The following is a 57,671-nucleotide window of genomic DNA, read 5'->3' as shown; positions in this document are numbered from 1 at the left end:
TTGACGCAGGCGTTCATCGCGCGGTTGGCCTCGTCGGCGGTCGGCGCGTAGGGGAACTCGCAGATCTCGCTCTGCAGCCGGCCCTCGACGATCCGGAACGGCAGCGAGCTGCCGATGTGGAGCGCCTGCGCGGCCAGCAGGTAGATGATCGACAGCAGCAGGATGCCGGCGATCAGGAACATGCCGCCGTACAGCAGCGTGAGCCGTATCCGGATGGTGGGCCGCAGCCAGGGGCGAACCGGTTCCCGGGGGTCCCAGGTCGGCTTCGGAGGCGCCTGGGGAGGCGCTGGAGTCGTGGCCACGGGTCAGATCCGGTAACCGGAGCCCGGCACGGTGACGATCACCGGCGGCTCGCCGAGCTTGCGGCGCAGGGTCATGACGGTGACCCGGACGACGTTGGTGAACGGGTCGGTGTTCTCGTCCCAGGCCTTCTCCAGCAGCTGTTCGGCCGAGACCACCGCGCCCTCGCTGCGCATCAGCACCTCCAGCACCGCGAACTCCTTCGGCGCCAGCTGGATCTCCCGGCCGTCGCGGAAGACCTCGCGCCGGTTCGGGTCCAGCTTGATGCCGGCCCGCTCCAGGACCGGCGGCAGGGGCACGGTCGTACGCCGCCCGAGCGCCCGTACGCGCGCGATCAGCTCACTGAACGCGAACGGCTTCGGCAGGTAGTCGTCGGCGCCGATCTCCAGGCCCTCCACGCGGTCGCTGACGTCACCCGAGGCGGTGAGCATCAGGACGCGGGTGGCCATGCCCAGATCGACGATCTTGCGGCAGACGTCGTCGCCGTGGACGAGCGGCAGGTCGCGGTCGAGGACGACCACGTCGTAGTCGTTGACCCCGATACGCTCCAGGGCCGCCGCCCCGTCGTACACGACGTCGACGGCCATGGCCTCCCGGCGCAGTCCGGTGGCCACCGCATCGGCGAGCAGCTGCTCGTCCTCGACGACGAGTACGCGCACGGCGCTGTTCCTTCCTCCGAGCCCGGATTCGGGCGAATGAGCTGTTGACTGTGGGTATCCATCCTGCCCCTTACGCGCGTAAACCGGCTGTAAGGCGGCCTGCGGGCGGTCCGGGACGGGGGCCGCGGCACGGAGTCGGCACCGGGAATTCACCGGATTCACGAATGACTTGAGGTTTCTGTGAGGTAGCTCTTGGGGAGGACGTCTGCACACCCGAGATCACGCCGTGTCTGTGGCACGCCACGAACCGCTCTGTCCCCCAGAGGTGCCGTGCGTGATCGAGAACCCGATCGACCAACCCTCGGCACACCCCCGTGCCACCGACCCATGACGAGGGGGCGCACGATGGACGCTTTCACCGCAGGACTGCTGCAGCGCATAAGGACCACGGAGACCCACCTCACGCAGGCGCGCGAGACGGGCGACGACTTCCTCGCCGATGTCGAGCAGGAGGAGCTCGAGGACCTGCGCCGGATCGCCGCCGAACACGGCGTCGAGATCGGCACCCCGCAGATCGCCTGAGTTCCGACCGGCAGCACAGAGCCCCGATGTCCGGGTATGACATCGGGGCCGCTGTCTTTTCCAGGCGCCGTTCGCCTCGTCGGGCGCGGTCAGTCGTGCCAGGCGCCGAACTCCTCCAGGAGCGCCTGGAGCGGCTCGAAGACGCCAGGGGAGGCCGCGACCGTCAGGTCCCCGGAGGGCGGGTCGCCCGGGCGGCCGCCGGTGAGGGCGCCGGCCTCGCGGGCGATCAGGTCGCCCGCCGCCAGGTCCCAGGGCCTGAGCCCGCGTTCGTAGTAGCCGTCCAGGCGGCCGGCCGCCACGTCCGCGAGGTCGATCGCCGCCGAGCCGCCGCGGCGGATGTCGCGCAGCCGCGGGATGAGCCGCTGCGCCACGTCGGCCTGGTGGGCGCGGACCGCGGCCACGTAGTTGAAGCCGGTCGAGACCAGGGCCTGGTCCAGCGGCGGCGCCGGGCGGTGGCGGATGGGCCGGCCGTTCAGGAAGGCGCCGCCGCCGAGGACCGCGTGGAAGGTCTCGTCGCGCATGGGGACCACCACGACGCCGACGAGGGTCTCGCCGCCCCGCTCGGCGGCGATGGAGACGGCCCACGTGGGCAGGCCGTAGAGGTAGTTCACGGTGCCGTCCAGCGGGTCGACGACCCAGCGGACGCCGCTCGTGCCCTCCGTGGCGGCGCCCTCCTCGCCGAGGAGGCCGTCGTCGGGCCGGTGCTCGGCGAGGAAGCCGGTGATCAGCTTCTCGGCGGCGATGTCCATCTCGGTCACGACGTCGATGGGGCTCGACTTGGTGGCCTGGACCCCAAGGTCGGCCGGGCGGCCGTCGCGCAGCAGCGCACCGGCCCGGCGCCCGGCCTCCAGGGCGAGGTCCAGCAGGTCGTTCTGGAGTGGGTCACGCGGGTCGGTCACGGCGTCTCCTCACGCGTACGGGCTGTCGGCGCCCGCCGCCGCGGGCCGCTCGGCCCGGGCCGGGCAGCAGCCCACCGGGCACAGGTCGTGGGACGGGCCCAGGGCGCCCAGCGCGCACCGCTCCACCACCATGCCCCGCTCCGTCGCCGCGCGTTCCAGGACGAGGTCGCGGACGGCCGCGGCGAAGCGCGGGTCGGCGCCCACGGTGGCCGACCTGCGGACCGGGAGCCCCAGCTCGGCGGCCTTGGCGGTGGCCTCGGTGTCGAGGTCGTACAGGACCTCCATGTGGTCCGAGACGAAACCGATCGGGACCATCACGACCGCCGGGGCCCCGGCGCCGTGCAGCTCCTCCAGGTGGTCGCAGATGTCCGGCTCCAGCCATGGGATGTGCGGCGCGCCGCTGCGGGACTGGTAGACGAGCTGCCAGGGGTGCTCGACGCCCGTCTCGTCCCGTACGGCGTCGACGATGAGGCGTGCGACGTCCAGGTGCTCCTCGACGTACGCCCCGCCGTCGCCGTGCTCCTCGGCCGGGCCGGAGGTGTCGGCGGCGGAGACCGGGATGGAGTGCGTGGTGAAGGCGAGGTGGGCGCCCGCGCGGACGGGCTCGTCGAGCTCGGACAGCGCCTTCAGAACGCCGTCGACCATGGGCCGGAGGAAGCCCGGGTGGTTGAAGTAGTGCCGCAGCTTGTCGATCCGGGGCAGCGGCAGGCCCTCCGCCTCCAGGACGGCGAGCGCGTCCGCGAGGTTCTCCCGGTACTGGCGGCAGCCGGAGTAGGAGGCGTAGGCGCTGGTGGCGAGGACGGCGATGCGGCGGCGGCCGTCGGCCACCATCTCGCGCAGCGTGTCGGTGAGGTACGGCGCCCAGTTGCGGTTGCCCCAGTAGACCGGCAGGTCCAGGCCCGCGTCCGCGAAGTCCTTGCGCAGCGCGGCCAGCAGGGCGCGGTTCTGGTCGTTGATCGGGCTGACGCCACCGAAGAGGAAGTAGTGCTGCCCCACCTCCTTGAGCCGTTCCTTGGGGATGCCCCGGCCCCGGGTCACGTTCTCGAGGAACGGGACCACGTCGTCGGGGCCCTCGGGCCCGCCGAAGGAGAGCAGCAGCAGGGCATCGTACGGGGCTGGATCGCGCTGATCGGACATGGCATTGATCCTGCCACCCGGGTCCGACAGCCGGAAAACCGCCGTGCGCGCTCACCCATTCGGGCGTAACCTGTCAAGGCTGCCCAAAGGCCTTACGCCGCCTCACCGCGGTACCGCCGTGCGCCGCCTCACCCGCTTCACCCGCCGCCTCACCCGCCTCACGCAACGCGTGCACGCCACGCGCGCCCTACGCTCACCGGCCGGAGTACCCCTTGCCCAGTCCCTACCGCGCGATCTTCGCCGCCCCCGGAACCGTGGGCTTCTCCGCGGCCGGTTTCCTCGGCCGGATGCCGCTGGCCATGATGGGCATCGGCATCGTCACGATGATCTCCCAGCTCACCGGCCGCTACGGACTGGCCGGCGCGCTCTCGGCGACGCTCGCGGTGTCCGCCGCCGTCCTGGGCCCGCAGGTCTCCCGCCTCGTCGACCGGTACGGCCAGCGGCGCGTGCTGCGCCCGGCCACCCTGATCACCGTGACGGCCGTGGCGGGCCTGCTGATCTGCGCGCAGCAGGGGCTGCCGGAGTGGACGCTGTTCGTCTTCTCGGCCGCCGCCGGCTGCGTACCGAGCGTCGGGGCGATGACCCGGGCCCGTTGGGCGAGCATCTACCGGGGCTCGGGGCGCGAGCTGCACACCGCGTACTCCTTCGAGTCGATCATCGACGAGGTGTGCTTCATCTTCGGCCCGATCGTCTCGATCGGTCTGTCGACCATCTGGTTCCCGGAGGCGGGCCCGCTGCTGGCGGCCGTCTTCCTGGCGATCGGGGTGTGGTGGCTGACCGCCCAGCGCTCCACCGAGCCGAAGCCCCATCCGGTCGAGCAGCACACGGGCGGCTCGGCGCTCCGCTCCCCCGGCCTGCAGGTGCTGGTGGCCGCGTTCGTCGCCACCGGCACGATCTTCGGCGCGGTGGACGTGGTGACGGTGGCGTTCGCCGAGGAGGAGGGCCACAAGGCCGCGGCCAGTCTGGTGCTGGCGGTGTACGCGCTCGGCTCGTGCGTGGCGGGCGCGGTCTTCGGCCTGCTGCACCTCAAGGGTGAGCCGTCCCGCAGGTGGCTTCTGGGGGTCTGCGCGATGGCCGTGAGTATGATCCCCCTCCAACTGGTCGGGAACCTGCCGTTCCTGGCCGTGGCGCTCTTTGTCGCGGGCCTCGCCATCGCGCCGACGATGGTGACGACCATGGCCCTCGTCGAGGCCCACGTACCGCGCAGCAAGCTGACCGAGGGCATGTCCTGGACGAGTACCGGGCTCGCGGTCGGCGTGGCGCTCGGCTCCTCCGCCGCCGGCTGGGTGGTCGACGCGCACGGGGCGGCCGCGGGGTACGCGGTCCCCGGCGTCGCGGGAGTGCTCGCGGCCGCGGTGGCGTTCCTGGGGTACCGCCGGCTGCGCAGGCCGGTGCCGACGCGGGAGGGGCAGGGGCAGCGTGAGCAGCGCGAGCAGGACCCGGAACAGCCGGAGCAGCAGCACGTGGCGTAACTGGGCGGGGAACGTCACCGCCAGGCCCGTACGGGACGCCCGTCCGGCCTCGGTGGCGGAGCTGGCGGCGACGGTACGGAAGGCGGCCGAGGACGGACTGCGCGTCAAGACGGTCGGTACGGGGCACTCCTTCACGGCCATCGCCGCCACCGACGGGGTGCTGATACGGCCGGACCTGCTGACCGGGATCCGGCGCATCGACCGCCGCGAGATGACGGTGACGGTGGAATCCGGCACTCCGCTGAAGCGGCTGAACGCGGCCCTGGCCCGGGAGGGCCTGTCGCTCGCGAACATGGGCGACATCATGGAGCAGACGGTCGCGGGCGCGACCAGCACCGGGACGCACGGCACGGGCCGGGACTCGGCGTCCATCGCCGCGCAGATCAGGGAGCTGGAGCTGGTCACGGCCGACGGGCGCGTGCTGACCTGTTCCGAGAAGGAGAATCCGGAGGTCTTCGCGGCCGCCCGGATCGGGCTCGGCGCGCTGGGTGTGGTCTCCGCCCTCACCTTCGCCGTGGAGCCCCTGTTCCTGCTCACCGCGCGCGAGGAGCCGATGGGCTTCGACAAGGTCACCGCCGAGTTCGACGCCCTGCACGCGGAGAACGAGCACTTCGAGTTCTACTGGTTCCCGCACACCGGGAACTGCACCACCAAGCGCAACAACCGCAGCGCGGGCCCGGCGGCGCCGCCCGGGCGGGTCAGCGGCTGGATCGAGGACGAGTTCCTCTCCAACGGGCTCTTCCAGGTGGTCAACTCGGTGGGCCGCGCCGTGCCGGCCACCGTCCCCGCGATCGCCAAGCTCTCCAGCCGGGCGCTGTCCTCGCGTACGTACACGGACATCCCGTACAAGGTCTTCACCAGCCCGCGGCGGGTGCGGTTCGTGGAGATGGAGTACGCCGTCCCGAGGGAGGCGGCGGTCGACGCGCTGCGCGAGCTGAAGGCGATGGTCGACCGGTCGCCCCTGCGCGTCAGCTTCCCCGTGGAGGTGCGGACGGCCCCGGCGGACGACATCGCGCTGTCGACGGCGTCGGACCGGGAGACCGCGTACATCGCCGTGCACATGTACAAGGGCACCCCGTACCGGGCGTACTTCACCGCCGCGGAGCGGATCATGACGGCGCACGGCGGCCGGCCGCACTGGGGCAAGGTGCACACGCGGGACGCGGCGTACCTGGCGGAGGTCTATCCGCGGTTCGGCGAGTTCACGGCGCTCCGCGACCGGCTGGACCCGGACCGGCTGTTCGGCAACGACTACCTGCGGCGCGTGCTGGGCGACTGACGTCTCACTCGGCGGTCGCCCCCGCGTCGTCCGGTGTGGGTGAGGGCGGTGTGGGGTCGGGCGTCGGGGACGTCGGTGTCGGCGTGGGTGCGGGTGCCGGGGGCGGTGTCGGCGTGGGCGGGGTGGTGTCCGGATCCGGCGTCGGGGGTGTCGGCGTGGGTGTGGGTGCCGGGTCGGTGGGCGCGCCCGGCTCCGGGTCGGGGCTCGGCACCTGCTGCCGGTACGGGTTCTCGTGCGGGGTCGCCGGCCGGCGCGGCCCGGAGTCCCCGCCGCGTACGACGGAGCCGATGGTGGTCCCGCCGCCGCCGCTGAAGTCCCGGCCGGATATCAGCTCGTACGCGGTGATGCCGGCCATCGCCAGGACGAAGACGAGCGCCGCCGCGATGAGCGAGCGCCGTCGGCGGCTCCGGCTCCCGCCGCGTGCGCGTGTACGCGCGCGGTACGTCGTCGCACCGCCGAACTCGCCGTGCGCGGGGCCCGGCGACGCGGCCGTCGGCGCGGGGCGCGGGCGTCGCACGGCGCGCACCCGCTCGCCCGCAACGGTGAGGACGTGCTGGAAGACCGGACCGCCGCAGGTGGCGATGACGCTGATCACACCGGCGCCGAGGACCGTGCCGTACACGCCCAGTTTGGCGGCGAGCTTGGCCGCGACGACCGCGGCGACCGCACTGCCCGCCACATGGGTGACGGTGAGGTCCAGCCGCCTCTTCTTCCCTTCTCTCTCTTTTGTCCGTGTGTCCGGCTTGTGTTCCATTTCGTCCCCTTGCCCACCGGTCTGTTGGTGCATGCAAGGAGAAGAGAGCTTTGGGCGAAGCGAATAGTTCCGTTTCTGCCGATTCTGTGAAGGATGCCATCGGGGAGGAATAACCCCGAGGGCCCAACTGCCGTACCGCGGGACAAGTTCGACGGCGCGCCGGTCCACCCTGGTGGCCCGAATGGAGTACTGTGGCGAACCCTGGGCTCCGGTCCTGCGATGGGTGTCCGGGACCAACGGGAGGGGGCCAGATGGCACTCGATCCGGCGGCGCCGCGGCACCGCACGGACGCCTGCCGCACAGCGCGACCGCCGCGGTCACGCTCCGTCGCGAACAGGTAACCGTGCCATAACGGCGTTCCAGGGCCCATGCCCGACACGCCGGGCAACTCGGCAAGGTTGTGGCAGGCTGCACCCGGGCAGGCCACACTCGACTAGCGGAAGCAGCGACGCAGGTGACGTCGGCAGGCACCACCCGGGAGGTCCCCATGCCCGAACTGCGTGTCGTGGCCGTCTCCAACGACGGCACACGACTGGTGCTGAAGGCTGCTGACAACACGGAGTACACGCTTCCGATCGACGAACGGCTGCGCGCCGCCGTACGCAACGACCGCGCCCGGCTCGGCCAGATCGAGATCGAGGTGGAGAGCCACCTCCGCCCCCGCGACATCCAGGCGCGCATACGTGCCGGCGCCTCCGCCGAGGAGGTCGCCCAACTCGCGGGCATCCCCGTCGAGCGGGTACGCCGCTTCGAGGGCCCCGTGCTCGCGGAGCGTGCCTTCATGGCCGAGCGGGCCCGCAAGACCCCCGTGCGCCGGCCCGGCGAGAACACCGGCCCCCAGCTCGGCGAGGCCGTGCAGGAGCGGCTGTTGCTGCGCGGCGCCGACAAGGACACCGTGGTGTGGGACTCCTGGCGCCGGGACGACGGCACCTGGGAGGTCCTGCTCGTCTACCGCGTCGCGGGCGAGGTGCACTCGGCCAGCTGGACGTACGACCCGCCCAGGCGGCTCGTCCAGGCCGTGGACGACGAGGCGCGGGCGCTGATCGGCGAGACCGACGACGCGGTGGCGGTGCCGGAGCCGAGCTTCCCCTTCGTCCCCCGGATCGCGCGGCTGCCGCGCGACCGGCCGCTGGACCGCACGCCGGTGCCGCCGCCGGTCCCGGAGCCCGAGGAGGAGCCCGAGCGCGACTCCCTGACCAGCCTGCTGGAGGCGGTGCCGAGCTTCCGGGGCGACATGGTCGTCCCCGAGCGCGCGGGCGCCGCGGAGCCGTCCACGGCCGACCCCGAACAGGAACCGGACGCCGAGGAGCCCCCGGCCCCCGCCGCGTCGGCCGGCGCCGGCTCGGCGTACGCGGACGTGCTCATGCCGCGCGCGGTGAGCGGCCACCGCGACCGCCTGATCGGTACGACGGACCGCCAGGCGGAGGCGGACGGCGTCCGCCCGGGCCGCCGCGCGGCGGTCCCGAGCTGGGACGAGATCGTCTTCGGTACACGCCGCAAGAAGCAGGAGTAGACGCGGAAGCGACCGCCCGGGCCCGGCAGGGCCCGGGCGGTGGATCAGCCCCGGTCGGGGCCCTTGGCGACCGGGCGGGCGGGGTCGCTGGACCAGTCGGACCAGGAGCCCGCGTAGAGGGCCGCCTGGATGCCGGCGAGCTCCAGGGCCAGCACCTCGTGGGCGCCGGAGACGCCCGAGCCGCAGTAGACGCCGACCTGCGGGGCGTCCGTCGCGCCGAGGGTCTTGAAGCGGGCCGCCAGCGCCTCGGCGGGCAGGAAGCGGCCCTCCCCGTCGACGTTCTCGGTCGTCGGGGCCGAGGCCGCGCCCGGGATGTGGCCACCCACCGGATCGATCGGTTCCACATCGCCCCGGTAGCGCTCCGCCGCGCGCGCGTCCAGCAGCAGGCCCGTGCGGGCCAGCGCCGCCGCGCCGTCCGCGTCGAGCAGCGGCAGGGCGCCGGGCCGTGGCGTGAAGTCGCCAACGGACGGTGTGGGCGTCGCCGTCGACAGCTCCCCCCGCCACGCCGCGAGCCCGCCGTCGAGCACGCGTACGTCCGTGTGGCCCGCCCAGCGCAGCAGCCACCACGCGCGCGCCGCCGCCCAGCCCTGGCCCCCGTCGTACGCGACCACCCGCGAGGACGCGGAGACGCCCGCCCTGCGCATCACCGCGCCGAACTCGGCCACGTCCGGGAGCGGGTGCCGGCCGCCGCGGCCGCCCGGGCCGGGCTTGCCCGCGAGCTCCGTCTCCAGGTCGACGTAGACCGCGCCCGGGATGTGCCCCGCCTCGTACGCCGGGTGGCCGGGCGGGCCGCCGAGCTGCCAGCGGACGTCGAGGAGGACCGGCGGGCGGGGTCCGGCGATCTCGGTCGCCAGTTCGGTTGCGGAGATGATGGGGTTCATACGTGCCATCCTCGCTCAGGGTCAGCCCGCGCGGGGGCTGTCACAACGCGGATGGTCACCGGAAATTCGGGCATCCTCCTGCGGGATCGCGCCACATCCCGGCGCGGCCGGGGCGCACCGCGCGGCCAGTGGTGCAAGCATCTGACGAGGCGTGGAGCCGGTACCCGAACGGCGCGCACGCCCGGTCCCCCCGCACGGCCACAACCGATGGTCGAAGGAGAGAGTGACGATGACCGAGGCGGCTCGGCGCAAGCCCGGTACACCCTGCTGGGTGAGTTTGATGGCGCACGACCTTGACGCGACGCGGGAGTTCTACGGGGCACTGTTCGGCTGGCGGTTCCAGCCGGGTCCGCAGCAGCTCGGCCCGTACCTGCGCGGGCTGCTCGACGGCGAGGAGGTCGCCGGCATCGGCCAGCACCCGGGCGACCGGGGCCTGCCGACGGCGTGGACGCCGTACCTGGCGTCGGACGACGCCGACGAGAGCGCCGAATCGATCCGGTGCAGCGGCGGCACGGTCGCCGTGGGGCCGCTGGACGCCGCCGACGCCGGCCGCATGGTGATCTGCTCCGATCCCACGGGCGCCGTCTTCGGGGTCTGGCAGGCCGCCTCGCACCTCGGTACGGCGGTGGCGGGCAGGCACGGCACCCCGGTCTGGAACGAGCTGCTGACGCAGGAGACCGAGGCCGTCGGCAAGTTCTACAAGACGGTGTTCGGGTACGAGCTGGAGCCACTCGCCTCCGCCGACGCCGACGTGGACGCGGACGTGGTGACGCTGAGGCTGGACGACCGCCCGGTGGCCTCGCTGCACGGCGTCGGCACGGCGCTGCCGCGGGACCGGGGCGCGCACTGGATGACCTGGTTCGAGGTGGCGGACGCGGACGACGCGGCGCGACGGGTCGCCGAGCTGGGCGGTCGGGTGGTGGAGCCCCCGCGCGACGGCCCCAGAGGCCGGCACGCGACGGTAGCGGACCCGGAGGGCGCGGTCTTCACGGTCGTACGGTCGGCCGGCGACCGCTGAGAGCGGTCGCGCCCCGGGCGGCCGGCCCGGGAGCGCCGGAGGGCAGCGTCAGGCGGGCGTGACCGGCAGGACGTCCGGGGAGAGGGCGGCGGCGCGCGCCGCGGCGCTCGTCATCCGCTTGCGGTGGTGACGGCGGCACAGGACCTCGTACCCGACCTCACCGGCCGGGCGGTTGACGTCGCCCACGACGACCTGTTCACCCTCGACGACCATCTCGCCGCCCACCGTGCGGGCGTTGTGCGTGGCGCGCGCCCCGCACCAGCACATCGCCTCGACCTGGAGGGTCTCGACACGGTCCGCCAGCTCGATCAGCCGCTGGGAGCCGGGGAAGAGCTTGGTGCGGAAGTCCGTGGTGATGCCGAAGGCGAAGACGTCCAGCTCCAGGTCGTCGACGACGCGCGCCAGCTGGTCGATCTGCTCGGGCGCGAGGAACTGCGCCTCGTCGACGATGACGTAGTCGACCTTGCCGCCCTTCGACATCTGGTCCACCAGGTGGCCGTACAGGTCCATGCCCGGGCCCGCCTCGACCGCCTCCGTCACCAGGCCGAGGCGCGAGGAGAGCTTGCCCTGGCCGGCGCGGTCGTCACGCGTGAAGATCATGCCCTGGAGGCCCCGGGCGGAACGGTTGTGCTCGATCTGCAGAGCGAGGGTGCTCTTTCCGCAGTCCATCGTTCCGGAGAAGAACACCAACTCGGGCATGGGAAAGTGACGGCCTTTCGGGTCGTGGAGGGGGAAGCGGGGGTCAGGAACGGACTTCGAGGAGGGGGACGAGCTGCTCGGCCGGGGTCATCGAGCCGTGCATGCCCGCCATCACGGACTCGTGCGGCTCGTTGACGGACGCGGTGATCACGACGTCGTCGTGTGCGGCGGCGACGACGTCGCCGATCCGGCCGTACACCCGCTCGTCGATCCCGGGTCCGAACCAGCCCGCCGCGATCGCCTCCTCGCGGCTCGCCACCCAGAACTGCTCGCCGAGCACCTCGCGCCAGCAGGCCAGCACGTCGGCCTCGGCTCCCGGCACGGCGTACACGTGGCGGGCCCGGCCCTCGCCGCCCAGCAGGGCGACTCCGGCACGCAGCTCCCAGTCCTCGTCGAAGTCGATCCGGGACTGCTCGTCGAACGGGATGTCCACCATGCCGTGGTCGGCGGTGACGTACAGCGCGGAGCGCGGTGGCAGCTGCTCGACCAGGCGCTGGACGAGCCGGTCCACGCACATCAGCTGGCCGCGCCAGGAGTCGGAGTCGATGCCGTGGCGGTGGCCGCTGCCGTCGAGCTCGCTGTAGTACGTGTAGACCAGCGAACGGTCGCCGGCGGCGAGCTGCTCGGCGGCGAAGTCCATGCGCTCGTCGCCCGAGAGCCGCCCGTGAAACGTTCCGCCGCTGAGCGCGATCTTGGTGAGCGGCGTGTCCTGGAAGGCCGGCGACGAGACCTGCGCCGTGTGGACGCCGGCCGCGTCGGCGAGCTGGAAGACGGTGGGGTACGGCTGCCACACGTGCGGCGGCGTCCAGGGCCGCCAGCGCAGCTGGTTCATCAGCGCGCCGGTGTCCGGGTCCCGCACGGTGTAGCCCGTCAGGCCGTGCGCGCCGGGCGGCAGGCCCGTACCGACGGAGGCCAGCGAGGTGGCCGTGGTGGCCGGGAAGCCGGCGGTGAGGGGCCGCCCGGTGCCGCCGCGCGAGGTGGCGAGCAGCGAGGTGAGGTAGGGGGCCTCGTCCGGGTGCGCCTTGATCTGCTCCCAGCCGAGGCCGTCGATCAGGAACACGCAGTTCCGGTCGGCGGGCGCCAGCTCCGCGATGCGGTGGTCGCACCCCGGGACGCCCTGCGCCGCCACGAGCGTGGGCAGCAGGTCGGCGAGGGAGCCGGAGCCGTACTCCGGTACGGGCGCGGTGTCGAGGGCGAGCGGCGTCGGGTCGTCGGGCCAGGCGGCGGCCGTCGCGGTGGGCTGCACCATCAGCGGGTGGCCGCGGTGGCCTCGGACAGGGCCTGCGCGAAGGCGAGGGCCTGGCGGACCGTCTCGGGGCCGTCGCCGGCCTCGCTCACGCGCAGGCTCAGGTCGTCCGCGGTGGCGTTGCCGGTGTAGCCGTGGTCGGCCTCGCAGTTCGGGTCGCCGCAGGCGGCGGGCTCCAGGTCGATGCGGGAGACCGCGCCCCAGCCGATGTTGAGGACCACCTCGCGGGGCAGGGTGCCCGGGGTGTACGACTCCGGGTTCGCCACGACGCGGCTGAGCACCACGGACGAGATCCGGCCGAGCTTCACGGACTCGGTCGAGGTCGTGGCGTACGGCGTCGGGGAGCTGGTGTCGGCGTTCTGCTCGTCGGTGTGGCTGACGATGAAGCGGGTGGACGTCAGGACGAGGACGGTGACGTGACGGCGCACCTCGTTGGCGTCGAACGTGGTCTCCTGGTGAACCAGGTACGAGGCGATGGGCTCGCCGCCCACGGCGGCCTCCACCGCCTCGGCCACGAGGGCCGGGTAGTAGCCGCTGCGCTCGATCGCCGCGCGCAGCCCCTGGGTCGTCGTACCGGTCTTCGCCATGAGCTCCATCCTACGGGGCCGGTAGGACACGCCCGCCCCCTCAGTAGTTCGGGAGCCGCCGCGGGCCCAGGTCGGTACGGGCCGGAGGCGGCGCGAGGCGGACGGCCGCGCCGAGGACGGACAGGCCGCGCGGGGCGACGACGACCGGCTCCAGGCCGATGGAGACGATCTCCGGGTGGTCGTCGACGAGCCGGGAGACCCGCAGCAGCAGCTCTTCGAGGGCGGGGGTGTCGACCGGGTCCGAGCCGCGCCAGCCGAACAGCAGCGGCGCCGTGCGGATGGAGCGGATCTGCTCGGCGACGTCCCGGTCGGTGGCCGGAACCAGCCGGTGCGCGGTGTCGCCGAGCAGCTCGGAGGGTGCGCCCGCGAGGCCGAAGGACAGCACGGCGCCCACGCCCGGGTCGATGGCGGCGCGCACGACGGTGTCGACGCCGCGCGGCGCCATGGCCTGCACGACCGGCTGGAGCTCCGCGGGCTTGCCGAGCGTCTCGGTCAGCTCGGCGTATGCGGCGCGCAGCTGTTCCTCGGTGGCCAGGTCGAGGCGTACGCCGCCGAGGTCGGGGCGGTGGCGCAGGTGGGGCGCGGTGGTCTTGAGCGCGACGGGGTAGCCGAGGCGCTCGGCGGCGCGGACGGCGTCGTCGGGCGTGGGGGCGGCGAGGGCGGGGCGTACGTCGATGCCGTACCTCCCGAGCAGCTCGCGGGCGGCCGCGGCGTCGAGGGTGACGCCGCTCCGCTGTGCCGTGCGGTCGCCGCCGTGGTTGCCGCCGCCACTGCCACCGCTGCCGCCACCGTCGCCGTCGCCATCGGCGAGCAGGCGCTCGATCTGCGCGGCGGCCCCCGCCTCGTCGATCCCGTCGTAGTGGGGCACCCGCCCGGGCTCGGCGGCCTCCCGCCGCCACCGCGCGTACCGCACGGCCTGCGCGAGCGCACGGGCGGCCCGCTCGGCGGCGGGGTAGGCGGGGATGCGGTGGGCGCCGTCGGGGTGTGCCGGTGCCTGGGGGGACGGGGCCGGAGCAGGGAGGGGGTCTCCCCCACCCCGCCCCTTCCCGAAGCCCTCCGGGGGCACGGGGGCCGAGGCCCCCCGGCCCGCCGGGACCGCGCCGGCTCCGGCGACCGCGCCGCCCGCGGGCCCCGGCCGGTGGTCCGCGTCAGAGGGCGCGGGGGCCCTCGGCGGGGGTGCCGTGCCGGCGGCGGCGGACAGGGCGTCGGCCAGGGCGCCCATTTCGACGTGGACCACCAGGACCGGCTTCGTCGGCGCCGTCGCGGACGCGGCGCGCAGGGCGGCCGCGAGGACCTCGCCGTCGCCGGACTCGGTCACGCCGTTCTCGCCGACCCACGGGATCGCGGTGACCACCACGGCGTCACACGCGTCGTCGCGCAGCGCCTCCGCCAGCGCCGCGCGGAAGTCCTCGGGCGTGGCGGCGGTCGTCAGGTCGCGGGGCCGCAGCGGTCGCAGGCCCTCCGTCAGGCAGGCGTCGTACGTCAGGAGGCCGAGGGACTCGGAGTTGCCGAGGATCGCCACCCGGGGGCCGGCCGGGAGCGGCTGGCCGGCGAGGAGGAGGCCCGCGTCGACCAGCTCGGTGACGGTGTCGACGCGGATGACGCCCGCCTGCCGGAGGAGGGCGGACACCGTGGCGTACGGGATGCGGGTGACGGGCACCGCGTGGCCGGGCGGCGCGCTGCCGCTGTGGCGGGCGCCCTGGACCACGACGACCGGCTTCACCGCCGCCGTGCGCCGTGCGAGCCGGGTGAACTTCCGCGGGTTCCCGATCGATTCGAGGTACAGCAGGACGACGTCCGTGTCGGCGTCCTCGTACCAGTACTGCAGGATGTCGTTGCCGGACACGTCCGCCCGGTTTCCGGCCGAGACGAAGGTCGACAGGCCCGCCCCGCGCCGGTGCAGCCCCGCCAGCAGCGCGATGCCGATCGCGCCGGACTGGGTGAAGAGCCCGATCCGGCCCCGCGCCGGCGGGTGCGGCGCCAGGGAGGCGTTCAGCCGCACGCCGGGGGCGGTGTTGATGATGCCGAAGGCGTTCGGGCCGATGATGCGCATGCCGTACGAGCGGGCCTGGCGGACCAGCTCCCGCTGGCGCTCCCGCCCTTCGGCGCCCTGCTCGGCGTACCCGGCGGAGAGGACGACCAGCCCCTGGACGCCGTGCTCCCCGCAGGCGGCGACGGCTTCCGGCACGCGCTCGGCGGGGACGGCGAGCACGGCCAGGTCCACGGGCTCGGCGATGTCGGCGACCGAACGGAAGGCGGGGACCCCGTCCATGACGGACTCGCCCTCGGGCAGGGCGCGGTTCACGGCGTACGTACGGCCGGTGTATCCGGCGTCGAGGAGGTTGCGCAGGACCGTGCGGCCGACGCCGCCGGGTGTGCGGCCCGCGCCGATGACGGCGAGGGAGCCGGGGGCGAGCAGGCGCTGCACGGAGCGGGCCTCGGCGCGCTGCTCGCGGGCGCGCTGGACGGCGAGGGAGCGGTCGGTGGGCTCCAGGTCGAGGTGGAGGCGGACGGCGCCGTCCTCGAAGCTGCGCTTCTGGGTGTACCCGGCGTCCGTGAAGACCTTGATCATCTTGGTGTTGGCGGGCAGCACCTCCGCCGCGAACCGCCGGATGTCGCGTTCCCGCGCCACCGCCGCGATGTGTTCGAGGAGCGCGGAGGCCACGCCTCTCCCCTGGTGGGCGTCCTGGACGAGGAAGGCGACCTCGGCCTCGTCCGCGGGGGCGCCGGCGGGCAGGCCGCGCTCGTCGATCCGGTCGTAGCGGACGGTCGCGATGAACTCGCCTCCGACGGTCGCGGCGAGGCCCACCCGGTCCACGTAGTCGTGGTGCGTGAAGCGGTGCACGTCCTTGGCGGAGAGGCGGGGGTAGGGTGCGAAAAACCGGTAGTACTTCGACTCGTCGGAGACCTGCTCGTAGAAGCTGACCAGGCGTTCCGCGTCGTCCGGGGTGATGGGCCTGATCCGCGCGGTGCCGCCGTCGCGCAGCACGACATCGGCTTCCCAGTGGTCGGGGTACGCATGTTCCGGCTGATCCGACGGGGTCCGCATGGGCCCAGGTTACGGTGCGGGGCACCGGTCGCGGAGGTGCTGTGGACAGGGCACATTGATCAGGTTCGCATGCACACCGGAGAACATGAGAGAGTGGTCTAGACAACCCCCTGAACTCGAAGGGCAACACCATGGCTGAGCGCCGCGTCAACGTCGGCTGGGCCGAGGGCCTGCACGCCCGCCCCGCCTCCATCTTCGTCCGTGCCGCCACGGCCGCCGGCGTCCCCGTGACGATCGCCAAGGCCGACGGCAACCCGGTGAACGCCGCGTCGATGCTCGCGGTCCTCGGCCTGGGTGCGCAGGGCGGCGAGGAGATCGTGCTCGCGTCGGACGCGGAGGGCGCGGACGCCGCTCTGGACCGCCTGGCGAAGCTGGTCGCCGAAGGGCTCGAGGAGCTTCCCGAGACCGTCTGATCCGTCTCGGATATCTCCGGCGCCTGCCTGATATCGCAGCGGAGCCGTATCGCCCCGGAATTCCCGGGTGATACGGCTCCGCTTTTCGTTTCGGTGAATCTTTCTGTATACGGTCTCGCTGTTAAATGCGGGCGCTCGCCGTGTTGACGCGATGTTGCGGAGTCCTCACACGCAGCCGGTGCGCGCCGAGCGAGCGTTCGGTGTGCAGGGCGGTGAGCGCCCGGGCCCGTTCCGCGTCGCCGCGCGCCACCGCGTCGACGATCGCGCCGTGCTCGGCCCACGCCTCCACGGGCGCCGCCGGCTGCTCGACCGCGTACATCCAGGCGATCTTGTGGCGCAGCTGGGTCAGCAGGGCGGTCAGGCCCGGACTGCCGGAGGCCTGGGCGAGCGTCTCGTGGAACCAGCCGCCGAGCGCCCGCAGGTCCTCCCCCTGACCCCGGCGCGCCCGCTCCTGGCCCAGTCTGACCAGGCCCCGCAACACCTTGAGGTGCGCCTCGGTACGCCGCTGGGCCGCGCGCGCCGCACCGAGCGGCTCCAGCAGCGCCCGGACCTCCAGCAGGTCGGCCGCCTCCTGCTCGGTGGGCTCGGCGACGCACGCCCCGGCGTGGCGGCGGGTGGTGACGAAGCCCTCGGACTCCAGCGTCCGCAGGGCCTCGCGGACCGGGACGCGGGAGACGCCGTAGCGGCGCGCCAGCTGCTCCTCGGTGAGGCGGGCGCCGCGCGGGAAGACGCCGGAGACGATGTCGTCGCGAATCGCCGTGCATACCGAGTGCGCGGGAATGCGCATACCGAACCTCCGACGTAATGCGCGCGAAACAGCGTGCGTCCGACCGATGTGACGAGTGTTCAGCGACTCTATGACAACGGGACTGAATTTCCGATGCCCGGTCGAAATCCATGGATATCTTTTGGCCAATGGCCGCACGAAGCCGCACGAAGAAGGCCCCGGCTCGGATGGGGAGCCGGGGCCTTCTTCGCGGAATGTGCGGGTCAGACGTTGACGCCGTGCGAGCGCAGGTACGCGACCGGGTCGATGTCCGAGCCGTACTCGGCGCTCGTGCGGGCCTCGAAGTGGAGGTGCGGACCGGAGGAGTTGCCGGTGGAGCCGGAGAGGCCGATCTGCTGGCCGGGCATGACCCGCTCGCCGACCGAGACGCTGACGGAGGAGAGGTGGCCGTACTGCGTGTACATGCCGTCCGCCATCCGGATCACCACGTTGTTGCCGTACGCGCCGCCCCAGCCCGCCTCGACGACGGTGCCCAGGCCCACGGCGACGACCGTGGAGCCGGAGGCGGCGTGGAAGTCGACGCCGGTGTGGCTGCCGGAGGACCACATGGCGCCGCCGGTCTGGTAGCCGGTGCTGACGTACGAACCGGCGACCGGGAGCGTGAAGGAGTTCAGGCGCTTGCGCTCGGCCTCGCGGGCGGCGCGCTCCTCCGCCTCGCGGGCGGCCTTGACGCGGGCCTCGGCCTTGCGCTTGGCCTCGGCTTCGGCCTCGGCCTGGGCGGCGGCGCGGGCGGCGGCCTCCTCGGCCTCACGCTCCTGCGCCTCGGCCTGGGCGTCCACGCTCTCGGCGAGCGTGTCGGTGATGACCGCCTGGTTGAGGCCGGTGTCCTCCAGTGCGCGGACGTCCGCGTCGGCGGCGAGCGCCGGGGAAGCGAGGGTTCCGATGACGCCGGTGGTGGCGATGGCCGCCACGCCGGCGACGTGTGCGCTCTTACGGCTCAGGCGGCTCGGGGCACGGTGCTTCCCGGTGGCACGGGTGAACGCCATTCGGTGGCTGATCCTTTCCTTCCTTCTCGCCTACCGGGTTAGCTGACGGGTTCGGAGCAGGAAGGTCTCCTACGGACCCCTCCGCACGGATGCGAAGGCGTCCGATTCACCCCAGGGACTTCGTGTGGGTCCCCGGCTCCCCGGGCTCGCGCCCGATGGGGATTCGGCGATGGCTGCCCGGTGCCGCGGATGCGGCGGGTACGGCGGGCGGACAGCGCATCAGACGCTAAGCGGCTGATCTTTCAATCACCAAACGGACACGGTTTTTTGTAGCGCACGCCACAGGGCAGACACGTAACCTCCGCAACAAAACGGACATGCGGCGGACCGGGGAACAGACAGCGGAACCCCGGCATCCGCATGGATGCCGGGGTTCCGCTGGTGACGCGCGGCCGATCCGCCGTCAATCAGCCGCTGACGACGCTGACTTCGCCGATACCGAGCGCCTCGACCGGCTCCTTGATCTGCGCGGCGTCGCCGACGAGCACCGTGACGAGACGGTCCACCGGGAAGGCGCTGACGACCGCGGCCGTGGCCTCCACCGTCCCGGTCTCGGCCAGGCGGGCGTACAACCGCGCCTGGAAGTCGTCCGGGAGGTGCTGCTCGACCTGGTCGGCGAGGGTGCCCGCGACCGAGGCCGCCGTCTCGTACTTGAGCGGGGCGACGCCCACGAGGTTCTGCACGGCGACGTCCCGCTCGGCGTCGGTCAGGCCCTCGGCGGCGAGGGTGCGCAGCACCTTCCACAGGTCGTCGAGCGCCGGGCCGGTGTTGGGGGTGTCGACGGAGCCGCTGATGGCGAGCATCGAGGCGCCGTTGCCCTCGGGACCGGAGCGGAGCACCTGGCCGAAGGCCCGTACGCCGTAGGTGTAGCCCTTCTCCTCACGCAGGACGCGGTCCAGGCGCGAGGTCAGGGTGCCGCCCAGGCAGTAGGTGCCGAGCACCTGGGCCGGCCAGACGCGGTCGTGCCGGTCGGAGCCGATGCGGCCGATCAGCAGCTGCGTCTGCACGGCGCCGGGGCGGTCGACGATGACGACGCGGCCCGTGTCGTCGGCCGTGACGGGCGGTACGGGGCGGGGCTCGGCGGTGTCGCCGGTCCAGGCGCCGAGGGTGTCGGCGAGCACCGCGTCGAGGTCGACGTCCGTGAGGTCGCCGACGACGATCGCGGTGGCCGTGGCGGGCCGGACATGGGCCTCGTAGAAGGCCCGTACGGCCGCGGAGTCGATGCGCTCCACCGTCTCCAGGGTGCCCTGGCGGGGGCGGGACATCCGGGAGTCGGCCGGGAACAGCTCCTTGGAGAGCTGCATGGCGGCGCGGCGCGCCGGGTTGGCGATCTCGTGCGGGATCTCGTCGAGCCGGTTGCGCACCAGGCGCTCGACCTCGCTGTCGGCGAAGGCGGGCGCGCGCAGGGCGTCGGCGACCAGGCCGAGGGCCTTGGCCAGCCGGGAGACCGGGACCTCCAGGGAGACGCGTACGCCGGGGTGGTCGGCGTGTGCGTCGAGGGTGGCGCCGCAGCGCTCCAGCTCGGCGGCGAACTCCTCCGCCGAGTACTTGTCGGTGCCCTCGGACAGCGCCCGGGCCATGATCGTGGCGACACCGTCCAGGCCCTCGGGCTCGGCCTCCAGGGGGGCGGCGAGGGAGATCTCGACGGCCACGACCTGCTGGCCGGGGCGGTGGCAGCGCAGCACGGTCAGACCGTTGGGCAGGGTGCCGCGCTCGGGGGCGGGGAAGGCCCAGGGCCTGGCGGTGCCGGGCGTGGGCTGCGGGTGGAACTCCATGGACGTCAGGGACACAGCGGCGTCGCTCACTGGTCGGCCCCCTCTTCTTCCTCGCTGCGGTCGGCGTCGCTCTGGTCGGTGTCGCTGTCGGCGGCCCCGCCCTGATCACCGTTGACGGGCTCGTAGACCAGTACGGCCCTGTTGTCCGGGCGCAGGCGGGCCTTGGCGACGGCCTGCACCTCCTCGGCGGTGACGTCCAGGACGCGCTGGACGGCGGTGAGCGCGAGCTGCGGGTCGCCGAACAGCACGGCGAACCGGCACAGCTCGTCCGCGCGGCCGGCGACCGTGCCGAGCCGGTCCAGCCATTCGCGCTCCAGCTGGGCCTGGGCCCGCTCCATCTCCTCGGGCGTCGGGCCCTCGGCGGCGAACCGGGCCAGCTCCTCGTCGACCGCGGCCTCGATGTCCGGCACCTCGACGCCGCCGGACGTCTTCACGTCCAGCCAGCCCATGGAGGGGGCCCCGGCGAGGCGCAGCAGGCCGAAGCCGGCGGTCACGGCCGTACGGTCGCGGCGCACCAGGCGGTTGTGGAGCCGGGACGACTCACCGCCGCCGAGGACGGTCAGGGCCAGGTCGGCGGCGTCGCACTCGCGCGTGCCGTCGTGCGGCAGGCGGTAGGCGGCCATCAGCGCGCGGGCCGGGACGTCCTCCACGATGACCTCGCGCAGCTGCTCGCCGATGACGTCGGGGAGCGTGCCGTCGCGCGGCGGCTGCTTGCCGTCGTGGGCCGGGATGGAGCCGAAGTACTTCTCGATCCAGGCGAGCGTCTGCTCGGGGTCGATGTCGCCGACGACGGACAGCACTGCGTTGTTCGGCGCGTAGTACGTACGGAAGAAGTTCCGCGCGTCCTCCAGGGTGGCGGCGTCGAGGTCCGCCATGGAGCCGATCGGCGTGTGGTGGTAGGGGTGGCCCTGCGGGAAGGCGAGGGCGGTGAGCCGCTCGAAGGCGGTGCCGTACGGGACGTTGTCGTACCGCTGGCGGCGCTCGTTCTTGACGACGTCCCGCTGGTTCTCCATGGACTCGTCGTCGAGCGCGGTGAGCAGCGAGCCCATCCGGTCTGCCTCGAGCCACAGGGCCAGCTCCAGCTGGTGGGTGGGCATCGTCTCGAAGTAGTTGGTCCGCTCGAAGCTCGTGGTGCCGTTGAGGGAGCCGCCGGCGCCCTGGACGAGCTCGAAGTGGCCGTTGCCCTTGACCTGCGCGGAGCCCTGGAACATCAGGTGCTCGAAGAGGTGGGCGAGGCCGGTGCGGCCCTTGACCTCGTGGCGCGAGCCGACGTCGTACCAGAGGCATACCGCGGCGACCGGGGTCAGGTGGTCCTCGGAGAGCACCACGCGCAGGCCGTTGGCCAGCCGGTGCTCGGTCGCTGTCAGTCCGCCGGAGCCGGCCTGGGCTGTGGCCGTGTGACCCATGGGCATGTACGTCCCTTCGATCGCGATGCGAATGTCGTGCCGTGAAAGTCCTGCCACTGTATGCAAGCGCACCGACGGTCGCGGAAGTTCCCGTCCGGCCCGATCGTCCCTCTTCCGGGTCGCGGTCGGGGTTGTCAGTGGGACGGTCCACAATGGTCGGCGACAGATCAGCCTTTGCCTGGTGAAGGAGCGCAGCCGCGATGGCCCGCCGCAGCACGAAGACCGCGCAGCCCGACGACTACGAGGAGCGGATCCTCGACATCGACGTCGTCGACGAAATGCAGGGCTCCTTCCTCGAGTACGCGTACTCGGTGATCTACTCCCGGGCCCTCCCCGACGCCCGCGACGGCATGAAGCCGGTGCACCGCCGGATCGTGTACCAGATGAACGAGATGGGCCTGCGCCCGGAGCGCGGGTTCGTCAAGTGCGCCCGGGTCGTCGGCGAGGTGATGGGCAAGCTGCACCCGCACGGTGACGCGTCGATCTACGACGCGCTGGTGCGCATGGCGCAGCCGTTCTCGATGCGCCTGCCGCTGGTCGACGGCCACGGCAACTTCGGCTCGCTGGGCAACGACGACCCGCCGGCCGCCATGCGGTACACCGAGTGCCGGATGGCCGACGCGACGTCGCTGATGACGGAGTCCATCGACGAGGACACCGTCGACTTCACACCCAACTACGACGGCCAGGAGCGCGAGCCGGTCGCGCTGCCCGCGGCCTTCCCCAACCTGCTGGTCAACGGCGCGTCCGGGATCGCGGTCGGCATGGCGACCAACATGCCGCCGCACAACCTGGGCGAGGTCATCGCCGCCGCCCGCCACCTGATCAAGCATCCGGGCGCCGACCTGGAGACCCTGATGCGGTACGTGCCGGGTCCGGACCTGCCGACCGGCGGCCGGATCGTGGGCCTGTCCGGGATCAGGGACGCGTACGAGACGGGCCGCGGAACCTTCAAGATCCGCGCGACCGCGACCGTGGAGAACGTGACGGCGCGCCGCAAGGGCCTGGTGGTGACGGAGCTGCCCTTCACGGTGGGCCCGGAGAAGGTGATCGCCAAGATCAAGGACCTGGTGGCGGCGAAGAAGCTCCAGGGCATCGCCGACGTCAAGGACCTCACCGACCGCGCGCACGGGCTGCGGCTCGTCATCGAGGTGAAGAACGGCTTCATCCCGGAGGCCGTCCTGGAGCAGCTCTACAAGCTGACGCCGATGGAGGAGTCCTTCGGCATCAACAATGTGGCGCTGGTCGACGGGCAGCCGCTCACGCTGGGCCTCAAGGAGCTGCTGGAGGTCTACCTCGACCACCGCTTCGAGGTCGTACGGCGCCGCAGCGAGTTCCGGCGCGGCAAGAAGCGCGACCGGCTGCACCTGGTCGAGGGCCTGCTCGTCGCACTCCTCGACATCGACGAGGTCATCCGGCTGATCCGGTCCAGCGACAACTCGGCGCAGGCCAAGGAGCGGCTGATCGAGCGCTTCTCGCTGAGCGAGATCCAGACGCAGTACATCCTGGACACCCCGCTGCGGCGGCTCACCAAGTTCGACCGGCTGGAGCTGGAGGGCGAGCGCGACCGGCTCAACAGCGAGATCGAGGAGCTGACGCGGATCCTGGAGTCCGACGCCGAGCTGCGCAAGCTGGTCTCCTCCGAGCTGGCCGCCGTGGCCAAGAAGTTCGGCACCGAGCGGCGCACGGTCCTGCTGGAGTCGGCGGGCTCGCCCGTCGCGGCGGTGTCCCTGGAGGTCGCCGACGACCCGTGCCGGGTGCTGCTGTCCTCCACCGGGCTGCTGGCCCGCACGGCGAGCGGGGAGCCGCTCCCGGACAGCGACGGCAAGCGCACCAAGCACGACGTGATCGTCTCGGCGGTGCCGGCGACGCAGCGCGGCGACGTGGGCGTGGTGACGTCCGCCGGGCGGCTGCTGCGGCTGCCGGTGATCGACCTTCCGCAGCTGCCGGACACGGCGGGCGCCCCGAACCTGTCGGGCGGGGCGCAGCTGTCGGAGTTCCTGACCCTGGAGAAGGACGAGACGGTCGTCTGCCTGACCACGCTGGACGAGTCGTCGCCGGGCCTGGCGATCGGCACGCTCCAGGGAGTCGTCAAGCGCGTGGTGCCGGACTACCCGGCCAACAAGGACGAGCTGGAGGTCATCGGTCTCAGGGAGGGTGACCGGATCGTCGGCGCGGTGGAGCTGCGCACGGGCGAGGAGGACCTGGTCTTCATCACCTCCGACGCGCAGCTGCTGCGCTACCCGGCCTCGCAGGTGCGGCCGCAGGGCCGCCCGGCGGGCGGCATGGCCGGCGTCAAGCTGGCGGCCGGCGCCGAGGTGATCTCGTTCACCGCGGTCGACCCGGCGGCGGACGCGGTGGTCTTCACGGTCGCGGGCTCCTCCGGCGCGCTGGACCCGAAGGCCGGCATGTCGGCGAAGCTGACGCCGTTCGACCAGTACCCGCGCAAGGGCCGCGCGACCGGTGGCGTGCGCTGCCAGCGCTTCCTGAAGGGCGAGGACACCCTGGTCCTGGCCTGGGCGGGCGCGGCCCCGGCCCGGGCGGCCCAGAAGAACGGCACCCCGGTCGAGCTGCCCGAGACCGACCCGCGCCGCGACGGCTCGGGTACGCCGCTGGCCAACCCGGTAGCGGCGCTGGCGGGCCCGGCGTCGTAACGGACGCCCTCGCCGTCCATGGGCAGCCGTGGGCGGTGAGGGCGCCTTACGAACCGTCCTCGGGGGACGGCTCCGCGGGCTCCGGCACGTACCGCAGGACACCCCACATGGTGTGCTCCTCGGGGGCGTCCTGCGGACCGGTCACCCGGCACGCGTCGAGGGCCTTGCGCAGGCCGTCGGCGTCGACGCCGGAGCCGATGAGCACGAGCTGCGTGAGGCGCTCTGCGTCGTCCTCGGGCCAGGGCTCCGGGTAGAAGCGGAGGAACCGGCCGACGGCGTGCACGGTGTAGCGGTTGGCGGGGTCGGCGTCGCCGAAGTCGACGAAGCCCTTGATGCGGTACAGGCCCTCGGGGCGGGAGTCGAGGAAGTCCAGCAGCCGGCGCGGGTGCATCGGCGCGTCGGCGGTGAAGGACACTGTGTCGTACGCCGCGTGCGGGTGGTCGTGGTGCTCGTCCTCGCGCAGGTCGTCGAAGGAGAGCTGCCCCTCGATCCAGTCGTCGCCGCCCTCGCGCCGGGCGGCCCGGTCGAAGAGGAGCTCGGGGTCGACCCGGCCGTACGCGGCGTCGACGACGGCGGCCCGCTCGGCCAGGGCCGCGACGGCGCCGTGGACGCGGCGCAGTTCGCCGGCGTCCACGCGGTCGGCCTTGTTGACGACGACGAGGTCGGCGAGGGCGAGGTGCCGGTCGGTCTCGGGATGGCGGGCGCGGGTGGCGTCGAACTCGGCGGCGTCCACGACCTGGACCAGCCCGCCGTACACCACCCGGTCGTTGTCGCTGGCGAGGATCATCCGCACCAGCTCCTGCGGCTCGGCGAGGCCGCTCGCCTCGATGACGATGACGTCGAGGCGGGCGGAGGGCCGGGTGAGGGTCTCCAGGTAGGTGTCGAGTTCACTGGCGTCGACGGCGCAGCACAGGCAGCCGTTGCCGAGGGAGACGGTGGAGCCGACCTGGCCGGCGACCGTCATGGCGTCGATCTCGATCGCGCCGAAGTCGTTGACCATGACGCCGACGCGGGTGCCTCTGGCGCTGCGCAGGAGGTGGTTGAGCAGGGTGGTCTTGCCCGACCCCAGGAAGCCCGAGAGGACGACGACGGGGATGGCGGGAATCTGCTGCGGCACGCTGCTGCTCAAGGGGCACCCTTCTCGATCGGCTCCGCGTCCGGCGGCTTGCGGCCCTCAGGATAGGCGGGGCCGGGGCGACGGGTGATCGGTGCGGCGGGGCCCGAGGCCGCCGAGCCGCGGGTTGGCGAGGCACGAGACCGCCGGGCCGGGGCGGCGGGTAACGGGGCCGCAGCGGAGGTGGCGTCGCCGGGGGCGCACGCCTCGGCCGCGTACCGCCGCAAGCGCCGGGAACCGGCCGCGAAGGGGGTGGATGGTCGCCCGGGGCGTGGGCCGACGGCAACACCGCCCCGCCCGGTCGGAGACCGTCGGCCCGAGGCCACCCGGCCCCGGGCGGGAGGCCCGTGACCACGGGGCCCGAGGTCGCGGTGATCGCGGGCGGGGGGGCGCGAGGCCGGGGGCCGGAGTGGCGAGGCCCGTGGCCACGAGGCCCGTGATCACCAGGCCCCCGTGACCACGGTTCCGGCGTGACGTCGGTCATGTGCCCGAACGTTTCCCCGGCGCGGCGTTTCCTCTTACGGTTCCTGGAGTGAGCCCCGCACCGACCCCCACGTCCGCCGCCTCGCCCGCGCGCGCCCCCGCTGCGCGCAGGCGGCGTTTCGGCTGGCCGCAGCGGGTCTTCTCGCAGGTCCTGCTGATGCAGCTGGCCATCGCCACCGGTGTCACCGTGCTCGCCACCGGCCTGTTCCTGGCCCCGCTGAGCGACCAGCTCGACGACCAGGCGATGCGGCGCGCGCTCGCCATCGCCGAGACCACCGCGTCCCCCGAGGTCGCCGGCCGGCTGCTGCACTCGCCGCCGGCCGCCGGCGGGCCCGTCCAGGCCGAGGCCGAGCGGATCAGGAAGGCCACCGGCGCCGAGTACGTGGTGATCATGGACCGTCGCGGGGTGCGCTGGTCGCACACCGACCCGCGCAAGATCGGCCGGGTGGTCTCCACCGACCCGAGCGACGCCCTCGCCGGCAAGGACGTCATGGAGATCGACAGCGGCACCCTCGGGCGCTCGGCCCGGGGCAAGGTCCCGCTGCGCGAGGCGGACGGCGACATCGTCGGCGCGGTGTCGGTCGGCATCGAGTACGACAGCGTGCGCGCCCGCCTGCTGGCCGCGATCCCCGGGCTCCTCGCGTACGCGGGTGGCGCCCTCGCCGTCGGCGCGCTGGCGGCGTACCTGATCTCGCGCCGCCTCCAGCGCCGTACGCACGACCTCGCCTTCTCCGACATCTCGGCCCTCCTCGCGGAGCGCGAGGCGATGCTCCACGGCATCCGGGAGGGCGTCGTCGCCCTCGACCGGGCCGGGCGGGTGCGGTTGCTGAACGACGAGGCGCAGCGGCTGCTGGGCGTGGGCCCGGAGGCCATCGGGCGGCCGCTGGACGAGGTGCTCGGCGAGGGGCGTACGACCGACGTGCTGGCGGGGCGGGTCACCGGCGAGGACCTGGTGACCGTACGCGGGCATCGGGTGCTGATCGCCAACCGCATGCCGACGGACGACGGGGGCGCCGTCGCCACCCTGCGCGACCGGACCGAACTGGAGCGGCTGGGGCGCGAGCTGGACTCGACGCGCGGCCTCATCGACGCGCTGCGCGCCCAGGACCACGAGCACGCCAATCGCCTCCACACCTTGCTCGGACTGCTGGAGCTGGAGATGCACGAGGAGGCGGTGGAGTTCGTCACCGAGGTGGTCGGGGTGCACCGGACGACGGCCGAGCAGGTCACCGAGAAGGTGCACGATCCGCTGCTGGCGGCGCTGCTGGTGGGCAAGGCCACGGTGGCGGCGGAGCGCGGCGTCTCGCTGCGCGTCGCGCCCGGCACGCTGCTGCCGGACCGGCTGGTCGAGCCGCGCGAGCTGGTCACGGTCGTCGGCAACCTGATCGACAACGCGCTGGACGCGGCGGCCGGTTCCGAGGAGCCGGTCGTGGAGGTCGAGCTGCGCGCCGAGGGGCGTACGGCGGTGCTGCGCGTCGCGGACAGCGGCCCCGGGGTGCCGCCCGAGCGACGCGAGCTGATCTTCACGGAGGGCTGGTCCACCAAGGAACGCCCGGCACACGGCGGGGAGCGGGGCCTGGGGCTGGCCATGGTGCGCAGGCTGGCGGAACGGCAGGGCGGCGGCGTACGGGTCGGGGAGTCGCCCGGCGGCGGCGCCGAGTTCACCGTCGTCCTCCCGGAGGCGCTGACGCAGCCGGCCCCCACCGTGGAGGGCGTCCGATGATCCGCGTGCTCGTCGTGGACGACGACGTCCGGGTCGCCGCGATCAACGCGGCGTACGTGGCGAAGGTGCCCGGCTTCGAGGTCGTCGCCTCGGCCCACACGGCGGCCGAGGCGCTCGCCCGCGTCGAGGAGCTGCCCGATCTGGACCTGATCCTGCTCGACCACTACCTGCCGGACCAGAACGGGCTCGCGGTCGTACGGGAACTGCGCCGGCGCGGCCACCAGACCGATGTGATCATGGTGACGGCCGCCCGCGACGTCGCGACCGTCCGGGCCGCGCAGCGCCACGGGGCGCTGCAGTACCTGGTGAAGCCGTTCAACTTCGCGGGCCTGCGCCCCAAGCTGGAGGCGTACGCGGCGCTGCGCCGCACCCTGGAGGGCGGCGGCGAGGCCGAACAGGCCGAGGTGGACCGGATCTTCGGCGCGCTGTCGGTCGCCTCCGGCGCCCCGGACCTGCCCAAGGGCCATTCCCCCACCACGGCGGAGCTCGTACGGCAGGTGCTGCTGGCCGCCGACGGACCGCTGTCGGCGCAGGAGATCGCCGAGCGGGCGGGCGTCAGCCGCCAGACCGCCCAGCGGTACCTGAAGCTGCTGGAACGGGCGGGCCGGGTGCGGCTGTCCCTCCGGTACGGCGAGACGGGCCGGCCGGAGCACCGTTACGTCTGGGCCGCTGCCGCCTAGGCGGCGGCGGCCCAGCAGGACTCCGGCGCCAGGGGTCGGACGTCAGGCGTCAGGCGTCAGACGTCAGGCGTCGATGCGCGAGCGGTCCAGGGTCGCCGCCGAGCTGGTGATGAACTCCTTGCGCGGGGCGACCTCGTTGCCCATCAGCAGGTCGAAGACCTGCTCCGCCGCCTCCAGGTCACCGATGTTGATCCGGCGCAGGGTGCGGTGCCTCGGGTCCATGGTGGTCTCCGCGAGCTGGTCGGCGTCCATCTCGCCGAGGCCCTTGTAGCGCTGGATGGAGTCCTTGTACCGGACGCCCTTGCGCTGGAACTCCAGCAGCGTCTGCCGCAGCTCGTTGTCCGAGTACGTGTAGACGTACTTGTCCTGGCCCTTCTTGGGCTGGACCAGCTCGATGCGGTGCAGCGGCGGTACGGCGGCGAAGACCCGTCCCGCCTCGACCATCGGGCGCATGTAGCGCTGGAAGAGGGTCAGCAGCAGGCAGCGGATGTGCGCGCCGTCGACGTCGGCGTCGACGAGGAGCACGATCTTGCCGTAACGCGCCGCGTCGATGTCGAAGGTCCGGCCGGAACCCGCCCCTATGACCTGGATGATCGCGCCGCACTCGGCGTTCTTGAGCATGTCCGAGACGGACGACTTCTGAACGTTGAGGATCTTGCCGCGGATCGGCAGCAGCGCCTGGAACTCGCTGTTCCGGGCGAGCTTCGCCGTGCCCAGCGCGGAGTCGCCCTCGACGATGAAGAGTTCGCTGCGCTCCACGTCGTCGCTGCGGCAGTCCGCGAGCTTCGCGGGCAGGGACGAGGACTCCAGCGCGGTCTTGCGGCGCTGCGCCTCCTTGTGCTGGCGGGCGGCGATACGCGTCCGGGCCGCGGCGACGGCCTTCTCCAGGATGGCGCGGGCCTGGGCCTTGGCATCGCGCTTGGTGGAGGTCAGGAAGGCCTTGAGCTCCTTGGCGACGACGTTGGCGACGATGCGGTTCGCCGCGGACGTACCGAGGACCTCCTTCGTCTGGCCCTCGAACTGCGGCTCGGCGAGCCGTACGGTCACGACGGCGGTGAGGCCCTCCAGGGCGTCGTCCTTGACGATGTCGTCCTCGGCGACGCGCAGCAGCTTGCTGGCGCGCAGCACCTCGTTGACCGTCTTGGTGACCGCGCGCTCGAAGCCGGTGACGTGGGTGCCGCCCTTGGGGGTGGCGATGATGTTGACGAAGGACTTGACCGTGGAGTCGTAGCCGGTGCCCCAGCGCAGCGCCACGTCGACGCCGAGCTCGCGGGTGACCTCGGTGGGCGTCATGTGGCCGCGCTCGTCGAGAACCGGCACGGTCTCCTTGAAGGTGCCCTGCCCGGTGAGGCGGAGCACGTCGCAGACGGCCTTGTCCTGCGCGAGGTACTCGCAGAACTCGCTGATGCCGCCGTCGAAGCGGAAGACCTCCTCGCTCTTGCCCTCGCCCTCCAGGTCGCGCTCGTCGCGCACCACGATGGTCAGGCCGGGCACCAGGAAGGCGGTCTGGCGGGCGCGCTGGTGCAGGTGCTCCAGGGAGAGCTTGGCGTCCTTGAGGAAGATCTGGCGGTCCGCCCAGTAGCGCACGCGGGTGCCGGTGCGGGTCTTCGGGACGCGCTTGACCTTCCGCAGTCCGTTCGCGGGGTCGAACGGGGCGTCGGGGCCGGACTCGGTGAAGATGCCCGGGACGCCGCGGCGGAAGCTGATGGAGTGGGTGGAGCCGTTCCGGTCGACCTCGACGTCGAGGCGGGCGGAGAGGGCGTTCACCACGGAGGCGCCGACGCCGTGCAGACCGCCGGAGGCGGCGTACGAGCCGCCGCCGAACTTGCCGCCGGCGTGCAGCTTGGTCATGACGACCTCGACACCGGACAGGCCGGTCTTCGGCTCGACGTCGACGGGGATGCCGCGGCCGTTGTCCCGGACCTCGACGGAGCCGTCCTCGTGGAGGATGACCTCGATGTGGTCGCAGTACCCGCCGAGGGCCTCGTCGACGGAGTTGTCGATGATCTCCCACAGGCAGTGCATCAGGCCGCGGCTGTCGGTGGACCCGATGTACATGCCGGGACGCTTGCGAACCGCCTCGAGCCCCTCCAGTACGAGCAGATGCCGCGCGGTGTAGTTGGAACCGTCACGGTCTGCGGTCAGCAGCGCACTGGACGGCACGGACGTCTCGGCGGTCACGCGGTTCGCTCCTCGCTGAATTTAAGATCTGGCCCATGGGGGTAGAGCCCGGCGTCTGTCACCGGCTCAGAGGGTACCGAGGCCTGGTAGAGCGGTTGTCACGCCACCCTCGTGATCCCTCATGCTAGTCCAGCGTCGCAAAGGTGTTCGATCCCTCGATGGGGTGACGTGGACATCACGTTCCCTTCCAGGCATGAACCATTTAGGCTCCGGGCACGTCCTCATGCACAACCGGCAACCCGGCCGGGAGGACCGAGCTAGGCATAACACCGCAAACAACGCGAAACCCGTAGAGCACAGCAATACGGCTCATTCGCCGCCAACCGGCAGCAGACAGCCACCTTGGAAAAAGTTTCGAGGAAAAGCCACGAGCGGGAACGTTTTCGGCCTGGTTGGATGTTGACCCTGGTACGACAGCTCGTCGAGCTAGAGAAGAGGCGACGTGACTACTGTTCTGACCCCCGCGAGCCCGCTGACGGCCGCCGACCGCTGCGACCGCTGCGGCGCCCAGGCATATCTGCGCGTCGTGCTGACCAGCGGTGGCGAACTGCTCTTCTGTGCCCACCACGGGCGCAAGTTCGAGCCGGAACTCAAGAAGATCGCCGCGGAAATACAGGATGAGACGGACCGGCTCACCGCTGTGCCGGCCAGCACCGAAGAGGATCGCTGACGCTCACATCCCGACGAGCCAGGGGCCCGGTCCAGGACCGGCCGACGGGCGGCTTCCCCCACACCCAGGGGGCGGGCCGCCCGTTCTCGTACCCTCACGCCCTGCACGGCCCGTGAGCCGTGGCCATGAGCCGCGGCCGCGGCCGCGTCACAGCTGCGGCATCACCGCCGAAACCCGGGTGTAGACGCCGGGGCTGCCCGGCTGCCCGCAGCCGCTGCCCCAGGAGACCAGGCCGATCAGCCGCCCCTGGGCGACCAGCGGGCCTCCGCTGTCCCCCTGGCACGCGTCCCGCCCGCCCTGCGGGTCACCCGCGCACAGCATCGTCGCGGGGATGTACGCCCCTCCCGCACCCGACGCGTAGGCGCGTCCGCAGACCTCGTCCGGCAGGACGCTGACACGCGCCGAGCGCAGCCCGTACGCGTAGGCGCCGCCCCCCGTCGTGTCGCCCCAGCCGTACACGTCGGCGCTCGTCCCCGGCCGGTACGCCGGGTCACCCGCGCCCGCGACCTTGATCACGAACGAACGCGGCAGCGCGCTCGCCAGCGTCAGCACGGCCAGGTCTCCCGACTGCGTCTCGGGGTCGTACGCCGGACTGATCCACGCCCGTGTCACCGGGACCTCCCGACCGCCCTGTCCGTGCAGCTCGGTGCGCCCCGCGATCACCGCGAGATCGGTCAGTGCGCCGGGGTCCGGGCCCAGCACCGCCGGTCCCAGGCAGTGGGCGGCGGTGACCACTTTGGTGGGTGCCACGACCACCCCGCCGCAGAACTGGCCCGCGCGCGCACTCCCGAACCGCGCACGGCTGGCGAGGGCCACCGCCCAGGGGCTGTCCGAAGCGCGTACCGGCTGTCCGCCGACCACCGCGCTGTCGGCGGCCACGGGCGCGGCGAAGGACAGCGCGGTGGCCGCCGCCAGCACGCTCATGACCACGGCCGCGGCGCGACGCGGCCATGTCCGGCTGAGGCCGAGGGGACGGCGCAGAGGACGCACAGGACGCATTCGGTCTCCTGACTCTCCGGTGAACCATGTTCACCCAGGGTCCGCCACCCCGGCCCGGCCCGCACCCGCTCACACGCCGCGAGGGCCCGGCTCCCTTCCGGGAACCGGGCCCTCGCGGCGTGTGTCGTACCAGCTCGGACCGTCAGTCCAGGTAGTCGCGCAGCACCTGCGAGCGCGACGGGTGGCGCAGCTTCGACATGGTCTTGGACTCGATCTGGCGGATCCGCTCACGGGTCACGCCGTAGACCTTGCCGATCTCGTCCAGCGTCTTCGGCTGACCGTCGGTGAGGCCGAAGCGCATGGACACCACACCCGCCTCACGCTCGGAGAGCGTGTCGAGCACCGAGTGCAGCTGCTCCTGCAGGAGCGTGAAGCTGACCGCGTCGGCCGGGACGACCGCCTCGGAGTCCTCGATCAGGTCACCGAACTCGCTGTCGCCGTCCTCGCCGAGCGGGGTGTGCAGCGAGATCGGCTCGCGGCCGTACTTCTGGACCTCGATGACCTTCTCGGGGGTCATGTCGAGCTCCTTGGCCAGCTCCTCCGGAGTGGGCTCGCGGCCCAGGTCCTGGAGCATCTGGCGCTGGACGCGCGCGAGCTTGTTGATGACCTCGACCATGTGCACCGGGATACGGATGGTGCGGGCCTGGTCGGCCATGGCACGGGTGATCGCCTGACGGATCCACCAGGTGGCGTACGTGGAGAACTTGTAGCCCTTGGTGTAGTCGAACTTCTCGACCGCGCGGATCAGACCCAGGTTGCCCTCCTGGATCAGGTCGAGGAAGAGCATGCCGCGGCCGGTGTAGCGCTTGGCCAGCGAGACCACGAGGCGGAGGTTGGCCTCCAGCAGGTGGTTCTTGGCGCGGCGCCCGTCCTCGGCGATGATCTCCAGCTCGCGCTTGAGCTTCGGCGCCAGCTTGTCGGAGTTCGCCAGCTTGTCCTCGGCGAACAGACCCGCCTCGATGCGCTTGGCGAGCTCGACCTCCTGCTCGGCGTTGAGCAGCGGGACCTTGCCGATCTGCTTGAGGTAGTCCTTGACCGGGTCGGCGGTGGCACCGGCGACGGCCACCTGCTGCGCCGGCGCGTCGTCCTCGTCCTCGTCGGAGAGGACGAAGCCCTTGGCCTCGCCGTCGGTCTCGTCCTCCTCGCCCTTGCCGGGCGCGACGTCGTCGAGCAGCTCCTCGCCCTCGAGGATCTCGTCGGGGTCCTTCTTGGCCGCGGTCTTCTTGGCCGTGGTCTTCTTGGCGACGGCGGTCTTCTTCACCGCCGTCTTCTTGGCGGCGGTCTTCTTCGCGGCCGCCTTCTTGGCGGTGCCGCCGGCCTCGTCGGCCGCGGCTTCCGTGCTCTGGGCCGCCGGGGCCGCGGCGGCCGTGACGGGCTTCGTCACGGTCGTCTTGGCGGTGACGGTCTTGGTGGCGGTGCGCTTCGCCGGGCTCTTCGCTGCGACGCTCTTGCGGGCGCGCTTAGGCGACTCCGCTGCACTGACCATCAGCGTCACACCCTCTTCCTCGAGGATCTGATTGAGGCTGCGCAGAACATTCTTCCACTGGGTTGGCGGAATCTGGTCAGCCTCGAAGGCCCGACGCACGTCATCGCCGGCGATCTGCCCATCAGCCTTTCCCCGCTCGATGAGCGCCATCACAGACTCGGACTCGGCGATCTCCGGCGGGAGCGTACGGGATGTGCTGGCCGACACGAACAACCTCTCGGAACGATGGAAACGGCTTCCGGCCCCGCCCATGATCGGGCCGGAGCCGACGACCGCCGGCTGGGAATGTGCCGACGACGCGGGTGGAGAACCTCGGAGCTGCACAGCGCCATGAGCGGCGGCTGTATTCCCTCCTCGGCTGTCACCTCTTAGGTCATCGCAGGGCTTCGAGGAGCGTTACGCCCGTTTCACGTGGCCCGAGTCACACCCCAGATGGCCCCAAAGGGGGTGGATGGGGTGATTTCCCGTGCAATCGCGTGCGGCAGAGCGTGAAAAGCGCGTGTCGGGCGGGGGCCGGGGATCGCGCAGGGGCCTGTAACAAGGTGTCCGGGGCCGGGCTCGGACGTGGTCGGCGCCTCGACCTGCCCCGCGCCGTACGGCCGGCCCGAGGGGCCGGGAGCCTTACGCCACCCCGGGGCCCGCGTCGCCCGCGGCTTCCGCGGGACCGGATGCCTCCCGGGTGCAGACGCCGCAGCGGGATCGGGCTCGGCCCGGCCGGTACCGGGACGGCAGGGCCGCGGGGACCGCCGGGGCTCGGAGGCCGGGTGCGCCCGCGGAGGACGGGCGGGGCCGTCGGGGCGAGAGCCCCCGGGCCGGCGTCACCCGGCGCGCGCGGCGGCCGGCCCGCCCGGGGCTCGAACTCCTGGCATGGACTCTGGCTCGGGCTCGGCGACAGGCCGCGCCCGCGGCCTCCGCCGTGCCCGTACGTCGTACGCGGCCGCCGACGGCGCGACGGCGGCGGCTCAGTGCTCGCGCGGAGCGGGAACGACTCGTTCCACCTCGGGGTGGATGGTCAGCAGCTGCCGCATCGCCGCCTCGGCGGCCTGCCCGTCACCCGTGGCCAGGGCGTCGACGATGCGCGCATGGTGGGAGACGCAGGTCTCGCTGGGGCGGTCACAGCTGATCGTCGGCGATCCGGAGACCTGGAGGGCGGCGGAGACGATGCCGGAGAGGTGCTCCAGCATCCGGTTGCCCGCGACCTGGATCAGCAGGGAGTGGAACTCCGCGTCCGCACGGGAGAACGTGATCACGTCACCCTGCGCAAACGCATGGCCCATGATGTCGACCATGTCACCGAGGCGCTGCTGAATGTCCTCGCGGCCGTGGCCGGCGGCGAGACGCGCGGCCAGCGGCTCGATGGTCCACCTCAGCTCGCCGAGCTCGCGGCGCTGGTCCTCGCGCTGCGGCCCGAAGGCCCGCCACTCGATGATGTCCGGATCCAGCAGGTTCCAGTCGCTGACCGGTCGGACCCGGGTGCCGACGTTGGGGCGTGCGCTGACCAGGCCCTTGGCCTCGAGGACGCGCAGGGACTCGCGGACGACGGTCCGGGAGACCTCGAAGCGCTGACCGATCTCCTCGGGGACGAGCGGGCGGTCGGCGCCCAGGTCGCCGGAGACGATCATCTGGCCGAGCTGCTGGACGAGTTGGCCGTGCAGTCCGCGGCCGCGGCTGCCCGCCGCCCGGCGGCCCACCCGGCCCAACTCCGTGTCGGCGCTCTCCCATGCGGGAGGGCCGACACGATCGGCCACGCCGGGCGTCTCCGCGTAGGGATAGCGGTCCAGTCCACCCGGGGCCGCGAGGCCGGACTCGACGGGGCGGGTGGCGGTCATCATGGTGTGCGCAAGGGTACTCACGCATCCTTTGTCGGCGTGGCTTCCACGGCCCTTGAGGTCTTTGGTGAAAAGCACACGAAAGGGTGATCGGCGCTCGCTGCCCAATTGACGCCTTATCGGAAGGAAGCGGGCAATTTCCAAGGGAGTTATGACCGTTCGAAGCGCTTCGGTCACCGCATGGTCACCAACGGGCGCGGCGGCGCAGCCCGGTGAGCAGATAGGCACAGATGAGGGCGGTCAGCGACAACACCAGTGCGGCACCCACGGGTTGGGCTACGACGTGCACCACACCCATGACCCAGCGGTCGGCCTCGTAGGGCCAGTGCGTCCAGCTCAGTTCGCGCAACCTGCCGGGCAGGCCCGCGATCGAACGCACGGACGGGCCCACCAGCGCCTTCCGCACCAGCGGGACCATGAGGACGGGCACCGCGAGCACGGCCGCCACACCGGCGCCGGTCGCCCGGAACACCCCGGCGCCGAGCAGGCCGGCCCAGGCGCACCCGACGGCGAGCCCGGCCCAACTCGCGCACAGTGAAGGCCAGTTCTCCGGGACGGGGATCAAGTGGCCGCCGTACACGAGGCGCAGCGCTTCGAGGTCGACGACGGCGACCAGGAGGGCGAGCAGCAGGGCGCCGGCGGCGGTCACGGCCATTTTGGCGGCGAGGAGGCCGAGGCGGCGCGGGACGGGACCCCGGCCGGAGGAGAGGACGGGGTAGCGGAACTCGTCACCGAACGAGAGTGCGCCGAGCAGCCCGGCACCCAGGGCCGCCGGCGGCAGGGGCAGGAGGCCGGGCCAGGCGGCGATGACGGCGGGCAGGGGCGTGCGGCCGGTACGGGCGAGGAGGACGGCGAGGGCGGCGGAGGCGACGAGGACGGCGGCGGCGATCAGCGGGGTGGCGGGGACGCCGAGCAGTCGGCGCAGCTCGTAGCGGAGCGGGTGGAGCGGAGTGCGTACGGGCTTGGGGCGCAGTGGCGGCGGAAGGTCCGCCGACCGTCGCGGGTCCTCCTCGACGGTCGGCTCGGGAGCGGGCGGAAGCGGCGGCGGAACCGGGGCCGGTGCTTCGGCGGCGCTCCCGTCCGCGTCGGCGGGGGGCTCGGCGGCCGGGTCGAGGCCGGACTCCGGGCCGGGGCACGGACACGGGGACGGGCACGGGTTCGAGTCTCCGGTCTCGTCGGCGAGTTGGTGGAGCAGGACGCCGTGCCGGAAGGCGGTCTCGCCGATCTCGGCGCAGCTGCTGCCGTAGACGCTCAGGCGGTTGCCGTTCTCGGTGACGACCTCGACGGAGCGCCGGGTGGCGCGGGCCTCGCGGCTGACGACGGCGGCCAGGCGTGCGGCGTGCGGGGTGCGGACGGCGACGCGGGGGCGCAGCCGGGTGCGGGCGAAGGCGGCCGCGTCCTGGTCGGCGACGAGCCGGCCTTCGTCGATGGCGACGACGTGGTCGGCGACGCGGGCGGCCTCCTTGGAATCGTCGGTGGTGTACAGGACGGTGCCGCCGTGGTCGGCGTGGGCCCGGAGGAGCGCGTACAGCCAGGCGGCCTCGCGCGGTGACAGTCCGGTGGCGGGCCGGTCGAGCAGGAGGGCGTGCGGGTCGCCCAACAGGGCGGCGGCGAGGCCGAGTCGGCGCTCCATGCCGGTGGAGAGCGTGCCCAGGCGCTGGTCGTGGAGCTCGGCGAGGCCGACGGCGTCGAGCACCTCGTCGGCGCGCGTCACGGGAACTCCCGCGGCCGCGCAGAGCATCCGGAGCTGGCCGCGTACGGTACGGGCCGGATGGCCCGGTACGTCGGCGAGGAGGACACCGACCTCGCGGGCGGGGTGGGCGATGCGATGCAGGGGGCGGCCGCGGAAGTACGTGATGCCACGGCCCGGTTCGAGTTCGAGCATGAGCCGCAGGGTGGTGGTCTTGCCGGAGCCGGGGGCGCCGAGGAGCGCGGTGACCGCGCCGGGCAGGGCCTCGAAGGTGAGGTCGCGTACGGCGGGCTCGCGGCCCCGGCGGGGGGCGCTGGTCAGTCCGATTGCCTGGAGCATCGCTTCTCCCGCGGTAGATGAGACCGCTCGGCGGCAGGTCGGGGTACCGCGACAAGATAACGCGACATTTCGGACTTTTTGCGCAGGGTTGGGGGCGCGCGGCCCCGGGTGTCAGACCTCGGGGCGCAGCATCGGCGGATTGAGCAGGGTGGCGCCGCCGGCTCGGAAGAGCTGGGCGGGCCGGCCACCCTGGCGGGTGGTGGTGCCGCCGGACGGGACCAGGAAGCCGGGCGTACCGGTGACCTTGCGATGGAAGTTGCGGGGGTCGAGGGCGACGCCCCAGACCGCTTCGTAGACCCGCCTCAGCTCGCCGACCGTGAACTCGGGCGGGCAGAAGGCGGTGGCCAGCGACGAGTACTCGATCTTGGAGCGGGCGCGCTCCACACCGTCGGCGAGGATCCGGGCGTGGTCGAAGGCGAGCGGGGCGGGCTGCTCGTCCTCGCGCCCCGGGTCCGTCGCGCGGAGGAGCTCCTCGACCGGGGCCCAGCGGGCGCTGTGGGCGTCACCGCCCGCACGGGGTGCGGGCAGATCGGGCGCGAGCACGAGGTAGGCGACGCTGACGACCCTCATGCGGGGGTCGCGCTTGGGGTCTCCGTACGTGGCGAGCTGTTCCAGATGGGCTCCGTTTCCCTCGGCCGGGAGCGGCGCGCCGGGTTCGTGCGCGCAGAGTCCCGTCTCCTCGGCGAGCTCGCGCGCCGCTGCCGCGCCGAGATCCTCGTCGGTCCGCACGAACCCTCCGGGCAGGGCCCAGCGCCCCTGGAACGGTGGCTCTCCACGGCGGACGACCAGCGCGCAGAGCGCGTGGCGGCGCACGGTGAGCACGACCAGGTCGACGGTCACGGCGAAGGGGGGAAAGGCCGACGGGTCGTAGGGCGACATGGCGCGATCATAGTCGTCTTCCTGACGATAAGCACGCCCCGGGAGCTCCGTCACAGCCACTCGCCGCACGCCGCTCACACCCCGCTCACGCCCCCAAGTGAAGCCCTGAGGCGGCTTCCTCGACCATGCCGAGCCCCGTTCTGCTGATCCGTACCGCGAACGGCTCCTCCGCGACGCGCAGCCCGGAGAGGCGGACCGCTCCCAGGGGCACGCCGCGCAGGGGGTACAGGGCGACCGTGCCGCCGGGGGCATCCGGCCGGATCCCCGCCAGCGTGGTGAGCAGCAGCACGGCGGCGGCCGAGGCGACGGCGGCGGGGCGGCAGGCGGCCGGGTGCGCGACGGGCGCGCTGTCCGCCGTCCGCTGCAGACCCGCGTACATCTCGGGCAGCCGGTACGCGAACGCCTCGGCGGCGTCGAGCAGTCCGCGCAGCAGGGACGTGGCCTCCTGGGCGTACCCGGCGGCGGCGAGGCCCGCGACGGCGACGGCGGTCTCGTGGACCCGCACCGCCCCGGAGCGGTGGCCGAAGGGGTTGTGGCCCGGCTCCTTGGAGCCGAGGCCGCGCAGGCCCCAGCCGCAGTCGAGGGCGGGGCCGCCGAGCAGCCGGGCGAGCTGCTCGGTCTGCACCGTGTCCAGCAGGCCTTCGGCGAGCCGCCCGCCGCCGAGCAGCCCGGTGTCCAGGAGGTGCGCCGCGCCCGCGCCGAGGGGGCGCAGCGGTCTGCCGTCCGGGGCGAGGGCGGCCGCGGGGCGGCCACCGCCGTGGTCGTCGAGCCAGAAGTCCGCGCGGAAGCGCCCGCGCAGGGCCGCGGCCCAGTCGCGCCAGGCGTCGGCGCCGGGGCGGCCGCAGGCGTCCAGGAGGTCGGCGCCGAGCAGCGCGGCCCGGTGCGCGTGCGCCTGGGTCTCGGCGCGCCGCAGTCCGGCGGTGCCCGGCTCGGCGAGGAGGCCGCCCTCCCCGGCGGTGGTGCGGAGCCAGCCCAGGCAGCGCTCGGCGGCGGGCAGCAACGCGGCGAGCTCCTGCTCGGGCAGGCCCCAGCGCCGCGCCTCGGCGAGCACGGCCGGGAAGGCGAGGGTCGCCTCCACACCGGTGCAGGCGGCCGGGAGATGGGGTCCGGCGTCCCGGAGCGGGCCGGGGATGCGACCTGCTCCGGGGTCGCCACCGGAGAGCTGGGTGCGGGCGACGGTGCGCAGGGTGGCGGCGGCGAGCCGGGTGCCCAGGGGGAGTGCCATCCTGACCGCCCACAGGGCCTCGGCCGGGGCGAGGCCGCAGCGCCAGGGCACGCCCGCCGCCGGGTGGAGGTCACCTGGATGGACGGGGTCGCGCAGGAGCAGCGCCCGTAGATCGTCGAGCGCGGTGCGCAGCAGCTTCTCCACCCGCGGGTCGTCGCCCTCGGCGCGGGCGTCGGCCAGGCGGGGGCCGCCGCTCGTCCGGCCCACCGGGCGGACGGGCTGCCCGGAGCGGACACGCAGCTCGATCGTGCGGGCCTCACCGGGCTGGAGGGCGAACTCCCACCGGAGCAGCCCGGCGGAGGCCAGGGCGTCCTCGGGCGGCGGGTCGGCGGTGACGGTCGCCTCCGTACCGTCGGGGGCGGACCACCGTATGCCCCCGTCGTGGACGGCGGCGCGCAGCGCCGGACCGGGCCGGCCGGCCGCCACCGCGCCGAGGTGGGCCAGATCGGTGCCGAGGGTGAGGTCGACGGGCACGCGGACGGGCCGGGCGAGCGAGCTGCGGAAGGTGATGCGTTCGGTTCCCCCGGCCCGGCGGGTCCGCTCCACGCGGAGCCCGGGGTCGGGGCCGGGGTCCGCGGGCGTGCGCACGACGGCGAGGAACCGGGCCTCGTCCGCACCGGCGAGTCCGCCGTGGACGACGACCGGTTCCCGGCCGCCCACGCGCAGCCGGCACTGGGACAGGAGTCGGCGGCCCGACTCGTAGACGCCTTCGAGGCCCTCGCCGGTGAGCTGGCCGTGGGGGGCCGACACCGTGAAGTGGGGCAGGGCGACGCAGAGGAGGGCGTGGTGCACGGGCGGCAGTTCGCCGGGGTTCGCCGGGCCGTGGGCCGTCGGGCGGGGGTCGGCGGCCGACGTCTGCCGGGCGTGCTGCGGGACGGGGGGTCGGTGCGGGACGGGACGGTCCATGGGTGGTCTGCTGAGCCTTCTGTGCGCTCCGGACAGCCGCTGGAGGTACGGCGGCACGGGTCATACGACTCCGCCGAAGAGGTGAACGCCCGCCCCCGGTCACCGGTCACGGCCGTCACTGCCCACTCCTGCTGTCGCGCCGCGCACCGCGCCGCGATCCGCGCGCGGACGCGGGCTTCGCGGCGGCGGGGTTTCCGGCCACGGGCTTTCCGGAAGCGGGCTTTCCGGTAGCGGGCCTCGCGAGGCCGGGCGGCCATACCCCGCGGGTCCGGACCCGGGTGCGCCGGCGCGCGGGGCGCACATCCGCGGCCCCGGCGGGCGCGGAGGCGGTCCGTGCGTCGGCGGCCGTGCGTGCGTCACGCTCCTGGCGCAGGCAGGTGCGGAGGGCCTCGGGGTCGAGCCCCTCGTTGCAGGCCTGGTGCAGCAGCCGGGCGAAGACGTACTCCGGGTCGGCGTGGAGCGCGAGCCCCAGGGCGACGCGCGCGCTCGGCTCGTCACCGGTGGACCAGGCGACCCAGCCCGCGAGGGTCAGCGGTGCGGCGGCGTGTTCGGCGTAGGCGCCGACGCAGCGGCGGGCGAGTGCGCGCCAGAGCCGCAGCGCCGGGTGCGCTTCGGCGCCCTCCATCCACTCGGCGGCCCGGTCCCGGGTGATCCGGTCCTGGAGGCCGATGATCAGCGCGGCGGCCTCGTCGTGCGCCAGCAGCGCGTCGTCGTGGGCGTCGGCCACCGCCGGCTCGGGCACCGGTGTCCTCTCCCTGAGCCGCCGCATGAGCCGGTGGGCCAGCCCGAGCGTCTCGGTGCGCACCTCCTCGCACTGCTCCTCGTCCAGCATCCTGGGCACGAGCTCCCCGCTCGCGAGGTCCAGCGCCCGCCCCTGCTCGCCCGCGTCCCCGGGCCTGCCGGTCGGCCCGGGCAGCAGCCGTGACTCCAGCTCCCGCAGCGAGCCGCGCACCTGGATCCCCGCGTACGCCGCGGCGGCCGCCATCACCGACGTACCGGGCAGGGCGAGGACGTTCCCCTCGGGCGGGCAGCAGCGGGAGTCGGGGCAGCAGTACGACCAGAAGCGGCCGTCGGAGATGCACAGCGCTTCGTACACCGGCACGTCGAGCGCGCCGCAGGCGGTGCGCAGCCGCTGGGCGAGCGGCCGCAGGCGCTCCATGACGCGCAGGCCGGTCTCGCCCTCCCCGGGGTCCTGGCAGAGGAAGACGACGATGCCGTCGGGGCGTGAGCCGTGCCGCTCGCACCCTTCGATCAGGGATTCGGCGAGCTGCTCGGCGACGGGCGGCCACTCGCGGGGCGAGCGGGGAATGCCGGTCCGCACCCGGCCGCCGAAGCGGCCGCGGTCGCCGTGGAGCGCGACCAGGACGACGGAATCGGTGGGGTGGTAGCCCAGCATGTAGGGCAGGGCGTCGGCGAGTTCGGCGGGACCGCGCAGGGTGATCTGCTGGCGGTCGTCGGAGGGGCCGGTCGTGTCGTGGTGCTTGTTCATGGTCACGACGGTCCCGCGAGCGCCGCCGCCCGTCGACCCCTGTGGATAACCGCCGGTCGCCGTTGTCCACAGCCCTGCCGCTCCGCTCGCGCAGCGGGCACCCTGCTGGTGGCGGGGGCGAACGGCGCCGCGGACGGCTCAAGGCCGATCCGAGCGCTGGTCCACCGTGCTGTGCCATGGTCCGCTCCGATCATCGGCGTCGAGAAGGAGGCAGGATGCGCACGCAAGATCGCCGGAGGACCGGGCTCGTCTCGCGGTCGGCGGAACTGGCCGAACTGGCCCGTCACCGCGCCCAAGACGCCGAGAACCAGCGCAGCCTGACTCCCGATGTGGTCGAGCGGATGCTCGCGACGGGGTTCGCACGGCACTTCGCGCCGGCCACGCAGGGCGGTGTGGAGGGCACGTTCGAGGAGTTCACCGAAGCGGTCGTCACCGTGGCCGGGGGCTGCGCGGCGACCGCGTGGTGCGCCTCGGTCGCGTCGAGCCTGGCCCGGATGGCCGCCTGTCTCCCGCAGGAGGCGCACGCGGACATCTGGGCCGCCGGGCCCGACACCTTCGTGGTCGGCTCCCTCTCCCCCATCGGCAGGGCCACGCCGGTGCCGGGCGGCTGGCGCGTCTCCGGCTCCTGGGCGTACATCAGCGGCGTCGACCACTCCGACTGGGCCGTGGTGTGCGCCGTCGTCCCGCGCAACGGGGAACCGCAGGGCGGGCCGCCGCCCGCGCGGCTGTTCGCCGTCCCGCGCGCCGAGTACGTGATCAAGGACACCTGGACCGGTGCCGGTATGCGCGGCACCGGCAGCAACACGCTGGTCGCCGACGGCGTCTTCGTACCCGAGTGGCGCAGCATGGACCGGCAGCGCCTCTTCGACGGGCGGCCGGTGGCCTCGTCGGCCGACTGTCACAGCGTGCCGATACAGGCCGTCAACGGGCTGGCCTGCGCGCCGGTCGCCCTCGGCGCGGCCCGCGACGCACTCAGGCTGTGGACCGGTGACACGGCCGAACGGCTGGGGCGCGGCGCCGGGCGGCCGGGGGTTCCGGGCCCCGCCCGAAGCACCTACGAAGCGGTGCTGACCCGCGGCGCCGGTGACATCGACGTCGCCTCGTGGCTGCTGGAGCGGGCGGCTCGCGTCGCGGACGGGGGCGCGCGGGTCACGGCCGAGGAGACGGCCCGCAACGTGCGCGACTACGCGATGTCGACCGAGCTCCTGGTCAACGCCGTCAACCGGATGTTCACCACCGCCGGGACCTCCGGGCAGAGCACCGACGGCCCGTTCCAGCGCATCTGGCGTGACGTCAACTCCATCGCCACGCACATAGCCCTGGCCTTCGACCCGGCCGCGACGCTCTACGCGTCCCACGCCTTCGGCCGCGCTTCGGTTTGACGTGGAGCGCACTCCAGCTCCTAGTGATCTGAGTCAGAGATTCGTCGGCAGTAGGCGGCGACTTTGTCGAGGATCTCGTCGGCGGTCTTCGTCCAGACGAACGGTCTGGGGTGTTCGTTCCAGTCGGCGAGCCAGGCCCGGATGTCGCGTTCGAGGGCCTGGACGGAGCGGTGGACGCCGCGCTTGAGCTGCTTCTGCGTGAGTTCGGCGAACCGTAGTCGTGGCTTCGGCGTTCGGGGACGCCGGGCATCATGGGCAGGACCGGCTGGGACCGGTCCAGGGCCTGGATCTGCGACTTCTCGTCCACGCAGAGAACGAGCGCCTTCTCCGGCGGGTCGAGATAGAGGCCGACGACGTCGCGGACCTTGTCGATGAACAACGGGTCGGTGGACAGCTTGAATGTCTGGGCCCGGTGCGGTGCCAGGGCGAATGCCCGCCAGATCCGCGAGACCGTTGACTGCGACATCCCTGTCGCCGCGGCCATCGACCTGGTCGACCAGTGGGTGGCGTTCTTCGGAGTCTCCTCAAGCGTCTTGACGATGACCCGCTCGACATCGGCGTCGGTGATCTTCCGCGGAACACCGGGCCTCGGATCGTCGCACAGACCGTCCAGGCCGCGTTCGATGAAGCGGCGCCGCCAGGTGCGGACCGTGTCCGGAGTGATCCGCAGCCGGCGGGACACCTCCATGATCGAGTGGCCCTCGGCGCACTCCAGCACGATCCGCGACCGCTGGGCCAGTGACTGGGCTGTCGTGCGGCGACGCAACCAGCCCTCCAGCACCGCCCTCTGGGCGTCAGTGACCGACAACGGCGGAATCTTCGGACCCGGACGACTCATACCCAACCAACGACGAATCTCCGACTCAGGTCACTAGGTGCCCGTCGGCCGGCTCAGGCCGGTCCTCGCTCAGCCCGCGGCGGCGAGGACCAGCGGAAGCACCCGCTCGCAGCCGGCCCGGCGCAGCAGGCGGGCGGCGACGGCGAGGGTCCAGCCGGAATCGGTGTAGTCGTCCACGAGCACGACCGGCCCCGGAGAGCGCTGCAGGGCCTCGGCGAGCTCCTCGGAGACGGCGAAGGCACCGGAGAGCGCCCGCAGGCGCTGCGCGGAGTTGCTGCGGCGCACCGTGTGCTCGCCGCCCGGTCCGGTGTACGTCAGGGTGCCGAGGTACGGGAGGCGGCCGATGGCCGCGATGCCCTCGGCGAGCGAGCCGACCAGCCGCGGACGGGTGAGGGACGGTACGGCCACGATCCCCACCGGCCGGGCGGTGGCGTCCGGGACGTTCGGCGCCCAGCCGCCCGGCGACCGCGCCCAGTCGGCGAGGACGGCCACGGCGGCCCGCAGGACGTCGTCGGGGACCGGACCGTCGGGCGCGTTCTCGGCGAGCAGCGGGCGCAGCCGGTTGCCCCAGCCGATGTCCGAGAGCCGCCCCAGGGCGCGCCCGGGGGAGCACTGCTCACCGGCCGGGATGCGCCCCTTGAGGTCGATGCCCAGGGCGGGCATCCCCGTCGGCCACATCCGGCGCGGCTCGACCTCCACGCCCGGACGCTCCAGCTCCTTCGCCGCCCCCGTCAGCGCCTCCGCCGAGACGGCGGAGTCCAGCCAGGAGCCCGCGCAGTTGTCGCAGCGGCCGCAGGGAGCCGCGTCCTCGTCGTCCAGCTGACGGCGCAGGAACTCCATCCGGCACGCGGACGTGCTGACGTAGTCGCGCATGGCCTGCTGCTCGGCCGCCCGCTGCCGCGCCACCCACGCGTACCGCTCCGTGTCGTACACCCACGGCTGCCCGGTGGCCTCCCAGCCGCCCTTGACCCGCTTGACGGCCCCGTCCACGTCGAGGACCTTGAGCATCGTCTCCAGCCGGGTGCGCCGCAGGTCCACCACCGCCTCCAGGGCCGGCACGGACAGCGGGCGCCCCGCCTCGGCGAGCGCCGCCAGGGTCTGGCGTACCTGCGCCTCGGGCGGGAAGGCCGTGTCGGCGAAGTAGCGCCAGATCGCCTGGTCCTCCTTGCCGGGCAGCATCAGCACATCGGCGTGCTCCACACCGCGGCCGGCCCGGCCGACCTGCTGGTAGTACGCGATCGGTGAGGACGGCGCTCCGAGGTGGACGACGAAGCCCAGGTCCGGCTTGTCGAAGCCCATGCCGAGGGCGGAGGTGGCGACGAGCGCCTTGACCCGGTTCTCCTGGAGGTCGGTCTCGGCCTGCAGCCGGTCGGCGTTCTCCGTACGCCCGGTGTAGGGGGCCACCGGGAAGCCGCGCTGCCGCAGGAAGGCGGTGGCCTCCTCGGCCGCGGCGACGGTCAGGGTGTAGATGATCCCGGAGCCCGGCAGAGCGTCCAGGTGCTCGGCGAGCCAGGCCAGGCGGTGCGCGGCGTCGGGCAGCTGGACGACACCCAGCCGCAGGCTCTCCCGCTCCAGCGAGCCGCGCAGCACCAGGGCCTCCCCGGCGCCGGTGCCCAGCTGGTCCGCCACGTCGGCCGTCACGCGCGCGTTCGCGGTGGCGGTGGTGGCGAGCACCGGCACCCCGGGGGCGAGGTCGGCGAGCATGGCCCGCAGCCTGCGGTAGTCGGGCCGGAAGTCGTGGCCCCAGTCGGAGATGCAGTGCGCCTCGTCGACCACGAGCAGACCGGTCGAGGCCGCGAGCTTGGGCAGCACCTGCTCGCGGAAGTCCACGGAGTTGAGGCGCTCCGGGCTGACGAGGAGGACGTCGGTCTCGCCGCGCTCGACCTCCTCGTAGATGGCGCCCCACTCCTCCGGATTGGCCGAGTTGATCGTGCGCGCCCGGATGCCGGCCCGCGCCGCCGACTCGACCTGGTTGCGCATCAGCGCCAGCAGCGGCGAGACGATCACCGTCGGGCCGGAGCCGCGCCGGCGCAGCAGGGCGGTGGCCACGAAGTACACCGCCGACTTCCCCCAGCCGGTGCGCTGCACCACCAGCGCGCGCCGGCGCTCCCGCACCAGGGCGGCCACGGCCTGCCACTGGTCCTCCCGGAGCCGTGCCGACCCCTCCGGGGCGCCGACCAGCTCGGCGAGGATGGCATCGGCTTCGGCGCGGAGCTCCAGGGTGTCCATGCCTCCATGCAACCCGATGGGGAGGCCCGGCGGCCACTTCACGCTGCGTGACGAGTGACGGACACCCGGACACCGGGAGGGCGGCTGAGGGGGTGTTTCCGCTGGTCCTGGCTGTTCGGCGGTGAACTGACGCGTCATCGGGGGATCAACTGGGCAGGATATGAGTGTCATACCGGCCCATACCAGGCGGTGGTCTCAATTGCTCGTTGCCGCTTGACCGTTGCGCCCGCAAGAATTGGAATCCGCCCCCCGCACGGCTCGTCGCGGTTCGGAGGGGTCGCAGGGCTGTGCCGCGGTGCGCCCTCACTCACCCTGCCCGCACTGTGGGCGCGTATGCGAAGGGAGGACCGTGACCTTCGGATTCGCTCCGTCCGCAGCCACCTCGCTCACCGCCCCGGCCGACTCCCCCAGCCGCCTCGCCCGCATGCTCGAACCCGCCGAGTGGGCCGCTGCGGGGATTCCGCTGCTGCGCAACCCGCGCGAGGTCGTCAACGGCCTGCACGCCCGCCACCGGCCGGTGCCGGCGACCGCCGTGGTCGCCGTCCTCGACCACGAGGAACGGCTTACCGCCAGCGCCTCGTTCACCCGCCGCCCGGTTCCCGCGGACGGCTGGGAGTTCCGCAACGCCCTCCTCGCGCACCTGCGCCGGGTCATCCCGCACGACCTGCGGCGCCGCACCCCGGTGCGGACGGCCGTCCTGCTCTACTGCCGCGAGGGCGACGAGCGCTGGACGGAGGAGGACGGGGCCTGGATGTGGGGCCTGCGGGACGCGTGCACGCTGCACGGCCTGCGCTGCGGCGCGTACATCACGCTCACCAGGAGTGGCTGGCACGTGCTGGGTGAGGGCCGTGGGGGCAGGCGCCCGCACTCTCAGTCGGCCCCCGGTGACCTCGCCGACAGCTCGGCCGACGAGGAGCACCCGATGCCGCGCACGGCCGGCGGCGCGGCGGAACCCCTGCGCCGTACGGCAGCGCGCTAGCCGTACCGCCGCCTCGGGCGTGCCGGCGCCGCGCGGGTGCCGACACCCCGCGCATACCGGCACGCGCAGGCGGCGCCGTGCGAGTGCCGGCCCCGGGCCTGCCGCCACGGGCAGGCCCTCGGCCGTGGGCGCCGCGTCCGCGTCCGCCGGGGCGGGACCACGCGGGCGCGGTGCCGGGGGCGTACGCCGGGGCGTCAGACCGCCGCGCCCAGCACGGAGTTGACGCGCTGCGGGTCGCCACAGACGATCAGCAGCGCACCCGCGCGCTTCCGCGCGGCGGGCAGCGCCCGGGCGGCGAGCTCGTCGTCGTCGCCGTTGACCGCGACGACCACCACGGGCCGCTCGGCGGCGCGCTCCACGGCGGCCGCGTCCGCGAAGAACACGTCGTCGCGGGCGTCGTGCTGGGCCCAGTAGGCGGCGTCGCCGAAGGACAGCTCGTGCGTCGCCCACGGGTGCGGCTCACCGGTCGTGAGCACCAGGATGTCGCCTGGCGCCCGCCCGGTCTCCAGCAGCAGGTCCACGGCCTCCTCGGCGGCGTCGAGCGCGCCGGCCGTCGGGGCGGGGATCAGCTGGATCTGCGGCTGCGCCGACGACGCGGAACGATTCTCCTGCCCGGTCACGGCGGAAGGGGACGGCGACGACGCGGAGGTCGGACGCGGCACCGGAGGCGTGGGCCGGGCCGGGGCGGGACCCGGACGACCGGGTCGCGGTGAGGCCGCGGTACGCGGACCGGGTACGGGTCGGGGGGTCGGCGCGGGGCGGCCGGCGGCCGGAGTGGCGCGGGGACCCTGGGCACTCTCGTGAATCTGAGGCTCCTCGGGGATGAGAGGCATGAACGGATGTCTATCAAACGCCGGTGCGCGTGACACCGGCGGGTGGCGTATACACGCGCCCGCGCTGTTCAGCGGGGCGCCGTGGACGGGTCGGTCAGAAGTCGAAGCCCAGCTGGCCCCCGCTTTCCAGGGCGGCGGTCTCCGCCGGGACACGGACCTTCTTGAGGTGCCGCCACTGCGGCAGCGCGTCCAGGTACGCCCAGGTCATGCGGTGGTGGGGCGTGGGCCCCCACTCCCGCAGGGCCGCCTTGTGGACCGGCGACGGATACCCGGCGTTGGCGGCGAACTCGAACGCCGCGTACCGCCCGGAGTCGGCCTCCAGTTCGGCCATCATCGCGTCCCGCCGCACCTTGGCGATCACCGAGGCCGCCGCGACCGCGACACAGGACTGGTCTCCCTTGATCACCGTACGGACCCGCCAGGGCTGCCCGAGGTAGTCGTGCTTGCCGTCCAGGATCACCGCGTCGGGCCGCACGGGCAGCCCGTCCAGGGCGCGTACGGCGGCGAGCCGCAGCGCCGCGGTCATCCCGAGCTCGTCGATCTCCTCCGGGGAGGCGTGACCGAGGGCGTACGAGGTGACCCACTCCTCCAGCTCCGCGGCCAGTTCGCCGCGGCGCTTGGGGGTGATGAGCTTGGAGTCGGTGAGGCCGACGGGGGGTCGTCGCAGGCCGGTGACGGCCGCGCAGACGGTGACGGGCCCGGCCCACGCCCCGCGTCCGACCTCGTCGACTCCGGCAATGATCTTGGCGCCGGTTGTCGCCCGGATCGAGCGCTCGACGGTGTGGGTGGGTGGTTCGTACGGCATGGCGCCAGATAGGTTACGCCGCCCGCCCCCGCCCGCAACACCCGGATTGCGATCAGACGATCTGCGGCCTCGGCGACGGCCTCCAGCCCTTCACTGGCGCACACCTGCGACCGCCATACCACCATGGCCGGAATTCCTCGATTCCGCGGTGCGCGAGCTACTGGACGAGGCGAGCGGAGGGGTGGAATCACGCCAGGGAGCGTGACGTGATCGACCCCCTCCACGACGATGCTGTCGCATTCGTGAACCACTCACCACGCCGGTGCCACTCCTGCTCAACCGCCATGTGGAACGTACGGATCCGCCCCGTCGTACCCACCTTCGCCGCCGGACTCCTCCTGGAAGCCGTCTCGCCAGGGCGTACAGAGGTAGCCCTCCGTCGAGACGCCGCGCTCGGCGAGGATGTCCCGGGCCCGCCGCTCGCTCCAACTGGTCGCGTACCAGGGGGTCCCCGGCCCTTCCAGTTCCGCCTCGATGCCGGCGAGCGCACAGGAGCGCAGGGGTTCGGGCAACCGGTCGAGGGCGGGTACGGCGTCCGCGGACAGCCCGTCCAGGTAGCCGATGTCGATCTGCTGCGTGCGCTCGTAGCGCCGGACGTTCTGCTCCGCCACCAGCGCGTCCGGCGACATCAGCCCGAAGGCGAGCACCCCCACGGCGGCGCTGGCGGCGACGGCGCGGGGCAGCGGCAGGCGCCGCGCGCCGAGGACGCCCGCGGCCATGATCAGTACGATGACGACGCCCAGCCACAGCTCCATGGCGGCCACCGAGATCCTCAGCCGCGTCAGCCCGTACGCGTCGACGTAGAGGTCCATGCGGCGCAGGGCGGACGCGACCACGACGAGGGTGAGCAGGCACAGGGTCCCCAGCACACCCCGGACCAGGGTGCGGTCGCGGGCGCCGCCGCGCGGTGCCCAGCGCAGTGCGAGCCCGATCACCGCGAGCGTGAGCAGGGTGGCCCACAGCAGTTGCCAGAAGCCCTGGCGCGCGTACTCGGCGCGGGACAGGCCGGTCTCGCTGAACACCCTCTCGTACCCGCCGAGGAGGACGGCGAGCTGAACGGCGTTGAAGGCGGCGAACAGCAGATTGAGCACGATCAGCGGAAGCGCCCATTCCAGGCGGCCGTGCGGCCGGCCGGGACGGCCCTTCAGACGGTCCCAGCGCAGCGGCGCGGCGGCCGTCCGTGCGGCGGCGAGCGCCCCCAGGAGGCCGACCGCGAAGGAGAGGACCCGCAGGGGCACGTCGGCCACCGAGTCCACGTCCGGCATCAGCGCGCCGAGCAGGTCGGCGAAGGCCGCGTCGGCTCCGGCGAACAACGCCCCGAAGACGACCAGGAGTCCCACCGCCACCGCGGTCGTCCGCAGCACGACCGCCGCGCGCCCCCGCGAACCGTCCACCATCTCGCGCAGCCCGCGCCCGGCCCAGCCGATGCCCGAGCCGACGGAGTCGAAGAGCCCGATCGGCCCGAAGAGGACGGCCCGCCAGGTGCGGCCGCCGTGGAGCGCGAGGGAGGCGAGGCCCACGGCGCCGACGACGGCCAGGAAGGTGGGCCAGCCCGCGTCGTGCAGGGCGGGGATGCCGAGCAGGGCCAGGCCGCCGACCCCCCAGACCAGCGTCCAGGGGCGGGCCCGGCGGCCGGCCGCCCGGGCGGCGGCGTACGCGGCGAGGGTGGCGGGTATCGCCACGAGGATCAGGTTGACGCCGAGCCCGTCGCCGAACAGCAGGGCGCTGACCAGGCCCGTGGCGAGGACGCACCAGAGCGTGGCCGTCGGCACGGGCCCCGGCGCCTTGGGACGTATGCGGGTGAGCCAGGTCTCCGGCCGCGCCGCCGGGGGCCGCCGCCAGGGCTCGCTCCACGCACCGGGCGCGAACTGCGGTTCCGGGGCCTCCGCCCGCGCCCGGGGCGGAGGAGGCGGCGGCGAGGGCGACGATGGCGATGCGGATGGCGTGTCTGTCACGGAGCCCCTCCCGGCCGGTCCGGCGCCGTCATGATCGACGCGACGGCGCGGCCGAAAGAGTAGCCCTGGAGGCGGCGCCCGCCACGGGCCGGTCTCGTGCTGTGGCAGGACCGTGACATACGTACGTACGTACGCGTACGGAAGGGGGTGCGGCTCAGCGGGCCGGGCCCGTGGGCACCCAGCCCGGCAGCTCCTCCGTGCGCTCCAGCCACTGCGCGGGCGGCGCCCCGCCCTCCGCGGCGGCCACCACTCCCCCGGCGATGGCGCAGGTCGTGTCGACGTCGCCCCCCACCTGCGCGGTCGTCCAGAAGGCCCGTTCGAAGTCGCCCAGGGCGCGGGCCGCCGACCACAGCGCGAACGGCACCGTGTCGTGCGCGCTCGTACGCCGTCCGCATCCGAGCACCGCCGCGACGGTCCCGGGGTCGCCGTAGTCGAGCATGTCCCGGGCCCGGCGCAGGCCCGCTCCCACGGCGCTGCGCGGCACCAGCGCGACGACGCCGTCGAGGAGGTCCTCGGGCTTGGGCGGCCCGTCCGGAGCGGCGACGAGGGCGGCGGCGGCTGCGACCGCCATGCAACCCACCACGGCCTCGCGGTGCTGGTGCGTGGTGTACGAGGAGATCTCGGCCTGGTGCGTGGCCTGCTCCGGGTCGTCGGCGTACCAGGCGCCGAGCGGGGCGATGCGCATGGCGGCGCCGTTGCCCCACGAGCCCTGGCCCTTGAAGAGCCCGGCGGCCAGTTCCCGCCAGTCGCCGCCCTCGCGGATCAGCCGGAGCATCCGGTTGACGGCGGGGCCGTAGCCGCGGTCGAAGTCGTGGTGCTCGGCGAAGGAGCGGGCGAGGGCGTCCTGGTCGATACGGCCGTGCTGCGCGAGCACGGCCAGCACGGAGCAGGCCATCTCGGTGTCGTCGGTCCACTGCCAGGGGGCCGGCGGCAGCTCGCGCCGCTTCAGCAGGGGGTAGTGGGCGGGGACGAAGAACTGGGAGCCCAGGGCGTCTCCCACGGCCAGTCCGCGCAGGCTGGCGAGGGCGCGTTCGAAACGCCGGTCGAGAGAGGAGTCAGCGGTCATCGCCCTGCCACTCTATCCGGTACGCCGTCACGCCCCGGGCGCACGCGAGCGCCGCGTACCGGCGCCGTCACCGTCACACGGTCCAGGCGGCTTCCAGGTCGACCACGTCCCCGGTCAGCGCCGCCACGTCCGCCTCGATCTGCGCGCGCAGCGCGAGCCGCTCCACCCGCTCCGTCCGGTACTTGCCGTGCTCGGCCGCCGACCGCCACATCGACAGGACGAGGAACTCGTGGCCGGGCGCCTCCCCGAACAGCCCCCGCAGCATTCCGGGGGATCCGGCCATCGCCGGGTTCCACACCTTCTCCTGCATCAGCGCGAAGTGCTCGACCCGCTCCGCGCGGACCCTGCTGTGCGCGACCCGGACGACGTCGGCGTCCGTGAACCGCGGCTCGAACCCCGTCTTCACGTCGAAGCGGTAGTCGAACAGCTTCACCTGCATGCCCTTGTACGTGCCCGACTGCGCGGCCGCCAGCCGGTCGTACGAGCGCGCCATGAAGGAGTCGTAGAACGCACGGCTCTCCCAGAAGGCGAAGACGTGCGCGACGCCGGGCCGTGTCCGGCTCCATCCGCCGCCCTGCCCCCGGAATCCCGGCTCACCCAGCTGCCCCGCCCACTTCCGCTGTCCCCGCTCGAACCCACGACGGTCCACCACGGTGCAGCGAATCCACTTGACCAGCACCGCGCCATCGTACGGCGGGGCGGGGTGGCGTGGGTCACGCTCGGCGGACCCGGCCGACCCCGTTCGCCCCCGCCCCGGGCGACCGCTGTCCGCCGTCCGCCGGGGCGATGCGCGTGACACCATGTCAGCATGCCGAAGGGCCCGGGGAGCACGGGGCTTGGTCCGGGTCCGTACGAGAGAGGGGATTCCGGTGAACAGTGCCAACAAGGGGATCGACAAAGCCGAGATCACGCTCAAATGGGACCCGAGCCCCGCAGGCGCCCCCGACCGCGATCTCGACGTCATCGCCGCGGTCTACGGGGCGGACGATCCCTATGGCGAGCCGGCCTATCTGGTGCACTTCGGGAGCCGTTCCCCGGACGGCACCATCACGCTCCAGCGGGAAAGCCGCAACGGCCAGGGGTTCGGGGCCGACGAGGTGATGATGCTGGAGCTGTACCGCCTCGCCGCGACGTACGCGCGCGTGGTGGTCGGTGTGGCCATACAGCAGGGTGGCGGGCGGTGCGTGTTCGGCGATGTGGCGGGCACCCGGGTGGCGGTGCGGCAGGGCTACCAGGAGCTGGAGAGCCACGACTTCCGGGACGTACGGGAGGCGACCGCCGCGGTCGTCGCCGAGTTCGTGCGCGAGGACTCGGGCGGCTGGGAGTACCGCCGTGCGCTGCGCGGTTTCGACGCCGATCCGGAGTCCTTCACCGGGCTGATGGGCGCCCGGCCGTCCTGACGAACCCGGCCGTCCTGACGAAGCGGAAGGGAGGGGCACCGGCCCACGGCCGGTGCCCCTCCCTTCCTCAGGTCATGCCCTGGTTCAGCTGCAGCCGCTGGTGGAGCCGCAGCCCTCGCAGATGTAGCAGGAGCCGGCCCGCTGCATCTTCGTACCGCAGGAGAAGCAGAGCGGGGCGTCCGCGCTGATGCCCAGCTGCATCTCGACGAGCTCCGCCGAGGTGTGCGCCTGCTTCGGAGCCGGAACCTCCGCCTTCGTGGCGGTGGCGGCCACCGTCTTCGGCGCCTCCTGCTGGAGCGGGGCGGACTGGGCGAGGCCCTCGACGTCCACCTCGTCGTCCGCCGGCTCGTACGAACCGGTCTCCAGGTGGCGCTGGCGCTCCTCGGCCGAGTGGATGCCGAGCGCCGAGCGGGTCTCGAAGGGCAGGAAGTCCAGCGCCAGGCGGCGGAAGATGTAGTCGACGATCGACTGTGCCATCCGCACGTCCGGGTCGTCCGTCATACCGGCCGGCTCGAAGCGCATGTTGGTGAACTTCGAGACGTACGTCTCCAGCGGAACGCCGTACTGCAGACCCACCGAGACGGCGATGGAGAAGGCGTCCATCATGCCCGCGAGCGTCGAACCCTGCTTGGACATCTTCAGGAAGACCTCACCGAGACCGTCGTCCGGGTAGGAGTTGGCGGTCATGTAGCCCTCGGCGCCGCCCACCGTGAAGGAGGTGGTGATGCCCGGGCGGCCCTTGGGGAGGCGCTTGCGGACCGGGCGGTACTCGACCACCTTCTCGACCGCGGCGCGGATCGTCTCCTCGGCCTTCTCGGTGACCTCGGTCTTCTCCTGCTCCTTCTTCTTGGCGGAGAGGGGCTGGCCGACCTTGCAGTTGTCGCGGTAGATGGCGAGCGCCTTGACGCCCATCTTCCACGCCTCGAAGTAGACCTCCTCGACGTCCTCGACGGTCGCCGTCTCCGGCAGGTTGACCGTCTTGGAGAGGGCGCCGGAGATCCAGGGCTGGATCGCGGCCATCATGCGGACGTGGCCCATCGCGGAGATGGAGCGCTCGCCCATGGCGCAGTCGAAGACCTCGTAGTGCTCCTGCTTGAGGCCGGGGGCGTCGATGACATTGCCGTGCTCGGCGATGTGGGCGACGATCGCCTCGATCTGCTCCTCCTGGTAGCCCAGGCGGCGCAGGGCCTGCGGGACGGTGCCGTTGACGATCTGCATCGAGCCGCCGCCGACCAGCTTCTTGAACTTGACCAGGGCGAGGTCGGGCTCGAGGCCGGTGGTGTCGCAGGACATCGCCAGGCCGATGGTGCCGGTCGGGGCGATGACGGACGCCTGGGAGTTGCGGAAACCGTTCTTCTCGCCGAGGCGGAGGACGTCCTGCCAGGCCTCGGTCGCCGCGGCCCAGATCGGCGTGTCCAGGTCGTCCATGCGGACGGCCGTGGCGTTGGCGTCGGAGTGCTGCTTCATGACGCGCTTGTGCGGCTCGGCGTTGAGCGCGTACCCGTCGTACGGGCCGACGACCGCGGCGAGCTCGGCGGAGCGGCGGTAGGAGGTGGCCGTCATCAGCGAGGTGATGGCACCGGCCAGCGCGCGGCCGCCGTCGGAGTCGTACGCGTGGCCCGTCGCCATGAGCAGGGCGCCGAGGTTGGCGTAACCGATGCCCAGCTGGCGGAAGGCGCGGGTGTTCTCGCCGATCTTCTGGGTCGGGAAGTCGGCGAAGCAGATGGAGATGTCCATCGCGGTGATGACGAGCTCGACGACCTTGGCGAAGCGCTCGGACTCGAACGACTGGTTGCCCTTGCCGTCGTCCTTGAGGAACTTCATCAGGTTCAGCGAGGCCAGGTTGCACGAGGTGTTGTCCAGGTGCATGTACTCGCTGCAGGGGTTCGAGCCGTTGATGCGGCCGGACTCCGGGCAGGTGTGCCAGCGGTTGATCGTGTCGTCGTACTGGATGCCCGGGTCGGCGCAGGCCCACGCGGCCTCGGCCATCTTGCGGAAGAGCGCCTTGGCGTCGACCTCCTCGATGACCTCGCCGGTCATGCGGGCACGCAGACCGAACTTGCCGCCGGACTCCACGGCCTTCATGAACGCGTCGTTCACGCGGACGGAGTTGTTGGCGTTCTGGTACTGGACGGACGTGATGTCGTCGCCGCCCAGGTCCATGTCGAAGCCCGCGTCGCGCAGGGCGCGGATCTTCTCCTCTTCCTTCACCTTGGTCTCGATGAAGTCCTCGATGTCGGGGTGGTCGACGTCGAGGATGACCATCTTGGCGGCGCGGCGGGTGGCACCACCGGACTTGATCGTGCCGGCGGAGGCGTCGGCACCGCGCATGAAGGAGACGGGGCCGGAGGCGTTGCCGCCGGAGGAGAGGAGCTCCTTGGAGGAGCGGATACGGGAGAGGTTCAGGCCGGCGCCGGAGCCGCCCTTGAAGATCATGCCCTCTTCCTTGTACCAGTCGAGGATCGACTCCATGGAGTCGTCGACGGACAGGATGAAGCAGGCGGAGACCTGCTGGGGCTGCGGCGTGCCGACGTTGAACCACACCGGGGAGTTGAAGCTGAAGATCTGGTGCAGGAGGGCGTAGGCGAGCTCGTGCTCGAAGATCTCGGCGTCGGCGGGCGTGGCGAAGTAGTTGTAGTCCTCACCGGCCTTGCGGTACGTCTTCACGATGCGGTCGATCAGCTGCTTGAGGCCGGTCTCGCGCTGCGGGGTGCCGACGGCTCCGCGGAAGTACTTGCTGGTGACGATGTTGACCGCGTTCACCGACCAGAAGTCGGGGAACTCGACGCCACGCTGCTCGAAATTGACCGAGCCGTCGCGCCAGTTGGTCATGACGACGTCACGACGCTCCCAGACCACCTCGTCGTACGGGTGCACGCCGGGGGTCGTGTGGATGCGCTCGATACGCAGGCCCTTGTTCACCTTGGCTCCCTTGGCGCGGGCGCCTCGTGCCGGGCCGCTCGTCGTCTCTGTCATGCCGCCTCCCATATGTGGGCAAAAACGCCCTGAAGTGCCCAGATCTTCCCGAGGCACAGTTTGTGTCTGGTGTCCCGAACGCCACGCACAGCGCTCGCGACAGGTCTTTTGCCGATCACTGCCGACCACCGACGATCACTGGGGATCGCCGGACGGCTTCGATCAGTCGGCGGCGGTCGCGGGCACCGGGACCTCTGGGGTCACACCGGGCCCGCGCCCTTCCGCGGGTGGCCGCCCGTCACGGAGCTCCGTGATGGCCGCCTCGAAGTCTTCGAGCGAGTCGAACGCCCGGTACACGGACGCGAAGCGCAGGTACGCGACGAGGTCGAGCTCCTGCAGCGGGCCGAGTATGGCCAGTCCGACGTCGTGAGTGGTCAGTTCCGCACTGCCCGTGGCGCGCACCGCCTCCTCGACCCGCTGGCCGAGCTGGGCGAGGGCGTCCTCCGTGACGGGCCGCCCCTGGCATGCCTTCCGTACGCCGTTGATGACCTTGGTACGGCTGAAGGGCTCGGTGACCCCACTGCGCTTGATCACCATCAGCGAGCACGTCTCCACCGTGGTGAAACGGCGGGAGCAGTCGGGGCACTGGCGGCGGCGCCGGATGGAGGTCCCGTCGTCGGTGGTGCGACTGTCGACGACACGGCTGTCGGGGTGCCTGCAGAAGGGGCAGTGCATGGCTCCCAACCCTCCTTCACAGCACGACTGAATAGCCTCGTCAGGCCCGTCGGGCCCCTCGAAGCAGCCATAAGCATAGGCGATCGCCCCACCCCCGGAAGACCGGGGGACCACAACACTTGGGCGGCCGAGGACATACAACCACTAGATCTAGGGTCTGGGCGGCCAAGCACCGCCAGCCGCGTGTCGCGGTTCGGACACGTTGCGCAGTAGTGCGAGGCCAGCGCGCCGCCAGGGTCGCCGGACCTGCTCGCGGGCATGGCTCGGGAGCCCCACGGGGGCGAGGACGAACGCGAAATGCCGGCGCCGCGGCCGAGGACGGCACACCCCGCGGCGCACGGGGCGGGGCGGGGAGCACGACGGCGGGGACGAGCCTACGGGACGGGCGCGGCGCCTCCGAAGCGGGGGCGGCGGATGACAGACTGGCCCCCGGCCACCCCCCGCCCCACCGGGCGACAGCGACGGAGGCTACCGTAATGACCCGAATTGCCGCCGCGCCCGAGGGTTCCCCGGAAGTCCGGAAAGCGTCGCACATACACCTAGTCAGACGCACACGTAAGCCATTCCGCGATTTTTCACTCGAACGTGTGTTTGGCGCAACCTTTCGAAAGCCACTACCGTTGTCCGGCTAGGGAGAACATTCGAGAGGGGCCGACGTGACCACCACCGCAGACAGCGCCACCATCACCGCCCAAGAGCGCTCCCAGAGCCGACTTGAGCCGGTACACGCCATGAATGAAGCGACGACGAACGCGGAGGGCGCCAAGCCCCCCACGCGTTCCCTCCCCGGGCGACCTCCCGGCA

45 protein-coding genes, 1 pseudogene and 1 riboswitch (2 of these 47 only partly in view) are annotated in these 57,671 nt (G+C 73.0%); of the genes and pseudogenes, 14 read left to right on the top strand and 32 right to left on the bottom strand.

What is annotated here, in order from left to right; genetic code table 11:
• A protein-coding gene (locus AB0A69_RS26780) for an ATP-binding protein (RefSeq protein ID WP_361427096.1) crosses the window boundary here: on the bottom strand, nt 1-302 show its 5' end (the start). It extends 925 nt beyond the left edge of the window; the window shows 302 of its 1,227 coding nt (coding positions 1-302); its start codon is at nt 300-302; the stop codon falls past the left edge of the window.
• Between the two features lie 3 nt (nt 303-305).
• Complete coding sequence (locus AB0A69_RS26775) at nt 306-959, bottom strand: response regulator transcription factor (protein ID WP_355356866.1); 654 nt, start codon at nt 957-959, stop codon at nt 306-308.
• Nucleotides 960-1,304: 345 nt separating this feature from the next.
• Between AB0A69_RS26775 and AB0A69_RS26770 the strand changes: the two genes are divergently transcribed.
• Nucleotides 1,305-1,481: a hypothetical protein gene (locus AB0A69_RS26770; protein ID WP_361427092.1), complete on the top strand. Its 177-nt coding sequence runs from the start codon at nt 1,305-1,307 to the stop codon at nt 1,479-1,481.
• Between the two features lie 89 nt (nt 1,482-1,570).
• On the opposite strand, the gene AB0A69_RS26765 is transcribed toward AB0A69_RS26770, so the two are convergent.
• Nucleotides 1,571-2,380, bottom strand: a complete 810-nt coding sequence (locus tag AB0A69_RS26765; protein ID WP_361427089.1) for an inositol monophosphatase family protein — start codon at nt 2,378-2,380, stop codon at nt 1,571-1,573.
• Nucleotides 2,381-2,389: 9 nt separating this feature from the next.
• A complete protein-coding gene (locus AB0A69_RS26760) occupies nt 2,390-3,517 on the bottom strand; it encodes a ferrochelatase (protein ID WP_361427086.1) in 1,128 nt (375 codons plus the stop codon).
• A 212-nt stretch (nt 3,518-3,729) separates the two neighbouring features.
• Between AB0A69_RS26760 and AB0A69_RS26755 the strand changes: the two genes are divergently transcribed.
• Entirely contained in the window at nt 3,730-4,989 is a 1,260-nt protein-coding gene (locus AB0A69_RS26755; RefSeq protein WP_361427083.1) for an MFS transporter, read from the top strand.
• On the top strand, nt 4,937-6,268 hold the full coding sequence (locus tag AB0A69_RS26750; RefSeq protein WP_361427080.1) for a D-arabinono-1,4-lactone oxidase: 1,332 nt from the start codon (nt 4,937-4,939) through the stop codon (nt 6,266-6,268). Before AB0A69_RS26755 ends, AB0A69_RS26750 begins: the two co-directional genes overlap by 53 nt.
• A 4-nt stretch (nt 6,269-6,272) precedes the next feature.
• On the opposite strand, the gene AB0A69_RS26745 is transcribed toward AB0A69_RS26750, so the two are convergent.
• On the bottom strand, nt 6,273-6,947 hold the full coding sequence (locus AB0A69_RS26745; RefSeq protein WP_361427077.1) for a hypothetical protein: 675 nt from the start codon (nt 6,945-6,947) through the stop codon (nt 6,273-6,275).
• A gap of 562 nt (nt 6,948-7,509) precedes the next feature.
• Here AB0A69_RS26745 and sepH point away from each other — a divergent pair.
• A complete protein-coding gene (sepH, locus tag AB0A69_RS26740) occupies nt 7,510-8,535 on the top strand; it encodes a septation protein SepH (protein ID WP_361427074.1) in 1,026 nt (341 codons plus the stop codon).
• A 44-nt stretch (nt 8,536-8,579) separates the two neighbouring features.
• On the opposite strand, the gene AB0A69_RS26735 is transcribed toward sepH, so the two are convergent.
• On the bottom strand, nt 8,580-9,416 hold the full coding sequence (locus AB0A69_RS26735) for a sulfurtransferase (protein WP_361427071.1): 837 nt from the start codon (nt 9,414-9,416) through the stop codon (nt 8,580-8,582).
• A gap of 229 nt (nt 9,417-9,645) precedes the next feature.
• Here AB0A69_RS26735 and AB0A69_RS26730 point away from each other — a divergent pair, with 229 nt between their 5' ends.
• The gene (locus AB0A69_RS26730; RefSeq protein ID WP_361427068.1) at nt 9,646-10,434 is read left to right on the top strand and encodes a VOC family protein; all 789 of its coding nucleotides are present in this window, start codon (nt 9,646-9,648) and stop codon (nt 10,432-10,434) included.
• A gap of 48 nt (nt 10,435-10,482) precedes the next feature.
• On the opposite strand, the gene AB0A69_RS26725 is transcribed toward AB0A69_RS26730, so the two are convergent.
• Genes AB0A69_RS26725 through AB0A69_RS26710 form a run of 4 tightly spaced genes read right to left on the bottom strand, consistent with a single transcriptional unit; the run spans nt 10,483 to nt 16,015 of the window.
• Nucleotides 10,483-11,133 carry a thymidine kinase gene (locus AB0A69_RS26725; protein ID WP_361427065.1) on the bottom strand — a complete coding sequence of 217 codons (651 nt, stop codon included), beginning with the start codon at nt 11,131-11,133 and terminating at the stop codon, nt 10,483-10,485.
• Between the two features lie 43 nt (nt 11,134-11,176).
• Nucleotides 11,177-12,382: a nucleotide pyrophosphatase/phosphodiesterase family protein gene (locus AB0A69_RS26720; protein ID WP_361427062.1), complete on the bottom strand. Its 1,206-nt coding sequence runs from the start codon at nt 12,380-12,382 to the stop codon at nt 11,177-11,179.
• Entirely contained in the window at nt 12,382-12,966 is a 585-nt protein-coding gene (locus AB0A69_RS26715; protein ID WP_361427059.1) for a DUF5998 family protein, read from the bottom strand. The genes AB0A69_RS26720 and AB0A69_RS26715 overlap by 1 nt, the downstream gene beginning before the upstream one ends.
• 40 nt (nt 12,967-13,006) lie before the next feature.
• Complete coding sequence (locus tag AB0A69_RS26710) at nt 13,007-16,015, bottom strand: GNAT family N-acetyltransferase (RefSeq protein WP_361427056.1); 3,009 nt, start codon at nt 16,013-16,015, stop codon at nt 13,007-13,009.
• A gap of 131 nt (nt 16,016-16,146) precedes the next feature.
• On the opposite strand from AB0A69_RS26710, the gene AB0A69_RS26705 reads away from it, so the two are divergent.
• The gene (locus tag AB0A69_RS26705) at nt 16,147-16,428 is read left to right on the top strand and encodes an HPr family phosphocarrier protein (RefSeq protein WP_030021209.1); all 282 of its coding nucleotides are present in this window, start codon (nt 16,147-16,149) and stop codon (nt 16,426-16,428) included.
• A gap of 121 nt (nt 16,429-16,549) precedes the next feature.
• On the opposite strand, the gene AB0A69_RS26700 is transcribed toward AB0A69_RS26705, so the two are convergent.
• From AB0A69_RS26700 to AB0A69_RS26685, 4 genes are all read right to left on the bottom strand, one after another.
• Entirely contained in the window at nt 16,550-17,215 is a 666-nt protein-coding gene (locus tag AB0A69_RS26700; RefSeq protein WP_361427053.1) for a GntR family transcriptional regulator, read from the bottom strand.
• A gap of 203 nt (nt 17,216-17,418) precedes the next feature.
• Nucleotides 17,419-18,201 carry a M23 family metallopeptidase gene (locus tag AB0A69_RS26695; protein ID WP_361427050.1) on the bottom strand — a complete coding sequence of 261 codons (783 nt, stop codon included), beginning with the start codon at nt 18,199-18,201 and terminating at the stop codon, nt 17,419-17,421.
• Between the two features lie 12 nt (nt 18,202-18,213).
• A riboswitch (cyclic di-AMP (ydaO/yuaA leader) is annotated at nt 18,214-18,380 on the bottom strand.
• Between the two features lie 228 nt (nt 18,381-18,608).
• A complete protein-coding gene (locus AB0A69_RS26690) occupies nt 18,609-19,976 on the bottom strand; it encodes a pitrilysin family protein (RefSeq protein ID WP_361427239.1) in 1,368 nt (455 codons plus the stop codon).
• A gap of 26 nt (nt 19,977-20,002) precedes the next feature.
• Nucleotides 20,003-21,388 carry a pitrilysin family protein gene (locus tag AB0A69_RS26685; protein WP_361427047.1) on the bottom strand — a complete coding sequence of 462 codons (1,386 nt, stop codon included), beginning with the start codon at nt 21,386-21,388 and terminating at the stop codon, nt 20,003-20,005.
• Between the two features lie 194 nt (nt 21,389-21,582).
• On the opposite strand from AB0A69_RS26685, the gene AB0A69_RS26680 reads away from it, so the two are divergent.
• Nucleotides 21,583-24,036 (top strand): DNA topoisomerase IV subunit A, encoded by a 2,454-nt coding sequence (locus AB0A69_RS26680; protein ID WP_361427043.1) that lies wholly within the window; start codon nt 21,583-21,585, stop codon nt 24,034-24,036.
• Nucleotides 24,037-24,082: 46 nt separating this feature from the next.
• Here AB0A69_RS26680 and AB0A69_RS26675 read toward each other — a convergent pair whose 3' ends face one another.
• Nucleotides 24,083-25,165, bottom strand: a complete 1,083-nt coding sequence (locus tag AB0A69_RS26675; protein WP_361427040.1) for a GTP-binding protein — start codon at nt 25,163-25,165, stop codon at nt 24,083-24,085.
• Between the two features lie 625 nt (nt 25,166-25,790).
• On the opposite strand from AB0A69_RS26675, the gene AB0A69_RS26670 reads away from it, so the two are divergent.
• Both AB0A69_RS26670 and AB0A69_RS26665 read left to right on the top strand, forming a co-directional pair.
• Nucleotides 25,791-27,356 carry a sensor histidine kinase gene (locus AB0A69_RS26670; protein ID WP_361427237.1) on the top strand — a complete coding sequence of 522 codons (1,566 nt, stop codon included), beginning with the start codon at nt 25,791-25,793 and terminating at the stop codon, nt 27,354-27,356.
• A complete protein-coding gene (locus AB0A69_RS26665; RefSeq protein ID WP_361427037.1) occupies nt 27,353-28,036 on the top strand; it encodes a response regulator in 684 nt (227 codons plus the stop codon). Before AB0A69_RS26670 ends, AB0A69_RS26665 begins: the two co-directional genes overlap by 4 nt.
• Nucleotides 28,037-28,099: 63 nt before the next feature.
• Here AB0A69_RS26665 and AB0A69_RS26660 read toward each other — a convergent pair whose 3' ends face one another.
• Nucleotides 28,100-30,217 (bottom strand): DNA topoisomerase IV subunit B, encoded by a 2,118-nt coding sequence (locus AB0A69_RS26660; RefSeq protein ID WP_361427034.1) that lies wholly within the window; start codon nt 30,215-30,217, stop codon nt 28,100-28,102.
• A gap of 442 nt (nt 30,218-30,659) precedes the next feature.
• On the opposite strand from AB0A69_RS26660, the gene AB0A69_RS26655 reads away from it, so the two are divergent.
• Nucleotides 30,660-30,887, top strand: coding sequence for a hypothetical protein (locus AB0A69_RS26655; RefSeq protein ID WP_355356818.1), 228 nt, complete (start codon nt 30,660-30,662; stop codon nt 30,885-30,887).
• Nucleotides 30,888-31,034: 147 nt separating this feature from the next.
• On the opposite strand, the gene AB0A69_RS26650 is transcribed toward AB0A69_RS26655, so the two are convergent.
• From AB0A69_RS26650 to AB0A69_RS26620, 7 genes are all read right to left on the bottom strand, one after another.
• Nucleotides 31,035-31,811: a serine protease gene (locus tag AB0A69_RS26650; RefSeq protein WP_361427234.1), complete on the bottom strand. Its 777-nt coding sequence runs from the start codon at nt 31,809-31,811 to the stop codon at nt 31,035-31,037.
• 217 nt (nt 31,812-32,028) lie between these two features.
• Nucleotides 32,029-33,579: an RNA polymerase sigma factor gene (locus AB0A69_RS26645; protein WP_361427030.1), complete on the bottom strand. Its 1,551-nt coding sequence runs from the start codon at nt 33,577-33,579 to the stop codon at nt 32,029-32,031.
• 755 nt (nt 33,580-34,334) lie between these two features.
• Nucleotides 34,335-35,225: a FadR/GntR family transcriptional regulator gene (locus AB0A69_RS26640; RefSeq protein WP_361427027.1), complete on the bottom strand. Its 891-nt coding sequence runs from the start codon at nt 35,223-35,225 to the stop codon at nt 34,335-34,337.
• 160 nt (nt 35,226-35,385) lie between these two features.
• Nucleotides 35,386-37,230 carry an ATP-binding cassette domain-containing protein gene (locus tag AB0A69_RS26635; protein WP_361427024.1) on the bottom strand — a complete coding sequence of 615 codons (1,845 nt, stop codon included), beginning with the start codon at nt 37,228-37,230 and terminating at the stop codon, nt 35,386-35,388.
• 111 nt (nt 37,231-37,341) lie between these two features.
• Nucleotides 37,342-38,109 carry an NUDIX domain-containing protein gene (locus AB0A69_RS26630; RefSeq protein WP_361427021.1) on the bottom strand — a complete coding sequence of 256 codons (768 nt, stop codon included), beginning with the start codon at nt 38,107-38,109 and terminating at the stop codon, nt 37,342-37,344.
• A gap of 85 nt (nt 38,110-38,194) precedes the next feature.
• Nucleotides 38,195-40,240, bottom strand: a complete 2,046-nt coding sequence (locus AB0A69_RS26625; RefSeq protein ID WP_361427018.1) for a glycogen debranching N-terminal domain-containing protein — start codon at nt 40,238-40,240, stop codon at nt 38,195-38,197.
• Between the two features lie 115 nt (nt 40,241-40,355).
• Nucleotides 40,356-41,729 (bottom strand): DUF4192 domain-containing protein, encoded by a 1,374-nt coding sequence (locus AB0A69_RS26620; protein ID WP_361427015.1) that lies wholly within the window; start codon nt 41,727-41,729, stop codon nt 40,356-40,358.
• A 215-nt stretch (nt 41,730-41,944) separates the two neighbouring features.
• On the opposite strand from AB0A69_RS26620, the gene AB0A69_RS26615 reads away from it, so the two are divergent.
• Nucleotides 41,945-43,111 (top strand): hydrolase, encoded by a 1,167-nt coding sequence (locus AB0A69_RS26615; protein ID WP_361427012.1) that lies wholly within the window; start codon nt 41,945-41,947, stop codon nt 43,109-43,111.
• 20 nt (nt 43,112-43,131) lie between these two features.
• Here AB0A69_RS26615 and AB0A69_RS26610 read toward each other — a convergent pair.
• Nucleotides 43,132-43,949 (bottom strand): annotated as a pseudogene (locus AB0A69_RS26610) (IS630 family transposase).
• A gap of 69 nt (nt 43,950-44,018) precedes the next feature.
• A complete protein-coding gene (locus AB0A69_RS26605; RefSeq protein ID WP_361427009.1) occupies nt 44,019-46,178 on the bottom strand; it encodes a RecQ family ATP-dependent DNA helicase in 2,160 nt (719 codons plus the stop codon).
• 349 nt (nt 46,179-46,527) lie between these two features.
• Here AB0A69_RS26605 and AB0A69_RS26600 point away from each other — a divergent pair, with 349 nt between their 5' ends.
• Nucleotides 46,528-47,157: a hypothetical protein gene (locus AB0A69_RS26600; RefSeq protein WP_361427006.1), complete on the top strand. Its 630-nt coding sequence runs from the start codon at nt 46,528-46,530 to the stop codon at nt 47,155-47,157.
• A 194-nt stretch (nt 47,158-47,351) separates the two neighbouring features.
• Here the strand turns inward: AB0A69_RS26600 and AB0A69_RS26595 are convergent, their stop codons facing one another.
• From AB0A69_RS26595 to AB0A69_RS26575, 5 genes are all read right to left on the bottom strand, one after another.
• Entirely contained in the window at nt 47,352-47,990 is a 639-nt protein-coding gene (locus AB0A69_RS26595; protein ID WP_361427003.1) for a hypothetical protein, read from the bottom strand.
• Nucleotides 47,991-48,084: 94 nt separating this feature from the next.
• Complete coding sequence (locus AB0A69_RS26590) at nt 48,085-48,795, bottom strand: ribonuclease HII (RefSeq protein ID WP_361427000.1); 711 nt, start codon at nt 48,793-48,795, stop codon at nt 48,085-48,087.
• Nucleotides 48,796-49,070: 275 nt separating this feature from the next.
• On the bottom strand, nt 49,071-50,591 hold the full coding sequence (locus AB0A69_RS26585; RefSeq protein WP_361427231.1) for a DUF4173 domain-containing protein: 1,521 nt from the start codon (nt 50,589-50,591) through the stop codon (nt 49,071-49,073).
• 313 nt (nt 50,592-50,904) lie between these two features.
• Nucleotides 50,905-51,816, bottom strand: a complete 912-nt coding sequence (locus AB0A69_RS26580; protein WP_361426997.1) for an ADP-ribosylglycohydrolase family protein — start codon at nt 51,814-51,816, stop codon at nt 50,905-50,907.
• 73 nt (nt 51,817-51,889) lie between these two features.
• Nucleotides 51,890-52,495, bottom strand: a complete 606-nt coding sequence (locus AB0A69_RS26575; RefSeq protein WP_361426994.1) for a YdbC family protein — start codon at nt 52,493-52,495, stop codon at nt 51,890-51,892.
• Between the two features lie 190 nt (nt 52,496-52,685).
• Between AB0A69_RS26575 and AB0A69_RS26570 the strand changes: the two genes are divergently transcribed.
• Nucleotides 52,686-53,216 (top strand): TerD family protein, encoded by a 531-nt coding sequence (locus AB0A69_RS26570; protein ID WP_361426991.1) that lies wholly within the window; start codon nt 52,686-52,688, stop codon nt 53,214-53,216.
• Between the two features lie 84 nt (nt 53,217-53,300).
• Here AB0A69_RS26570 and AB0A69_RS26565 read toward each other — a convergent pair whose 3' ends face one another.
• A complete protein-coding gene (locus AB0A69_RS26565; protein ID WP_361426988.1) occupies nt 53,301-56,192 on the bottom strand; it encodes a vitamin B12-dependent ribonucleotide reductase in 2,892 nt (963 codons plus the stop codon).
• A gap of 162 nt (nt 56,193-56,354) precedes the next feature.
• Complete coding sequence (gene nrdR / locus AB0A69_RS26560; protein ID WP_361426985.1) at nt 56,355-56,867, bottom strand: transcriptional regulator NrdR; 513 nt, start codon at nt 56,865-56,867, stop codon at nt 56,355-56,357.
• Nucleotides 56,868-57,523: 656 nt separating this feature from the next.
• On the opposite strand from nrdR, the gene lexA reads away from it, so the two are divergent.
• Nucleotides 57,524-57,671, top strand: partial view of a transcriptional repressor LexA gene (gene lexA, locus AB0A69_RS26555; protein WP_361426982.1) — the 5' end (the start) only. 641 nt of this gene lie beyond the right edge of the window; the window shows 148 of its 789 coding nt (coding positions 1-148); its start codon is at nt 57,524-57,526; the stop codon falls past the right edge of the window.

Origin of the sequence: Streptomyces sp. NPDC045431 (assembly GCF_040646655.1) — a bacterium.
Taxonomy (GTDB): domain Bacteria; phylum Actinomycetota; class Actinomycetes; order Streptomycetales; family Streptomycetaceae; genus Streptomyces.
This window is presented reverse-complemented; position numbering and strand designations above follow the sequence as displayed.

Bases quoted from the DNA above. Each gene is read 5' to 3' on its own strand.
- AB0A69_RS26615 (WP_361427012.1), top strand. From the start codon at position 41,945: ATGCGCACGCAAGATCGCCGGAGGACCGGGCTCGTCTCGCGGTCGGCG.
- AB0A69_RS26690 (WP_361427239.1), bottom strand. From the start codon at position 19,976: ATGGAGTTCCACCCGCAGCCCACGCCCGGCACCGCCAGGCCCTGGGCC.
- AB0A69_RS26700 (WP_361427053.1), bottom strand. From the start codon at position 17,215: ATGCGCATTCCCGCGCACTCGGTATGCACGGCGATTCGCGACGACATC.
- AB0A69_RS26735 (WP_361427071.1), bottom strand. From the start codon at position 9,416: ATGAACCCCATCATCTCCGCAACCGAACTGGCGACCGAGATCGCCGGA.
- AB0A69_RS26565 (WP_361426988.1), bottom strand. From the start codon at position 56,192: ATGACAGAGACGACGAGCGGCCCGGCACGAGGCGCCCGCGCCAAGGGA.
- AB0A69_RS26670 (WP_361427237.1), top strand. From the start codon at position 25,791: ATGCAGCTGGCCATCGCCACCGGTGTCACCGTGCTCGCCACCGGCCTG.
- AB0A69_RS26710 (WP_361427056.1), bottom strand. From the start codon at position 16,015: ATGCGGACCCCGTCGGATCAGCCGGAACATGCGTACCCCGACCACTGG.
- AB0A69_RS26630 (WP_361427021.1), bottom strand. From the start codon at position 38,109: ATGTCGCCCTACGACCCGTCGGCCTTTCCCCCCTTCGCCGTGACCGTC.
- AB0A69_RS26595 (WP_361427003.1), bottom strand. From the start codon at position 47,990: ATGCCTCTCATCCCCGAGGAGCCTCAGATTCACGAGAGTGCCCAGGGT.
- nrdR (WP_361426985.1), bottom strand. From the start codon at position 56,867: ATGCACTGCCCCTTCTGCAGGCACCCCGACAGCCGTGTCGTCGACAGT.
- AB0A69_RS26695 (WP_361427050.1), bottom strand. From the start codon at position 18,201: ATGGCGTTCACCCGTGCCACCGGGAAGCACCGTGCCCCGAGCCGCCTG.
- AB0A69_RS26770 (WP_361427092.1), top strand. From the start codon at position 1,305: ATGGACGCTTTCACCGCAGGACTGCTGCAGCGCATAAGGACCACGGAG.
- AB0A69_RS26635 (WP_361427024.1), bottom strand. From the start codon at position 37,230: ATGCTCCAGGCAATCGGACTGACCAGCGCCCCCCGCCGGGGCCGCGAG.
- AB0A69_RS26580 (WP_361426997.1), bottom strand. From the start codon at position 51,816: ATGACCGCTGACTCCTCTCTCGACCGGCGTTTCGAACGCGCCCTCGCC.
- AB0A69_RS26730 (WP_361427068.1), top strand. From the start codon at position 9,646: ATGACCGAGGCGGCTCGGCGCAAGCCCGGTACACCCTGCTGGGTGAGT.
- AB0A69_RS26680 (WP_361427043.1), top strand. From the start codon at position 21,583: ATGGCCCGCCGCAGCACGAAGACCGCGCAGCCCGACGACTACGAGGAG.
- AB0A69_RS26650 (WP_361427234.1), bottom strand. From the start codon at position 31,811: ATGAGCGTGCTGGCGGCGGCCACCGCGCTGTCCTTCGCCGCGCCCGTG.
- AB0A69_RS26720 (WP_361427062.1), bottom strand. From the start codon at position 12,382: ATGGTGCAGCCCACCGCGACGGCCGCCGCCTGGCCCGACGACCCGACG.
- sepH (WP_361427074.1), top strand. From the start codon at position 7,510: ATGCCCGAACTGCGTGTCGTGGCCGTCTCCAACGACGGCACACGACTG.
- AB0A69_RS26715 (WP_361427059.1), bottom strand. From the start codon at position 12,966: ATGGCGAAGACCGGTACGACGACCCAGGGGCTGCGCGCGGCGATCGAG.
- AB0A69_RS26605 (WP_361427009.1), bottom strand. From the start codon at position 46,178: ATGGACACCCTGGAGCTCCGCGCCGAAGCCGATGCCATCCTCGCCGAG.
- AB0A69_RS26725 (WP_361427065.1), bottom strand. From the start codon at position 11,133: ATGCCCGAGTTGGTGTTCTTCTCCGGAACGATGGACTGCGGAAAGAGC.
- AB0A69_RS26685 (WP_361427047.1), bottom strand. From the start codon at position 21,388: ATGCCCATGGGTCACACGGCCACAGCCCAGGCCGGCTCCGGCGGACTG.
- AB0A69_RS26625 (WP_361427018.1), bottom strand. From the start codon at position 40,240: ATGGACCGTCCCGTCCCGCACCGACCCCCCGTCCCGCAGCACGCCCGG.
- AB0A69_RS26760 (WP_361427086.1), bottom strand. From the start codon at position 3,517: ATGTCCGATCAGCGCGATCCAGCCCCGTACGATGCCCTGCTGCTGCTC.
- AB0A69_RS26705 (WP_030021209.1), top strand. From the start codon at position 16,147: ATGGCTGAGCGCCGCGTCAACGTCGGCTGGGCCGAGGGCCTGCACGCC.
- AB0A69_RS26620 (WP_361427015.1), bottom strand. From the start codon at position 41,729: ATGAACAAGCACCACGACACGACCGGCCCCTCCGACGACCGCCAGCAG.
- AB0A69_RS26665 (WP_361427037.1), top strand. From the start codon at position 27,353: ATGATCCGCGTGCTCGTCGTGGACGACGACGTCCGGGTCGCCGCGATC.
- AB0A69_RS26590 (WP_361427000.1), bottom strand. From the start codon at position 48,795: ATGCCGTACGAACCACCCACCCACACCGTCGAGCGCTCGATCCGGGCG.